Source organism: Pseudomonas sp. SWRI18, assembly GCF_014268345.1.
GTDB lineage: Bacteria > Pseudomonadota > Gammaproteobacteria > Pseudomonadales > Pseudomonadaceae > Aquipseudomonas > Aquipseudomonas cedrina.
The window spans coordinates 1-56,647 of record NZ_JACCQQ010000016.1 but is presented as its reverse complement, the minus strand read 5'-3'; the positions used below and the strand labels follow the sequence as shown (position 1 = coordinate 56,647).

General features: G+C 59.2%; 55 protein-coding genes and 1 tRNA gene (1 of these 56 cut by a window edge). 25 read left to right on the top strand and 31 right to left on the bottom strand.

Annotation, left to right across the window (positions count from 1 at the left end; genetic code table 11):
* From H0Z09_RS17895 to H0Z09_RS17880, 4 genes are all read right to left on the bottom strand, one after another.
* Positions 1–321, bottom strand: partial view of a heavy metal sensor histidine kinase gene (locus H0Z09_RS17895; protein ID WP_186691998.1) — the beginning only. It extends 1,080 nt beyond the left edge of the window; only the first 321 of its 1,401 coding nucleotides appear in the window; its start codon is at positions 319–321; the stop codon falls past the left edge of the window.
* The gene (locus H0Z09_RS17890; protein WP_076953572.1) at positions 318–989 is read right to left on the bottom strand and encodes a heavy metal response regulator transcription factor; all 672 of its coding nucleotides are present in this window, start codon (positions 987–989) and stop codon (positions 318–320) included. The genes H0Z09_RS17895 and H0Z09_RS17890 overlap by 4 nt, the downstream gene beginning before the upstream one ends.
* A gap of 42 nt (positions 990–1,031) precedes the next feature.
* Positions 1,032–1,277, bottom strand: coding sequence for a DUF2790 domain-containing protein (locus tag H0Z09_RS17885; RefSeq protein ID WP_076953574.1), 246 nt, complete (start codon positions 1,275–1,277; stop codon positions 1,032–1,034).
* Between the two features lie 127 nt (positions 1,278–1,404).
* Complete coding sequence (locus H0Z09_RS17880; RefSeq protein ID WP_186691996.1) at positions 1,405–2,175, bottom strand: alpha/beta hydrolase; 771 nt, start codon at positions 2,173–2,175, stop codon at positions 1,405–1,407.
* Positions 2,176–2,383: 208 nt separating this feature from the next.
* Between H0Z09_RS17880 and H0Z09_RS17875 the strand changes: the two genes are divergently transcribed.
* The gene (locus H0Z09_RS17875) at positions 2,384–3,061 is read left to right on the top strand and encodes an HAD-IA family hydrolase (protein ID WP_186691994.1); all 678 of its coding nucleotides are present in this window, start codon (positions 2,384–2,386) and stop codon (positions 3,059–3,061) included.
* 13 nt (positions 3,062–3,074) lie between these two features.
* Here H0Z09_RS17875 and H0Z09_RS17870 read toward each other — a convergent pair whose 3' ends face one another.
* The 3 genes from H0Z09_RS17870 to csrA form a co-directional block, all read right to left on the bottom strand.
* Complete coding sequence (locus H0Z09_RS17870; protein WP_076953578.1) at positions 3,075–3,368, bottom strand: hypothetical protein; 294 nt, start codon at positions 3,366–3,368, stop codon at positions 3,075–3,077.
* A 94-nt stretch (positions 3,369–3,462) separates the two neighbouring features.
* Positions 3,463–3,702 carry a hypothetical protein gene (locus H0Z09_RS27375; protein WP_238340268.1) on the bottom strand — a complete coding sequence of 80 codons (240 nt, stop codon included), beginning with the start codon at positions 3,700–3,702 and terminating at the stop codon, positions 3,463–3,465.
* A gap of 211 nt (positions 3,703–3,913) precedes the next feature.
* Positions 3,914–4,108: a carbon storage regulator CsrA gene (csrA, locus tag H0Z09_RS17865; protein ID WP_003192511.1), complete on the bottom strand. Its 195-nt coding sequence runs from the start codon at positions 4,106–4,108 to the stop codon at positions 3,914–3,916.
* A 262-nt stretch (positions 4,109–4,370) separates the two neighbouring features.
* Here csrA and H0Z09_RS17860 point away from each other — a divergent pair, with 262 nt between their 5' ends.
* Complete coding sequence (locus tag H0Z09_RS17860; protein ID WP_186692153.1) at positions 4,371–4,736, top strand: SPOR domain-containing protein; 366 nt, start codon at positions 4,371–4,373, stop codon at positions 4,734–4,736.
* A 30-nt stretch (positions 4,737–4,766) separates the two neighbouring features.
* Here the strand turns inward: H0Z09_RS17860 and H0Z09_RS17855 are convergent, their stop codons facing one another.
* The 3 genes from H0Z09_RS17855 to H0Z09_RS17845 all read right to left on the bottom strand — a co-directional run bounded on the left by H0Z09_RS17855 (position 4,767) and on the right by H0Z09_RS17845 (position 6,982).
* Positions 4,767–5,456, bottom strand: coding sequence for an endonuclease I family protein (locus tag H0Z09_RS17855; RefSeq protein WP_186691992.1), 690 nt, complete (start codon positions 5,454–5,456; stop codon positions 4,767–4,769).
* A 4-nt stretch (positions 5,457–5,460) separates the two neighbouring features.
* Positions 5,461–5,712 (bottom strand): DUF1654 domain-containing protein, encoded by a 252-nt coding sequence (locus H0Z09_RS17850; protein ID WP_186691990.1) that lies wholly within the window; start codon positions 5,710–5,712, stop codon positions 5,461–5,463.
* Positions 5,713–5,893: 181 nt separating this feature from the next.
* On the bottom strand, positions 5,894–6,982 hold the full coding sequence (locus tag H0Z09_RS17845; RefSeq protein ID WP_076953587.1) for an asparaginase: 1,089 nt from the start codon (positions 6,980–6,982) through the stop codon (positions 5,894–5,896).
* A gap of 551 nt (positions 6,983–7,533) precedes the next feature.
* On the opposite strand from H0Z09_RS17845, the gene H0Z09_RS17840 reads away from it, so the two are divergent.
* Genes H0Z09_RS17840 through H0Z09_RS17810 form a run of 7 tightly spaced genes read left to right on the top strand, consistent with a single transcriptional unit; the run spans position 7,534 to position 14,501 of the window.
* On the top strand, positions 7,534–8,493 hold the full coding sequence (locus tag H0Z09_RS17840; protein ID WP_186691988.1) for a sugar ABC transporter substrate-binding protein: 960 nt from the start codon (positions 7,534–7,536) through the stop codon (positions 8,491–8,493).
* Positions 8,494–8,550: 57 nt separating this feature from the next.
* Positions 8,551–10,104, top strand: coding sequence for a sugar ABC transporter ATP-binding protein (locus H0Z09_RS17835; protein ID WP_186691986.1), 1,554 nt, complete (start codon positions 8,551–8,553; stop codon positions 10,102–10,104).
* Complete coding sequence (locus tag H0Z09_RS17830; RefSeq protein WP_076953593.1) at positions 10,101–11,078, top strand: ABC transporter permease; 978 nt, start codon at positions 10,101–10,103, stop codon at positions 11,076–11,078. The genes H0Z09_RS17835 and H0Z09_RS17830 overlap by 4 nt, the downstream gene beginning before the upstream one ends.
* Positions 11,079–11,081: 3 nt before the next feature.
* Positions 11,082–12,104: a LacI family DNA-binding transcriptional regulator gene (locus H0Z09_RS17825; protein WP_076953595.1), complete on the top strand. Its 1,023-nt coding sequence runs from the start codon at positions 11,082–11,084 to the stop codon at positions 12,102–12,104.
* Positions 12,105–12,127: 23 nt separating this feature from the next.
* Positions 12,128–13,045, top strand: a complete 918-nt coding sequence (gene rbsK, locus H0Z09_RS17820; RefSeq protein ID WP_186691983.1) for a ribokinase — start codon at positions 12,128–12,130, stop codon at positions 13,043–13,045.
* Positions 13,042–13,446, top strand: a complete 405-nt coding sequence (rbsD, locus tag H0Z09_RS17815) for a D-ribose pyranase (RefSeq protein ID WP_186691975.1) — start codon at positions 13,042–13,044, stop codon at positions 13,444–13,446. The genes rbsK and rbsD overlap by 4 nt, the downstream gene beginning before the upstream one ends.
* A gap of 26 nt (positions 13,447–13,472) precedes the next feature.
* Positions 13,473–14,501, top strand: a complete 1,029-nt coding sequence (locus tag H0Z09_RS17810; protein WP_076953601.1) for a nucleoside hydrolase — start codon at positions 13,473–13,475, stop codon at positions 14,499–14,501.
* A 33-nt stretch (positions 14,502–14,534) separates the two neighbouring features.
* Here H0Z09_RS17810 and H0Z09_RS17805 read toward each other — a convergent pair whose 3' ends face one another.
* Complete coding sequence (locus tag H0Z09_RS17805) at positions 14,535–14,747, bottom strand: hypothetical protein (protein WP_076953603.1); 213 nt, start codon at positions 14,745–14,747, stop codon at positions 14,535–14,537.
* 168 nt (positions 14,748–14,915) lie between these two features.
* Between H0Z09_RS17805 and H0Z09_RS17800 the strand changes: the two genes are divergently transcribed.
* On the top strand, positions 14,916–15,224 hold the full coding sequence (locus H0Z09_RS17800; protein ID WP_186691966.1) for a hypothetical protein: 309 nt from the start codon (positions 14,916–14,918) through the stop codon (positions 15,222–15,224).
* 144 nt (positions 15,225–15,368) lie between these two features.
* On the top strand, positions 15,369–15,689 hold the full coding sequence (locus tag H0Z09_RS17795) for an I78 family peptidase inhibitor (protein WP_186691964.1): 321 nt from the start codon (positions 15,369–15,371) through the stop codon (positions 15,687–15,689).
* Positions 15,690–15,761: 72 nt separating this feature from the next.
* Here the strand turns inward: H0Z09_RS17795 and H0Z09_RS17790 are convergent, their stop codons facing one another.
* Positions 15,762–15,974, bottom strand: coding sequence for a cold-shock protein (locus H0Z09_RS17790; RefSeq protein WP_003234260.1), 213 nt, complete (start codon positions 15,972–15,974; stop codon positions 15,762–15,764).
* 289 nt (positions 15,975–16,263) lie between these two features.
* Positions 16,264–16,578: a hypothetical protein gene (locus H0Z09_RS17785; protein ID WP_083735310.1), complete on the bottom strand. Its 315-nt coding sequence runs from the start codon at positions 16,576–16,578 to the stop codon at positions 16,264–16,266.
* A 366-nt stretch (positions 16,579–16,944) separates the two neighbouring features.
* Here H0Z09_RS17785 and thrS point away from each other — a divergent pair, with 366 nt between their 5' ends.
* From thrS to H0Z09_RS17740, 9 genes are all read left to right on the top strand, one after another.
* On the top strand, positions 16,945–18,867 hold the full coding sequence (gene thrS, locus H0Z09_RS17780; RefSeq protein ID WP_076953609.1) for a threonine--tRNA ligase: 1,923 nt from the start codon (positions 16,945–16,947) through the stop codon (positions 18,865–18,867).
* On the top strand, positions 18,867–19,418 hold the full coding sequence (gene infC, locus H0Z09_RS17775; protein ID WP_015884933.1) for a translation initiation factor IF-3: 552 nt from the start codon (positions 18,867–18,869) through the stop codon (positions 19,416–19,418). Before thrS ends, infC begins: the two co-directional genes overlap by 1 nt.
* 59 nt (positions 19,419–19,477) lie before the next feature.
* Positions 19,478–19,672 carry a 50S ribosomal protein L35 gene (gene rpmI / locus H0Z09_RS17770; protein WP_002553160.1) on the top strand — a complete coding sequence of 65 codons (195 nt, stop codon included), beginning with the start codon at positions 19,478–19,480 and terminating at the stop codon, positions 19,670–19,672.
* A gap of 29 nt (positions 19,673–19,701) precedes the next feature.
* Complete coding sequence (rplT, locus tag H0Z09_RS17765) at positions 19,702–20,058, top strand: 50S ribosomal protein L20 (RefSeq protein ID WP_003234252.1); 357 nt, start codon at positions 19,702–19,704, stop codon at positions 20,056–20,058.
* A 109-nt stretch (positions 20,059–20,167) separates the two neighbouring features.
* On the top strand, positions 20,168–21,184 hold the full coding sequence (gene pheS / locus H0Z09_RS17760) for a phenylalanine--tRNA ligase subunit alpha (RefSeq protein WP_186691962.1): 1,017 nt from the start codon (positions 20,168–20,170) through the stop codon (positions 21,182–21,184).
* A 26-nt stretch (positions 21,185–21,210) separates the two neighbouring features.
* Positions 21,211–23,589 carry a phenylalanine--tRNA ligase subunit beta gene (gene pheT / locus H0Z09_RS17755; RefSeq protein WP_186691960.1) on the top strand — a complete coding sequence of 793 codons (2,379 nt, stop codon included), beginning with the start codon at positions 21,211–21,213 and terminating at the stop codon, positions 23,587–23,589.
* Positions 23,590–23,592: 3 nt separating this feature from the next.
* Positions 23,593–23,895 (top strand): integration host factor subunit alpha, encoded by a 303-nt coding sequence (gene ihfA / locus H0Z09_RS17750; RefSeq protein ID WP_002553164.1) that lies wholly within the window; start codon positions 23,593–23,595, stop codon positions 23,893–23,895.
* Positions 23,876–24,232, top strand: a complete 357-nt coding sequence (locus tag H0Z09_RS17745) for a MerR family transcriptional regulator (protein ID WP_076953615.1) — start codon at positions 23,876–23,878, stop codon at positions 24,230–24,232. Before ihfA ends, H0Z09_RS17745 begins: the two co-directional genes overlap by 20 nt.
* Positions 24,233–24,322: 90 nt before the next feature.
* Positions 24,323–24,399: transfer RNA gene (locus H0Z09_RS17740), tRNA-Pro, on the top strand.
* A gap of 226 nt (positions 24,400–24,625) precedes the next feature.
* Here the strand turns inward: H0Z09_RS17740 and H0Z09_RS17735 are convergent.
* The 14 genes from H0Z09_RS17735 to H0Z09_RS17670 form a co-directional block, all read right to left on the bottom strand.
* Positions 24,626–25,105 (bottom strand): DUF2388 domain-containing protein, encoded by a 480-nt coding sequence (locus tag H0Z09_RS17735; protein ID WP_346656799.1) that lies wholly within the window; start codon positions 25,103–25,105, stop codon positions 24,626–24,628.
* Positions 25,083–28,325, bottom strand: coding sequence for an ATP-binding protein (locus H0Z09_RS17730; RefSeq protein WP_186691958.1), 3,243 nt, complete (start codon positions 28,323–28,325; stop codon positions 25,083–25,085). The genes H0Z09_RS17735 and H0Z09_RS17730 overlap by 23 nt, the downstream gene beginning before the upstream one ends.
* A gap of 245 nt (positions 28,326–28,570) precedes the next feature.
* Entirely contained in the window at positions 28,571–29,326 is a 756-nt protein-coding gene (locus H0Z09_RS17725; protein WP_186691956.1) for an ABC transporter ATP-binding protein, read from the bottom strand.
* Positions 29,320–30,381, bottom strand: coding sequence for an iron ABC transporter permease (locus tag H0Z09_RS17720; protein ID WP_186691954.1), 1,062 nt, complete (start codon positions 30,379–30,381; stop codon positions 29,320–29,322). Before H0Z09_RS17720 ends, H0Z09_RS17725 begins: the two co-directional genes overlap by 7 nt.
* On the bottom strand, positions 30,378–31,562 hold the full coding sequence (locus H0Z09_RS17715) for an ABC transporter substrate-binding protein (protein WP_186691952.1): 1,185 nt from the start codon (positions 31,560–31,562) through the stop codon (positions 30,378–30,380). Before H0Z09_RS17715 ends, H0Z09_RS17720 begins: the two co-directional genes overlap by 4 nt.
* Before the next feature lie 62 nt (positions 31,563–31,624).
* Positions 31,625–34,039 (bottom strand): TonB-dependent receptor, encoded by a 2,415-nt coding sequence (locus tag H0Z09_RS17710; protein WP_186691950.1) that lies wholly within the window; start codon positions 34,037–34,039, stop codon positions 31,625–31,627.
* Positions 34,040–34,134: 95 nt separating this feature from the next.
* Positions 34,135–35,112, bottom strand: coding sequence for a FecR domain-containing protein (locus tag H0Z09_RS17705; RefSeq protein ID WP_186691948.1), 978 nt, complete (start codon positions 35,110–35,112; stop codon positions 34,135–34,137).
* On the bottom strand, positions 35,113–35,628 hold the full coding sequence (locus H0Z09_RS17700) for a sigma-70 family RNA polymerase sigma factor (protein ID WP_076950991.1): 516 nt from the start codon (positions 35,626–35,628) through the stop codon (positions 35,113–35,115). It abuts the gene before it with no gap.
* An 85-nt stretch (positions 35,629–35,713) separates the two neighbouring features.
* On the bottom strand, positions 35,714–36,898 hold the full coding sequence (locus H0Z09_RS17695) for an aminotransferase class V-fold PLP-dependent enzyme (RefSeq protein ID WP_186691945.1): 1,185 nt from the start codon (positions 36,896–36,898) through the stop codon (positions 35,714–35,716).
* Positions 36,899–36,913: 15 nt separating this feature from the next.
* Positions 36,914–38,158 (bottom strand): MFS transporter, encoded by a 1,245-nt coding sequence (locus H0Z09_RS17690; protein ID WP_186691943.1) that lies wholly within the window; start codon positions 38,156–38,158, stop codon positions 36,914–36,916.
* Between the two features lie 13 nt (positions 38,159–38,171).
* The gene (locus tag H0Z09_RS17685) at positions 38,172–40,022 is read right to left on the bottom strand and encodes an IucA/IucC family siderophore biosynthesis protein (protein WP_186691941.1); all 1,851 of its coding nucleotides are present in this window, start codon (positions 40,020–40,022) and stop codon (positions 38,172–38,174) included.
* A gap of 36 nt (positions 40,023–40,058) precedes the next feature.
* Positions 40,059–41,219, bottom strand: a complete 1,161-nt coding sequence (locus tag H0Z09_RS17680) for an NAD/NADP octopine/nopaline dehydrogenase family protein (protein WP_186691939.1) — start codon at positions 41,217–41,219, stop codon at positions 40,059–40,061.
* A gap of 28 nt (positions 41,220–41,247) precedes the next feature.
* Positions 41,248–42,291, bottom strand: a complete 1,044-nt coding sequence (locus H0Z09_RS17675) for a cysteine synthase family protein (RefSeq protein ID WP_186691936.1) — start codon at positions 42,289–42,291, stop codon at positions 41,248–41,250.
* A gap of 14 nt (positions 42,292–42,305) precedes the next feature.
* Entirely contained in the window at positions 42,306–43,700 is a 1,395-nt protein-coding gene (locus H0Z09_RS17670; RefSeq protein WP_186691934.1) for a Y4yA family PLP-dependent enzyme, read from the bottom strand.
* Between the two features lie 613 nt (positions 43,701–44,313).
* Here H0Z09_RS17670 and H0Z09_RS17665 point away from each other — a divergent pair.
* From H0Z09_RS17665 to H0Z09_RS17655, 3 genes are all read left to right on the top strand, one after another.
* Entirely contained in the window at positions 44,314–45,204 is an 891-nt protein-coding gene (locus H0Z09_RS17665; RefSeq protein ID WP_076950984.1) for a CoA ester lyase, read from the top strand.
* Between the two features lie 25 nt (positions 45,205–45,229).
* A complete protein-coding gene (locus H0Z09_RS17660; protein WP_186691932.1) occupies positions 45,230–45,631 on the top strand; it encodes a ParB N-terminal domain-containing protein in 402 nt (133 codons plus the stop codon).
* Positions 45,632–45,740: 109 nt separating this feature from the next.
* Positions 45,741–47,981 (top strand): TonB-dependent siderophore receptor, encoded by a 2,241-nt coding sequence (locus tag H0Z09_RS17655; protein WP_186691930.1) that lies wholly within the window; start codon positions 45,741–45,743, stop codon positions 47,979–47,981.
* Positions 47,982–48,031: 50 nt separating this feature from the next.
* Here H0Z09_RS17655 and H0Z09_RS17650 read toward each other — a convergent pair whose 3' ends face one another.
* From H0Z09_RS17650 to H0Z09_RS17640, 3 genes are read right to left on the bottom strand one after another with little or no spacing between them, the layout of a single operon-like run.
* Positions 48,032–49,615: an aldehyde dehydrogenase (NADP(+)) gene (locus H0Z09_RS17650; protein WP_186691928.1), complete on the bottom strand. Its 1,584-nt coding sequence runs from the start codon at positions 49,613–49,615 to the stop codon at positions 48,032–48,034.
* A 17-nt stretch (positions 49,616–49,632) separates the two neighbouring features.
* Positions 49,633–50,850, bottom strand: a complete 1,218-nt coding sequence (locus H0Z09_RS17645; RefSeq protein WP_186691926.1) for a fumarylacetoacetate hydrolase family protein — start codon at positions 50,848–50,850, stop codon at positions 49,633–49,635.
* A 26-nt stretch (positions 50,851–50,876) separates the two neighbouring features.
* Complete coding sequence (locus tag H0Z09_RS17640) at positions 50,877–52,661, bottom strand: IlvD/Edd family dehydratase (protein WP_186691924.1); 1,785 nt, start codon at positions 52,659–52,661, stop codon at positions 50,877–50,879.
* Positions 52,662–52,927: 266 nt separating this feature from the next.
* On the opposite strand from H0Z09_RS17640, the gene H0Z09_RS17635 reads away from it, so the two are divergent.
* On the top strand, positions 52,928–53,962 hold the full coding sequence (locus tag H0Z09_RS17635; RefSeq protein ID WP_186691922.1) for a LacI family DNA-binding transcriptional regulator: 1,035 nt from the start codon (positions 52,928–52,930) through the stop codon (positions 53,960–53,962).
* A gap of 181 nt (positions 53,963–54,143) precedes the next feature.
* On the top strand, positions 54,144–55,502 hold the full coding sequence (locus H0Z09_RS17630; RefSeq protein WP_186691920.1) for an MFS transporter: 1,359 nt from the start codon (positions 54,144–54,146) through the stop codon (positions 55,500–55,502).
* A gap of 52 nt (positions 55,503–55,554) precedes the next feature.
* Here H0Z09_RS17630 and H0Z09_RS17625 read toward each other — a convergent pair whose 3' ends face one another.
* Entirely contained in the window at positions 55,555–56,406 is an 852-nt protein-coding gene (locus H0Z09_RS17625) for a lipopolysaccharide biosynthesis protein (RefSeq protein WP_238340267.1), read from the bottom strand.
* Between the last annotated feature and the right edge of the window lie 241 nt (positions 56,407–56,647).

Genomic DNA, 56,647 nt, shown 5'->3' with positions numbered 1-56,647 from the left:
CGGCAGGTCGATGTTGCCCGGGTTCACCAGCAGCAGGGGGGTCTGCCCCGGCGCCGCGATGCTCAAGACCGACTCGTGGTTGCCCAGCATATTCTGGAACAACTCCGGCTTGGTCTTGATCAGCTCGAGGGTGTTGCTGTCGTTGAGCAAGTTGCGCAGTTGATCGACGCGGGAAATCAAGGCGGCATCGTCACGCATGACCAATTCCCGCTCCAGCTCGCGGTACAGCGCCACGCCCAGGGTGGCCAGCAGGGTGAACGCGAGCAAGGCGAAAATCAGCGCCAGGCGCAGGGTCATCGAATAGTGACGGCGCTTGTTCATGGCTGGGTATCGAAGCGGTAGCCGATGCCACGCACGCTGTGGATCAGTTTGAGCTGGAACGGGTCGTCGATTTTCAGGCGCAGGCGCCGCACGGCCACGTCCACCACGTTGGTGTCGCTGTCGAAGTTCATGTCCCACACCCGTGACGCGATCAATGAACGGGACAGCACCTGGCCCTGATGGGTCGCGAACAAATGCAGCAGGGCGAACTCTTTGTTGGTCAGGGTGATACGGGCGCCCGCGCGGGTTACGCGGCGCTTGAGGACATCGATCTGCAGGTCGGCGATCTGCAGCTGTTCTTCTTCCCGGCTGGGGCCGCGGCGGGTCAGGGTACGCAAGCGTGCCACCAGCTCGGCGAAGGAGAACGGTTTGATCAGGTAGTCATCGGCACCCAATTCAAGGCCCTTGATACGGTCGGCAATATCATCGCGGGCCGTCAGGAAAAGTACCGGTGTGTCGGCTTCCTTGCGCAGGCGGCGCAGCACTTCCCAACCATCCATTTTCGGCATCATCACATCCAGCACGATCACATCGAATGGTGTTTCCAGCGCCTGGTGCAGGCCATCCACGCCGTCACGGGCGAGGCTGACGGAGTAACCCAGTTCCTGAAGGCCGTTGAGCAGGTAATTGCCGGCCTTGGGTTCGTCTTCGACTACGAGAATGTTCATGGCAAGTGCTCTGTCTCAATGCGTGGCGCAAGTGTAGCCCGATCAATTGTCACTGGCGCAACCGGTGTCCAGGACCTGGTAGTCCAACACATGTTCACGGCCCTGGCTGTCCAGGTAGTCGAGTCGCGCCGGGACGACGCCGCATTCGCCGTAGGTGTCAGTGCTCGACAGCACTTTAGCCACGTCCAGGTGGACGAAGAAGCCGGTTTTGTCGTGGACCACCGGTTCGGCGGCAAACACGGAACCGGTAGCGAGCAAAGCGGCAAAGCCGAGGGTAAACAGTTTCATGGTGGTATCTCTCTTTTAGGGTTGGCTGCAAGGTCGTGGCAGTGCGTTCACGGTAACCAGGTGCCTCAAACAGCCAGCCAACAGGATGATGACAAGTGTGTAATGAAGTGTTTTTGCGTTGCCGTGCTCAGGGCTGGCGACCCGAGGCTTCAAGGATCAGGTCGGTGATTTCCTTGGCGTGGGACACCAGCGACAAGTGGCTCGAAGGCAGTTCGATGGTGGTCGCGTTCATACGCTTGGCGAGGAATCGCTCCAGGTCCGGGTTGATGGTCTGGTCATTCGCCGACACCGCGTACCAGGAAGGCTTGGTGTGCCAGGCGGCATTCACGGTGCGGCCGCTGAACAAGGTTTTAGTGATGGGTTGCTGCACGGCGTACAGCGCCAGGGCCTTGGCGCGCGGGACGTCGGAGGCGAAGTACTTGAGAAAGGCGTCCTGGCTCAGGGTGAGGTAACCATCGTGTTCTTCCACGCCGGACCGCACGGGCATGGCCGGGTACTTGGCCGAGAGCGCGACGAAGTCTTCGTTGGCGTCTGGCGCACGGGCGGCTACATACACAAGGGCGCTGACGTTCGGGTTGGCCCCGGCGTCGCTCACGATGGTACCGGCGTAGGAATGGCCGACTAGCACGGTAGGGCCGTTTTGTTGGTCCAGCACACGCTGGGTGACGGCGACATCGTCGGCCACCGAGGTCAGCGGGTTCTGCACAGCCGTGACGTGCAGGCCGGCGGCCTGGAGACGGGTGATCACCTCGGACCAGCTCGAGCCGTCAGCCCAGGAACCGTGCACAAGGACCACGTTGTCGGCTTTGATCGGCGCGACGGTGCCGGCCATGGCGGTGCCGGTGCCCAGCATCAGCAGGCTGGCGGCGATCAGGCAGAGTTTGCTTGCAGCTTTCATGGGATAGACCCTTTTCATCAGTAGGAAGTGGCGTCATCCGGCGTGGGTGACTGACGGCTCCACTGTATGAAGTGAGGGTGCTGACAAAACTTACCGCTTCATTACAAACCTGTAATGCAATTAATGCCGGTGGCGTTTACAAGCAACAGGGTGATCCGTAGATTGCATTGGGCCGATTATGTGTTCCAGCCCAAGAGGAAACCACGCAGTGTCCATCCCAGGTTCAGCCGTATTTAACCGTCGTTATCGTGCCTTTCTGTTTGATATGGATGGAACGCTGCTCAACTCGATTGCCGCCGCCGAGCGGGTGTGGAGTGTCTGGGCTGAACGCCATGGCCTGGAGGTAGAAGCGTTTTTGAAGACCATTCACGGCGCCCGCGCGATCGACACTATTACCCGGCAAGCACTGCCCGGCGTTGATCCCGAGGTCGAGGCGCAGTGGATCACCGAGGCTGAAATCAAGGATGTAAGAGGGGTTGTCGCGATTCCCGGCGCCGTCACGTTTCTGAACAGCCTGCCGGGTGATCAATGGGCACTCGTCACCTCGGCGCCCAGGGAATTGGCGTTGCGTCGATTGCAGGCTGCCGGGATTGCGCCGCCGACGGTGCTGGTCACGGCTGAAGATGTTGCCATCGGCAAGCCGAACCCCGCCTGTTACCTGCTGGGTGCGCAACGCCTGGGCGTCCCGGTGCAGGACTGCCTGGTGTTTGAAGATGCAACGGTAGGCATACGCGCGGGCGAGGCGGCAGGGGCGGATGTAATGGTTGTGACGACGACGCATCACGCGCCTATGGTCACCGAACACCCTTCGGTTGACGGGTACCAGCAGCTAAGCGTACAGCGCGACGCGCAAGGCTTGTTGTACCTGCAGAACACGGCGGGCTGAAGGGCTGAGCCCGTTACCGGTCTCGGCCTTGTCCGGAGCGGACTGGGGTGGGCGGTTGCATTCGATGATTCCTCATGCCTTGGCGTGACAGCACCATCTCCCTGAGAATTTCATTGGCCAGCCGCGCGATGGCTTCGGCGCCACGATAGTGTGCACGCACGATCCCTGTCACTGCGAAATGGTCGGTTTCCGGGCCGCTGAGCACTGCCGAAAGCGTGCCGTCAGCGTGTAATGTGCAGGTCACGCTATAGCTGGGCAGACGGGCGGCCAGCGCAGACTCGATCTGGGATTTGGTCAGGGTATCCATCGTGCTCAGTGCCTTTAACTGATAGTGCAGGCCCAAGCATAGGTCGTGTCGCAGCGGTGTAAATACCGGCGATCTGATATCGAGGAACGCAGTCTCAGCGTGTCATTTGCCGGCACAGGCGACGCTGAACGGCTTTCTGGATAGGTTTGAGGCAAAACAGAAACAGGTATCCACTCAGCAGTAGGGCCAAATCCAGCCAGGAATGGGCATCCGCCGGGCCAGTGCCTTCGATTGTAAACCTCAAAGCATAGGCCAGCCCCACGAAGATCAGCCCTATCAGTAGGGCGATCATCCAAGACATGTAGGCAAATGGTGGTGCGGTCGTAGGCCTCATCGTCGTGCTCCTGAATGCACACGGATGGCTGAGTGTCAGTCAGTAGATTCGGCCTTAAATGAAACGACAAGTTCCTGGCGAGAACACAGTTTCATCTTTGCATGAAGATCAACGCACTGGCGACGTTCGCCACGCAATAACGGTCAGAGCAATTCGAAGGAGTTTTCGCCAGCCGTTACAGTCAACGAAAAGGCTGGCTACTGAAGGCGCTTCAAGGTGTCTGGTTTTTATCCGGGGCAGTCAGGCCTGCCTGGATGCGCTGGTAGATTTCCTCGCGATGCACGGCCACATCCTTGGGCGCGTTGATGCCGATTCGTACTTGCTGGCCGCTGACGCCCAGGATGGTGATCGTAATGTCATCACCGATGTTTATGCTTTCACCAACTTTTCGGGTGAGTATCAGCATGGACTTCTCCTTGATTACTTTTAAGGACACATGTTTCAGACAGGGCAGGTGTCGGATGTGTGTAGCTTACTGCTAAGCGCTTCCCTGTGACTGCCTCTTTTAGGACGCATAGAGGCGACATTAATTCCCATGGCGGCATCATACAGGTCTGCGATACATGATTCGCATTGTTTAAGCTAACGTTTATGACGGCCAGAATAGACAGTGGATGATAAAGTCGCCTCTTTATCTTTAGAGGAGCGAGGCAGTGCGTAAAGTAGTGATGGCAATGGCGGTGTTGGCATTGGCCGGTTGCGGTGAAGGCAGAAGCGTCGATACCCCCGCGCCCAAGCCTGCCGTGACCGAAAGCCAGCCCCAGACCGGCGCAGTTGCCGCCCAGGAATGGGACGTGCGCGTCGGCTCGCCGGACCACAAGCTGCAGGCGATCACCGACCTGACGGCCTGGTTGCTGGAGCATGGTTTTAATTTTTATATTGTGAAGGTGGACGGCAAGGACGAAGTGCTACTGGGGCCGTTTGCGACCAAGGCTGAAGCTGAAGCCAAGCAGACGCTGCTTAATGAAAAAATGGCCCGCGCCAAGAAAACCGACACTGTGTCGCAGGTCATAGAACACAAGGCCACACAGTAACCGCACAGTGGGCGGCGGTTACGCCCACTTTCAGCCGCAGACTTTGAGGTTCACCGGGCCGACAAACTCATTGCCCCGGCCCATCACGCACGCCACGGTCTGATTGCGTTGACGCTCCCAGGCCTGCACCGGGTAGGTCTTGTTCCAGGCTTCGTACAGTTGACGATCCTGTTTCGACAGACGCAAGCCGTATCGCTTGCTCATGTAGAAGTACGTGCGGGCGATCATGCCCCGAATGGACGGGCGCGGCATGACCTTCTTGGCCTTGAAATCCACCTGGGTCAGGCATGAGCCGTATTGTCCGCTTTGCACCGGCAGCCAGCCGAAACTGAAGTTGTTACGGTCGCCATTGACCTCGCCAATGCTCGGCACTAGGTTATGCAGGTCCGCTTCGGCGCGCTTGAACACGTCATCGTGCCGGGTGCAGTTCTTGCGCCCTCCGTTCTGCCAGCACTGGCGTTGATGCCCGATCTGCCAGGCCGGAACGATGTGCTCCCACTCGATGCGTGCCGCACGGTTGGCGTTTTTGCGTGGGATGTAGCCACAGGCTTTCAGGTCCACGCGATTGCCCGTGTATTTGCACCCGCAATAGAACTCGGTGGATTGTGGGGCGTAAAGTTTCCAGGCAACTTTCTTGGCTTCGCTGAAGGTTCGGGGCGCTTGGGCATGGACGGCGACGGCGAAAAACAGGCAAAGTACAGCGATAAAACGGACACCCATTGACTCAATCTTCCTTCGGCACAACCCAGAAAATCTGCACGCCACCGTCGTCCCGATAGGCGAGGGTGACGTTGTCGTTCTCCGCAATTTCTTCCAGCAAACGTGCCCATTCTTCCTCTGGTTCGTCGGGCAGACGGAAGATCAAGGCCGCCTTGGCTTTTTGGGCGCTGGTTGAATTGATGATCTTTTGCACACGAATGGCCAGGCGTTCGTAGGCACCAGGCGGGGTTGGCACTGCGGGAGAGGACTTTGCCACGGAGTATTCCTTAGTTAGCTGTACGCACATACAGTATTTAACTGTAGGTAATTTCGCAACTGCTTAAATTCCAAGCAGTTCGTCTGACAGCCGTTCAGGAGTTTTTGTGTAAGGCGGGGTAGGAAGTGCAGAAGTGAGCTTGCCGGAAAAGGAAGCTCGCTCCTGCGGACAGTTTCAGGAATCAGTATTCCCAGAACATCCGTTGCAGCTCTTTGCTGTCCTGGGTCTTGGTCAGGGCGACCATCGCGAGGATGCGGGCTTTCTGTGGGTTCAGATCGAGTGCGGCAACCCAGTCGTATTTGTCGTCAGGTTGTTCGGCATTGCGCAGCACCATGCCGCCGGCATTGACGTGGGAAGAACGAATGATCTGTACACCTTGCTTGCGCAGTTCCACCAGTGCGGGCACCACTTTGGAGGACACCGAGCCATTGCCGGTGCCGGCATGGATGATGGCTTTTGCGCCCGCTTGAGCCAGGGCCTTGTAGGCTGTATCGCTCACGTTGCCATAGCCATAGGCGATTTCAACATCGGGTAGGCTCTTGATGTTTTTGATGTCGAATTCCGAATCCATGGTGTGGCGCTTGGCTGGCAAGCGGAACCAGTAGGATTTGCCTTCAACCACCATGCCCAGTGGGCCCCAAGGGCTCTTGAACGCTTCGGTCTTGATATTGATCATCTTGCTGACGTCGCGACCCGACTGGATCTCGTCGTTCATGGTGACCAGCACGCCCTTGCCGCGCGCCTCTTTGCTGCCGGCCACCGCAACGGCGTTGTAGAGGTTGAGCATGCCGTCCGCCGACATGGCGGTGCCTGGGCGCATGGAGCCGACCACCACGATTGGCTTGTCGGTCTTTTCCACCAGGTTCAGGAAGTAGGCGGTTTCTTCGAGGGTGTCGGTACCGTGGGTGATCACGATGCCGTCCACGTCCTTGCTGTCGGCCAGTTCGGCGACGCGGCGGCCCAGTTGCAGCAGGTTTTCGTTGTTGATGCTTTCGGACGCAATTTGCATCACTTGCTCGCCGCGTACATTGGCGATCTGGCTAAGCTCAGGAACACCGGCGATCAATTGCTCGATGCCAACCTTGGCCGCCTGGTAAGTGGCACTGTTGGCCGCACTGGCGCCGGCGCCGGCAATCGTGCCGCCGGTGGCGAGTATGACCACGTTGGACAGCTTGGCCTTGGTTTCGACTTCCTTCGCCTGGACGGCAACGGGGAACAGCAGCAGGAGGGCTAACGCGCCCGGAACAAAAGTCTTCAATGCAGATTTCATTATTTTTCTCTCTGGTTTTTGATGAGTGCTGTAGCCGGTTCATCTAGAACACCCGGGCGGTTCTGAATGCCACGGGGTGAGGGGGTAGAGCAGGATCTGTACCAGGCCGTGAGTGTTTGTGGATATAAAATAACCTTCTGATTTATAAGAAATTAATTCGTTTTTAAGAGCGGTTGCAGCAGGTGTATGTCCGGCTTTCCGAACAGATGGACGTATTACGTTCGGTTGTCCGAAAACCTGGTGGTTAATCCATCGACATGCATGAGGCACGGGACGCAATCTGTCGTTTTAGAGAACGACTGAGAGTGGACGATGTTTAAGCCGGCCGTTGTTGCGGGACGAGCGAGGGACTTGGATGAAAGACTGTTTTATACCGTTGACAAATCTCGACAAGGTTCTCATAGTTTGAATAACGCAAACGTTTGCGAGATGTTTCACGGCCTCTCTTGGAGTCTCGTGGCAGCTCGTATCAGCTACCCAGGTGGGAAGGCTGCCGAAGTGCTCTTCGGTGCAAGCGTTGCTCACAATAATCATAAGATCGGAGTGAACCCATGAAGCTGCCATTTGCTGGACGTCTTCTTGCTGTCGCTGTGCTTGCCGCCGCATCCGCTGCCCTGCCTCTCTCTTCTGCATTCGCTGATGACGCTGCCGCCAAACCCAAGGTCGGCCTGGTCATGAAATCCCTTGCCAACGAATTCTTCGTGACCATGCAGGAGGGCGCCAAGGACTACCAGAAATCCCACGCCGCTGATTTCGACATGATCACCAACGGTATCAAGAACGAGACCGACACCAGCGCGCAGATCGATATCGTCAACCAGATGATCCTCGCCAAGGTGAACGCCATCGTGATCGCGCCCGCCGACTCCAAGGCACTGGTCACCGTGCTCAAGAAAGCCTCCGATGCCGGTATCAAGGTCGTCAACATCGACAACCGTCTTGATCCGGACGTGCTCAAAAGTAAAAACCTTGATATACCTTTCGTTGGCCCGGACAACCGCAAGGGCTCCAAGCTGGTGGGCGACTACCTGGCCAAGCAACTGGCGGCCGGCGATGAAGTCGGCATCATTGAAGGCGTGCCGACCACCACCAATGCCCAGCAGCGCACCGCTGGCTTCAAGGACGCGATGGATGCCGCGGGCATGAAAATCGTCTCCACCCAATCCGGCAACTGGGAGATCGACCAGGGCCAGAAGGTGGCCTCCGCTATGCTGAGCGAGTACCCGAAAATCAAGGCGCTGTTGGCGGGTAACGACAACATGGCGTTGGGTGCCGTGTCCGCAATCCGCGCCGCAGGCAAGGCTGGCAAGGTCCAGGTTGTCGGCTACGACAACATCGAAGCCATCAAGCCGATGCTGCAGGACGGCCGCGTCCTCGCGACCGCCGACCAGGCCGCTGCCCAGCAAGCCGTGTTCGGTATCCAGAGCGCGCTCAAGCTGGTCAAGGGTGAGAAAGTCGAGTCCAAGGACGGCGTGATCGAAACCCCGGTCGAACTCGTCCTCAAGAAGTAATCCTGGCAATGCCCAACAGCGTCCGCTCGTCCTGAGCGGGCGCCTGGAGATTTTCCTATGTCATCTTCCGCCCCGAACGCTGTCCTCTCGGTCAGCGGTATCGGCAAGACCTATGCCCAACCGGTTCTGTCCGACATCACTCTGACGCTCAATCGCGGGGAAGTGCTGGCGCTGACCGGTGAGAACGGCGCAGGCAAGAGCACCTTGTCGAAGATCATCGGCGGGCTGGTTACGCCGACCACTGGGCACTTGCAGTTCAATGGCCAGGACTTCCGCCCCGGCAGCCGCACCCAGGCCGAAGAGCTGGGCGTGCGTATGGTCATGCAGGAACTCAACCTGCTGCCAACACTAACCGTGGCTGAAAACCTGTTCCTGGATAACCTGCCCAGCCACTGTGGCTGGATCGACCGCAAGCACCTGCGCAAGGCCGCGATCGAGGCCATGGCGCAGGTCGGGCTGGACGCCATCGACCCCGACACCCTGGTTGGCAGCCTGGGCATTGGCCATCAGCAGATGGTCGAAATCGCCCGTAACCTGATCGGTGATTGCCATGTACTGATCCTCGACGAACCCACGGCCATGCTGACCGCCCGTGAAGTCGAGATGCTGTTCGAACAGATCACTCGCCTGCAGGCTCGGGGCGTGGCGATTATTTACATTTCACACCGGCTGGAAGAGCTGGCCCGTGTCGCCCAGCGCATTGCGGTGTTGCGCGACGGCAAGCTGGTCTGTGTCGAGCCGATGGCCAACTACAACAGCGAGCAACTGGTCACCTTGATGGTCGGTCGCGAGCTGGGCGAGCACATTGACCTGGGGCCCCGCACCATTGGTGGTCCGGCCCTGACGGTGAAAGGCCTGACGCGTTCGGACAAAGTCCGCGACGTGTCCTTCGAAGTGCGCGCCGGTGAGATCTACGGTATCTCCGGCCTGATCGGCGCGGGCCGTACTGAATTGTTGCGCCTGATCTTCGGCGCCGACCTGGCCGACAGCGGCACCGTGGCGCTCGGTTCGCCTGCCCAGGTGGTGAGCATTCGCTCGCCGGTGGACGCGGTGGGCCACGGTATTGCCCTGATCACCGAGGACCGCAAGGGCGAGGGTCTTCTTCTGACCCAGTCCATCAGTGCCAATATCGCCCTGGGCAACATGCCGGAAATATCCGGCGGAGGCGTGGTCAACAGCCGCGACGAAACCGCCTTGGCCAAGCGCCAGATCGATGCCATGCGCATCCGCAGTGCCGGCCCGGCGCAGCTGGTGTCCGAGCTGTCCGGCGGCAACCAGCAGAAAGTCGTCATCGGCCGCTGGCTGGAGCGCGACTGTTCGGTGATGTTGTTCGATGAGCCGACCCGTGGCATCGACGTCGGCGCCAAATTCGACATTTATGCCTTGCTCGGCGAATTGACCCGCCAGGGCAAAGCGCTGGTGGTGGTGTCCAGCGATCTGCGTGAACTCATGCTGATCTGCGACCGCATCGGCGTGTTGTCGGCCGGGCGCTTGATCGAAACCTTCGAGCGCGACAGCTGGACCCAGGATGAATTGCTTGCCGCCGCTTTCGCCGGCTATCAGAAACGTGATGCGCTGCTCAACGACGCAGTGCTTAGGGAAACCCCATGAAAACTTCAACTTCCCCCGGCAAGACCGGCGGCAACTTCTACGGCCTGGGCACTTACCTGGGCCTGGCAGGCGCCTTGCTGGCGATGATTGCGCTGTTCTCGGTGCTCAGCGATCACTTCCTGTCCTACGACACGTTCAGCACCCTGGCCAACCAGATTCCAGACCTGATGGTGCTGGCGGTGGGCATGACGTTTATCTTGATCATCGGCGGCATCGACCTGTCGGTAGGCTCGGTGCTGGCGCTGGCGGCATCGGCGGTCAGCGTGGCAATCCTCAGCTGGGGCTGGAGCGTGTTGCCGGCTGCCGTGCTGGGCATGGGCTGCGCGGCATTGGCCGGTACCATCACCGGCTCGATCACCGTGGCCTGGCGCATCCCGTCGTTTATCGTGTCCCTCGGCGTGCTGGAAATGGCGCGTGGCGTGGCGTACCAGATGACCGGTTCGCGCACCGCTTACATCGGTGATTCGTTCGCCTGGCTGTCCAATCCGATTGCCTTTGGTATTTCGCCGTCGTTCATCATTGCTTTACTGGTGATCGTCGCCGCGCAGCTTGTACTGACGCGTACCGTGTTTGGTCGTTACCTGATCGGCATCGGCACCAACGAAGAGGCTGTACGCCTGGCGGGGATCAATCCCAAGCCCTACAAGATCCTGGTGTTCAGCCTCATGGGCTTGTTGGCCGGTGTGGCGGCGCTGTTCCAGATTTCGCGCCTGGAGGCGGCAGACCCGAACGCCGGTTCCGGCCTGGAACTGCAAGTGATCGCAGCAGTGGTCATTGGCGGCACCAGCTTGATGGGTGGGCGCGGCTCGGTGATCAGTACCTTTTTTGGTGTGTTGATTATTTCGGTCCTGGCCGCCGGCCTGGCGCAGATCGGCGCCACGGAACCCACGAAGCGCATCATCACCGGTGCAGTGATCGTGATCGCCGTGGTCCTCGACACCTACCGCAGCCAGCGCGCCAGTCGGCGGGGCTGAACCATGGCAACGATCAAGGATGTGGCAGCGCTTGCAGGTATTTCCTACACCACCGTGTCCCACGTGGTGAACAAGACGCGCCCGGTCAGCGAGCCGGTACGCATCAAGGTAGAGGCAGCGATCAAGCAGCTCGACTATGTACCCAGTGCCGTCGCGCGTTCGCTCAAAGCCAAGACCACGGCCACCATCGGTTTGCTGGTGCCCAACAGCCTCAACCCGTATTTTGCGGAATTGGCACGGGGCATCGAGGATTACTGCGAGCGTAACGGCTATTGCGTGATCCTCTGCAACTCCGACGATAACGCGCAAAAGCAGCGCAGCTACCTGCGTGTGTTGCTGGAGAAGCGTATCGACGGCTTGATCGTGACGTCGGTGGGCGGCGATGACAGTGGGCTTGCCGCAGGCTTGAACGCGGTGCGTACGCCCATGGTGATTGTCGACCGGGCGCTGGATGGCATTGACGTGGACCTGGTCCGTATCGACCACGAGGAGGGCGCCTACCTAGCAACCCGGCACTTGCTTGAACTGGGCCACCGCGACATCGCCTGTATCGGCGGCCCGGTCCATACCCGGGTTGCGCAAATGCGTCTGGCGGGTTACCACCGCGCGCTACGGGAGGCCGGCGTGGAAGTGGCTGCCGATCGCACCCAGGAAAGCGACTTCACCAGTACTGGCGGTTATGCTGCTGCCGTGAAATTACTGGCGCAGAACCCGCCCAGTGCGATCTTTGCCAGCAACGACATGATTGGTTTCGGCGTGCTGCGTGCAGCCGCAGAACGCAACATCCGCGTGCCGGGCGAGCTGTCGGTGATCGGTTTCGATGACATTCAAATGGGTCGTTACGTCTACCCGGCGTTGACCACCGTCGGGCAGTCGATTGTCCAATTGGGCGAGACGGCGGCCGAGCTTTTACTGCGAAGAATTGCAACACCCCAACTGCCGATCGATCAACGCATCGTGACGCCGAGCATCGTGTTGCGCGAGTCGACGGCGCCTGTCGCGGGTACGTTCGCCCAATACCGCTGAACCGAATTGATGAGTACTGATGTATGCCAGCAAAAGTAGTGGTAGTAGGCAGCTTGAACATGGACCTGGTTACCCGTGCCAGTCGGCTGCCGCGCGCCGGTGAAACCTTGATTGGCCAGACGTTTTCCACCGTGCCCGGCGGCAAGGGCGCGAACCAGGCGGTCGCCTGCGCGCGCCTGGGTGCCGACGTTTCTATGGTGGGTTGCGTCGGCACCGATGCCTATGGCACCCAGTTGCGTGACGCATTGCAGGTGGAAGGCATTGATTGCCAGGCCGTCAGAACCGTCGATGGCTCAAGCGGCGTGGCCTTGATCGTGGTCGATGACAGCAGCCAGAACGCGATTGTGATCGTGGCGGGCAGCAATGGCGAGTTGACGCCGGCCTCGTTGCGGGCGTTTGACGCGGTGCTGCAGGCGGCAGATGTGATCGTCTGCCAATTGGAAGTGCCGATGGACACTGTGGGACACGCACTCAAGCGCGGCCGTGAGCTGGGCAAGACGGTGATCCTCAACCCGGCGCCAGCCAGCGGCCCGCTGCCGGCCGAGTGGTACGCCTCGATCGACTACCTGATCCCCAATGAAAGCGAAGCCACCGCACTCAGCGGCGTGACGGTCGATTCCATTGAAAGTGCCAAGGTGGCGGCGACCCAACTGATCCGGGCGGGCGCCGGTAAAGTCATCATCACCCTGGGCTCGCAGGGCGCGCTGTTTGCCGACGGCCAGGGCTTTGAGCATCTGTCGGCGCCGAAGGTCAAGGCCGTGGATACCACGGCGGCGGGCGATACCTTTGTCGGTGGCTTCGCCGCGGCACTGGCCAATGGCAAAAGCGAAGCCGAGGCCATCCGCTTTGGCCAGGTCGCGGCGGCGTTGTCGGTCACTCGTGCCGGCGCGCAGCCTTCTATTCCAACGCTGCACGACGTACAAGGTTTTGTGCCCTCATGAAAAAGACACCTCTGCTCAATATCGCGTTGTCCCGTGTGATCGCCTCCCTGGGCCACGGTGACATCCTGGTGATCGGTGATGCCGGCCTGCCGGTGCCGCCGGGTGTCGAGCTGATCGACCTGGCGTTGACCCAAGGCATTCCGGACTTCATCAGTACCTTGCGCATCGTGCTCAGCGAAATGCAGGTGGAAAGCCACGTGCTCGCCGAAGAAATCCTGCTCAAGCAACCGCCGGCGCTGGCCGACCTCAACACGCTCACCGAGCAGGCCGCCCTCGGTGAACGGCGCCTGCTCAGCCATGAAGAATTCAAACAGTTGAGCCGCAAGGCCCGCGCCGTAGTGCGCACCGGTGAATGCCAGCCTTACTGCAATATCGCGCTGGTGTCCGGCGTCACCTTTTAGAATTCCCAACGACAAGGAGTGTTTTTATGCAACATGGTCTTCCAACCCTGAAAAATCTGTTCCGGAGTGTCCTGCTTTTGTCCGCACTCATTGCTGCAAGCGCCCAGGCGGCGGAAAAGATCGACCTGATCATCGACACCGACCCAGGCGCCGATGATGTGGTGGCCTTGCTATTCGCCATGGCTTCGCCGGATGAACTGAACATCCGCGCGCTGACCACTGTTGCCGGCAATGTGCGGCTGGACAAGACTTCCCGCAACGCGCGCCTGGCCCGCGAATGGGCAGGGCGCGAGGACATTCCGGTGTACGCCGGTGCGCCGGCGCCGCTGCTGCGCAAGCCCATCTACGCCGAGAATATCCATGGCAAGGAAGGTATTTCCGGCGTCACGGTACATGAGCCTCAAAAGGCCCTGGCTGAGGGCAATGCCGTTGATTACCTGATCAAGACCTTGAGCACTGCCAAGCCTCACAGCATCACCATCGCCATGCTCGGTCCGCAGACCAACCTGGCGCTGGCGTTGACCCAGGCGCCGCAGATTACCCAAGGCATCAAGGAAGTGGTGGTGATGGGCGGTGCGCACTTCAACGGCGGCAATATCACGCCGGTAGCGGAGTTCAACCTGTTTGCCGACCCGGTCGCCGCCGAGATCGTGCTCAAGAGCGGCGTCAAGCTGACCTACCTGCCGCTGGACGTGACCCACAAGGTCCTGACCAGCGAAGCGCGCCTGAAGAAGATCGCCGACATCAACAACAAAGCCAGCAAAATTGTCGGCGACATTCTCAACGAGTACGTCAAGGGTGACATGGAGCACTACGGCATACCGGGTGGCCCGGTGCATGACGCCACCGTGATCGCCTACCTGCTCAAGCCTTCGCTGTTCAGCGGCCGTCAGGCCAATATGGTGGTAGACAGCCGTGAAGGCCCGACCTTCGGCCAGACCATCGTTGACTGGTACGACGGCCTGAAGCAGGAAAAGAACGTGTTCTGGGTTGAGAACGGCGATGCCCAGGGCTTCTTCGATCTGCTGACCGAGCGCCTGGCGCGTCTGAAGTAACGTGTTGACCGGCCGGCATTCATCGGCCGGTTCCTATTCGCGCTCGGGGTCTTGTGCCCCCATATGGTCGGCCGGGTATTTCTCGAATATCTGGCCGATAAACGCCTGCGCTGCTTGTGTGCCCAATTCCTTGACCAGCAGGTCGATACCGATGATCGCCAATTCCTCTGGGCTGCCGGGGCTATAGGAGCTCTGTCCCAGGGGCCACTTGGCTTTGATGTCGGCTTGGAGCGTTACGGTGGTCATGGATATCTCGCGGGGCTGAAAGTGCTGTGCAGTGCGCTGGAACGCGGTTCTAACCCAGGGAGTTAACCATTTTGCGTCGGGTTTGGCACTGATACTTAGGCATGAGGCGCTTCGGCATGGTGCCCGCGCTGTGCGACACTGTTGTCCTTTAATTGCCTGGGACACCACGTGCAGATCGACTTGAACAACCCCGAGAACCTTACCCTGGCAGCGGTGCGTCAACTGATCGCCAGTGCCAGTGACGACGAACATACCCAGTTGCGCGTAACCAAGGCCGGCATTGCCTATATCTCCTCAGGGAAGGTAGTAGGCGGTGTAGATATAGACGGGCTGCTGTTTCGCCTGGAGACCTGGGCAAAGGGATCTGGGTATGTAGGAAATGTGGCTGCCAGTGACGAAGTCTGGGTGACGCAGATTTTCAATGCGCTGAAGCAGAACTGGCCGACGCCGGCTTTTGACTACATCGACATCTACTGATTTCGTTCATATCTGGTCACGATTGATCGGGCGATTGCCCGCAGAGACTCAGGCAGACTGGGCCGTCAGCGGTTTACGTCTTGAAACCAATCTGCCCAATCGCTGTCGCACCATCTCTGTCCATTTTTTATCATAGGAGGCTTCATGCCTTGGAAGCTCGCATCATTCGGTACTTTGTTGGCAGCACTCGCGTTGGCGGGTTGCAGCACCCCGGGTACCTCTGAGCCAGCCAAAGACGCCGCTGTGACCGACGCAGGTCATAGCCGCTGTGAGGCGAAGGCCGCCGAATTCACTCTCGGCCAGAAGGCGTCGCCCCAGTTGCTGGAGCAGGCGCGTACCCGTGCCGGTGCGCAGAACGCACGAATCCTCAAGCCCAACGACATGATCACCTTGGAATACCGCTCTGACCGCTTGAACCTCAACACCGACGACAACCTGGTGATCACGCGCGTCAATTGCGGCTAAGCTTCCCGCGCTTTTGCAACGGCCATAAAAAACCCCGTCACATGGACGGGGTTTTTTTAGCTCAGCGGAGAATTACTCGCCGCGAACCTGTGCAGCTTGCATACCCTTTTGGCCTTTCTCAGCCACGAAGGAAACGGTTTGGCCTTCTTTCAGGCTTTTGAAACCGTCGCTTTCGATAGCTTTGAAGTGTACGAACAGGTCGTCACCGCCACCTTGAGGAGTGATGAAGCCGAAGCCTTTTTCATCGTTGAACCATTTAACGGTGCCGGTTTGGCGATTAGACATGGTGTATCTCCAAGAAACATATATTTTCAGTAGTGCTGTGCTGCTCAGGCCAACTGGGCACACCGGGCTATCATAGTCGAAATGTTCGGCTTGGGAGCCCCCCCAGGGCATTGTTTGCTAATCAATAGCGTTGCGTTTAGCGCTTTGATCGGCTGAAAGCCCCGATCTACGGGGCTTTGGCTCGAAATATCAGCTGATAAAAAAAGCCGTAAAAGCTGTGTAATTTGTATGAATTGGCAGTTTTTTGGCTGTTTTTTCAGCGAAAAAGCTGTGAGGTCAGACGCAAATCCTACTTTTTCTTCACGACTTTGCAGGACGAAATAGCGGCGACCGCCTTGTTCTTGAGGTCTGCGCTGGCGTTCTGGTTGGTCATCAGTTCCTTGATTTCGGCAGTGCTCAATTCGGCGTTGATTTTGTCAGCGCCACATTCGCAGTGGGCTTTGGCGGTCTTGGCGTCTACGTTCTGGCTGGCGGCTGCACTGCAGTCGCTGACGAAGCTGTCGCGGGCACCGGCTGGCCAGTTCGACGGGGCTGCCGCCTGCGCGCCGAGGGAAAGGAGGGTCAGGGAAGCGGCGAGAGCGAGGGTAGAAGTAAAACGCATCATGAGGATGCTCCTTTGGGTCGAGGACGAACGGCGATTCTCAGGGGGTTGGAGGCAGTGCGTACAGCTCAAGTTCACTTTTGCGGCTATAAAGGCCGGAATTTGTGTTTACACCCGAAGGCGGCGGCGCGATGACCGTTCATCTGTGCTAGGATCGTGCGCTTGGCTATTTCCAGGCGTGCCATTGCCGCCTTGCCAGGCTCTTTTTAGCTCACTCCAGTCACTCTGGTTCGATTATCGGTTGGCCGAAAGGCTCCTGCCGCTGTAAGGCAGGCGTTCATCATTGAACGGCCTGGTGTTGGATCTTGTACTGGCTCATCCCAACCCACGTGACCTTTGGTAGGGGTCACCACTAGGAGAGGAGGCGCCATGCCAACTATTACTCTTCCCGACGGCAGTCAACGTTCATTCGATCATTCGGTTTCCGTAGCCGAGGTCGCCGCATCCATTGGTGCCGGCCTGGCCAAGGCCACCGTGGCCGGCAAGGTCGACGGCAAGCTGGTCGATGCCAGCGACCTGATCACCTCCGATGCCAGCCTGCAGATCATCACGCCCAAGGATCAAGAGGGGTTGGAGATCATTCGCCACTCTTGCGCGCACCTGATTGGCCACGCGGTCAAGCAGCTGTACCCCACCGCGAAAATGGTGATCGGCCCGGTCATTGAAGAAGGCTTCTATTACGACATCGCCTACGAGCGTCCTTTCACTCCGGACGACCTGGCCGCCATCGAACAGCGCATGCACGCACTGATCGAAAAAGACTACGACGTGATCAAGAAGGTCACGCCGCGCGCCGAAGTGATCGACGTGTTCACCGCCCGTGGCGAAGACTACAAGCTGCGCCTGGTGGAAGACATGCCGGACGAGCAGGCCATGGGCCTGTACTACCACGAAGAATACGTCGACATGTGCCGAGGCCCGCACGTGCCGAATACTCGCTTCCTCAAGTCGTTCAAGCTGACCAAGTTGTCCGGCGCCTACTGGCGTGGCGACGCGAAGAACGAACAACTGCAACGGATCTACGGCACCGCCTGGGCCGACAAAAAGCAGTTGGCGGCCTACATCCAGCGCATCGAAGAAGCCGAGAAGCGCGACCACCGCAAGATCGGCAAGCGCCTGAACCTGTTCCACCTGCAGGAAGAAGCGCCGGGCATGGTGTTCTGGCACCCGAACGGCTGGACCCTGTATCAGGTGCTCGAGCAGTACATGCGCAAAGTGCAGCGCGAGAACGGCTACCTGGAAATCAAGACGCCTCAGGTTGTCGATCGCAGCCTCTGGGAGAAATCCGGACACTGGGCCAACTACGCCGACAACATGTTCACCACTCAGTCGGAAAACCGCGACTACGCTATCAAGCCGATGAATTGCCCTTGCCACGTGCAAGTGTTCAACCAGGGCCTGAAGAGCTACCGCGAGTTGCCGCTGCGCCTGGCCGAGTTCGGTGCCTGCCATCGCAACGAGCCGTCGGGTGCGCTGCACGGCATCATGCGTGTGCGCGGCTTTACCCAGGACGACGCGCATATCTTCTGCACCGAAGAGCAGATGCAGGCCGAATCCGCCGCGTTCATCAAATTGACCATGGACGTTTATCGCGATTTCGGCTTTACCGAAGTCGAGATGAAGCTGTCCACTCGTCCGGAAAAGCGCGTGGGCTCCGACGAACTGTGGGATCGCGCCGAAGCTGCTTTGGCCGCTGCGCTCGACAGTGCGGGCCTTGCGTACGATCTGCAACCGGGTGAGGGCGCGTTCTACGGTCCGAAAATCGAGTTCTCACTGAAAGATTGCCTTGGCCGCGTCTGGCAGTGTGGTACCCTGCAGCTCGATTTTAACCTGCCGATCCGTCTGGGAGCCGAATACGTCTCCGAAGACAACAGCCGTAAACACCCGGTTATGCTGCACCGGGCGATCCTCGGCTCGTTCGAACGGTTCGTCGGGATCCTGATCGAGCACTACGAGGGTGCATTCCCTGCGTGGTTGGCTCCGACCCAGGCAGTGATCATGAATATCACTGATAAACAGGCAGATTTTGCCGCTGAAGTTGAAAAAACTCTCAACGAAAGCGGGTTTCGTGCCAAGTCCGACTTGAGAAATGAAAAGATCGGCTTTAAAATCCGCGAGCATACCTTGCTCAAGGTTCCCTATCTCTTGGTTATTGGAGATCGGGAAGTCGAGATGCAGACTGTCGCTGTGCGTACTCGTGAAGGTGCTGACCTGGGCTCGATGCCCGTCGCCCAGTTCGCTGAGTTCCTCGCGCAAGCGGTTTCCCGGCGTGGTCGCCCAGATTCGGAGTAATTATTATTAAGCGTGAAATGAGACAAGATAAACGAGCTGCACCGAAAGCCCCGATCAACGAGAATATCTCGGCACGCGAGGTTCGGTTAATTGGCGCTGATGGCGAGCAGATTGGCATCGTCTCGATTGATGAAGCGCTTCGTATTGCAGAAGAGTCCAAGCTGGACCTGGTGGAAATCTCCGCCGATGCAATCCCACCTGTTTGTCGGGTGATGGACTACGGCAAATCTATCTTCGAAAAGAAGAAGCAGGTTGCCGCAGCGAAGAAGAACCAGAAGCAGATTCAAGTAAAAGAAATCAAGTTTCGTCCAGGGACGGAGGAAGGGGATTACCAGGTAAAACTGCGCAACCTGGTACGTTTCCTGAGTGATGGGGACAGGGCCAAGGTATCCTTGCGATTCCGCGGCCGTGAGATGGCCCACCAGGAGCTGGGGATGGAACTCCTCAAGCGGGTTGAAGCTGACCTGCTCGAGTACGGTTCGGTCGAACAGCATCCTAAGATGGAAGGACGCCAGCTTATTATGGTCATCGCCCCGAAAAAGAAGAAGTAATCAACAGGGCACGGCAGGCCTTCTGATTATGTTTATCAACTGAATGCGGAGTACCGAACATGCCAAAGATGAAAACTAAAAGTGGTGCTGCTAAGCGGTTTCTGAAAACTGCTAACGGCATCAAGCACAAGCACGCTTTCAAGAGCCACATCCTGACCAAAATGTCGACCAAGCGTAAGCGTCAACTGCGCGGTAGCAGCTTGCTGCATCCGTCTGACGTGGCAAAAGTCGAGCGCATGCTGCGCCTTCGTTAATTTTGGTTCAAGAATAGAGGAAGTAACTCATGGCTCGTGTAAAGCGTGGCGTCATGGCCCGTAAGCGTCACAAAAAAATTCTGAAACTTGCTAAAGGCTACTACGGCGCGCGTTCACGCGTATTCCGTGTTGCCAAGCAAGCGGTAATCAAGGCAGGCCAATACGCCTACCGCGACCGTCGTCAGAAAAAACGTCAGTTCCGCGCTCTGTGGATCGCTCGTATCAATGCTGGTGCACGTGTTAACGGTCTGTCCTACAGCCGTTTCATCGCTGGCCTGAAAAAAGCGTCCATCGAAATCGACCGTAAGGTTCTGGCTGAACTGGCCGTGAACGAAAAAGCGGTGTTTGCTGCGATTGTCGAGAAAGCTAAAGCCACCTTGGCTTAAGTACCCCCGACAGTCATCCTGGGCTGCTGCTGCAGCCCACGGTGGTAAACGTCATAAATAGGGGAAGAGCCTTCAAGCTCTTCCCCTATTTTGTATCTGGAGTCTGTACATGGAAAACCTGGACGCGCTCGTTGCCCAAGCTCTTGAGGCTGTGCAAAGCGCTGAAGATATCAATGCCCTGGAGCAAATCCGGGTTCACTACCTTGGCAAGAAGGGCGAATTGACTCAGGTGATGAAGACCCTGGGGAATTTGCCGCCTGAAGAGCGTCCGCAAGTCGGTGCGCTGATCAACGTCGCCAAGGAGCGTGTCACAGAGGTGCTCAATGCGCGCAAGGCGTCGCTCGAGGACGCTGATCTTGCGGCCAAGCTCGCCGCCGAGTCCATTGACGTAACCCTGCCTGGCCGTGGCCAGGCCTCGGGCGGCCTGCATCCGATTACCCGGACTCTGGAACGTATCGAGCAGTTCTTCACCCATATCGGCTACGGCATTGCCGAAGGCCCTGAGGTCGAAGACGACTACCACAACTTCGAGGCGCTCAACATCCCAGGCCACCACCCGGCCCGGTCGATGCACGACACCTTCTATTTCAACGCGAACATGTTGTTGCGCACCCATACCTCGCCGGTACAGGTCCGCACCATGGAAGCGAACAAGCCGCCGATCCGCATTGTCTGCCCGGGCCGTGTGTACCGCAGCGACTCCGATATCACCCACTCGCCGATGTTCCATCAGGTTGAAGGCCTGCTGGTGGATCGCGATATCAACTTCGCCGACCTCAAGGGCACCATCGAGGAGTTCCTGCGGGTGTTCTTCGAGAAGGAGCTGGCGGTGCGTTTCCGTCCATCGTTCTTCCCGTTCACCGAGCCGTCCGCTGAAGTCGACATGGAATGCGTGATGTGCAGCGGTAAAGGCTGCCGCGTCTGCAAACAGACCGGCTGGCTGGAAGTGATGGGCTGCGGCATGGTTCACCCCAACGTACTGCGCATGTCCGGCATCGATCCGGAAGAGTTCTCGGGCTTTGCCTTCGGCATGGGCGTTGAGCGTCTGGCCATGCTGCGTTACGGCGTGAACGACTTGCGTCTGTTCTTCGACAACGACTTGCGGTTCCTCGCGCAATTTCGCTAGTCGTAACGAATCTTTAGGAGAGCAGGATGAAATTCAGTGAACAATGGCTGCGTGGCTGGGTAAGCCCGCAGGTAGGTCGCGACGAGCTGGTTGCTCGTCTGTCGATGGCCGGTCTTGAGGTCGATAGCGTCACGCCGGCCGCCGGTGTTTTCAGCGGCGTCGTGGTGGGCGAGGTGCTGAGCACCGAACAGCACCCGGACGCCGATAAATTACGCGTGTGCCAGGTCAGCAATGGCACGCAAACCTTCCAGGTCGTATGCGGAGCACCAAATGTGCGCCCGGGCCTGAAGATCCCGTTCGCCATGATCGGTGCCGAGCTGCCGGGCGACTTCAAGATCAAGAAGGCCAAGCTGCGTGGCGTTGAGTCCAACGGCATGTTGTGCTCCCAGGCTGAACTGCAGGTGGGCGAGGGCAATGATGGCCTGATGGAGCTGCCGGCCGACGCGCCAGTGGGCCAAGACATCCGCGTCTACTTGGAGCTGGAAGACGCGAGCATCGAGGTCGACCTGACCCCGAACCGTGGCGACTGCCTGTCCCTGGCCGGACTGGCCCGTGAAGTAGGCGCGCTGTACAACGTCCCGGTCAGCCGTCCTGTCGTCGCTGCCGTGCCCGCGGCGCATGACGAAGTACGCCCGATTGAAGTCCTGGCGCCACACGCCTGCCCGCGTTACCTGGGTCGTGTGATCCGCAATGTCGACCTGTCCAAGCCAGCGCCGCTGTGGATGGTCGAGCGCCTGCGTCGCGCGGATGTGCGCAGCATCGACGCCGCCGTCGACATCACCAACTACGTGATGCTGGAGCTGGGGCAGCCGTTGCACGCGTTCGACCTTGCCGAGATCAACGGCGGCATCCGCGTGCGCATGGCTGAAGAAGGCGAAAAGCTGGTGCTGCTCGATGGTCAGGAAGTCAGCCTGCGTGCCGACACCCTGGTCATCGCCGACCACTCCCGCGCCCTGGCGATTGCAGGCGTCATGGGGGGCGAGTACAGCGGTGTGTCCGCGACCACCCGCGACGTATTCCTTGAAAGCGCGTTCTTCGACCAGATCGCCATCGCCGGCAAGGCCCGTTCCTACGGCCTGCACACCGATGCCTCGCACCGCTACGAGCGTGGCGTGGACTGGAAGCTCGCCCGTGAAGCCATGGAGCGTGCCACCGGCCTGTTGCTGGAAATCACCGGCGGCGAAGCCGGGCCGATCACCGAGACTGTCAACGAGCAGTACTTGCCGTCCATTGCGCCGATCACTTTGCGTGCCAAAAGCGTTGAGCAAATGCTCGGACTGGTGATCGAGCCGGCTGAAATCGAGCAACTGTTGTCGGCCCTCGGTTTGGGTATTACCGCAGCCGGGGAAGGGCAATGGAGCGTTGCAGTACCCAGCCATCGCTTCGACATCAGCCTGGAAGTCGACCTGATCGAAGAGCTGGCGCGCCTCTACGGCTACAACCGTCTGCCGGTTCGTTACCCGCAAGCGCGCCTGGCGCCACAGCCGAAGGCCGAGGCGCGTGCGCATCTGCCTGAGCTGCGTCGTCTGCTGGTGGCCCGTGGTTACCAGGAAGCCGTGACCTACAGCTTCATCGATCCCAAGCAGTTCGAACTGTTCAACCCTGGCGTCGAGCCGCTGTTGCTGGCCAACCCGATTTCGAACGACATGGCCGCCATGCGCTCGTCGTTGTGGCCTGGCCTGGTGAAAGCGCTTTCCCACAACTTGAACCGCCAGCAAGACCGCGTGCGCATGTTTGAAAGCGGCCTGCGTTTTGTCGGCCAGCTTGGCGACCTGAAGCAAGAGCCGATGCTGGCCGGCGTGGTCTGCGGCAGCCGCCTGCCTGAAGGTTGGGCGCAGGGTCGCGACGCCGTCGACTTCTTCGATGTCAAGGCCGACGTGGAAGCGGTACTGGGTTTTGCCGGTGCGCTGGATGCCTTCACTTTCGTGCCGGGCACTCACCCGGCATTGCATCCAGGCCAGACGGCGCGCATTGAGCGCGAAGGTCGCCTGGTTGGCTTCGTCGGTGCCATCCACCCCGAGCTGTCGAAAACCCTTGGCCTGGACCGTCCAGTCTTCGTGTTCGAGCTAGTCCTGGCCGAAGTGGCTTGCGGCAAGATGCCCAAATTCAGCGAGCTGTCGCGCTTCCCTGAAGTGCGCCGCGACCTGGCCCTGATCGCCGACCGTGAAGTGGCCGCCACTGCCGTTCTGGATGTAATCCGTGAAAATGCAGGGGAATGGCTGACAGACCTCAGGCTATTTGACGTCTATCAGGGTAAAGGCATTGATCCGCATAGAAAAAGCCTTGCAGTTGGCTTGACCTGGCAGCATCCATCGCGCACTCTTAATGACGATGAGGTGAACACTACGACACAAAATATCCTCACCTCGCTCGAACAAAGGTTAAACGCCACGTTAAGGAAGTGACGTATGGGGGCTTTGACGAAAGCTGAGATGGCGGAACGTCTGTACGAAGAGTTGGGTCTGAACAAACGCGAGGCCAAGGAATTGGTCGAGCTGTTTTTCGAAGAGATCAGACACGCTCTGGAAGACAACGAACAGGTCAAATTGTCCGGTTTCGGCAATTTTGACCTGCGGGACAAACGCCAGCGGCCTGGCCGCAATCCAAAAACGGGAGAAGAAATCCCGATCACGGCTCGCCGTGTGGTCACCTTTCGTCCAGGGCAGAAGTTGAAGGCCCGAGTTGAGGCTTATGCTGGAACCAAGTCATAACGACGAGCTACCCGTCATCCCAGGCAAACGCTACTTCACCATTGGTGAAGTCAGCGAGCTCTGTGCGGTAAAACCGCACGTGCTGCGCTATTGGGAGCAAGAGTTTCCTCAACTCAACCCCGTCAAACGCACCGGGAACCGTCGGTATTATCAGCGCCAGGATGTGCTGATGATCCGACAGATCCGCGCATTGCTGTACGACCAGGGGTTCACCATCAGCGGCGCGCGCCAGCGCATGTCCGGTGATGAAGCCAGAGACGACACCACCCAATACAAGCAAATGATCCGCCAGATGATCTCCGAACTCGAAGATGTGCTGGTGGTTTTGAAGAAATAACTCAGGCTTTAAAAATACTTCCACATTTCAAAAGCTTGCGGTATATTCCGGTTCGCTTCGTTAAGAAGCGAACCCAGTAACACGCCTAGTCGGGGCGTAGCGCAGTCCGGTAGCGCACTAGCATGGGGTGCTAGGGGTCGAGTGTTCGAATCACTCCGTCCCGACCATTATTCCTGAGTAAAATCAGACTCTTAAGCCGATCAGCTAGATCGGCTTTTTTGTGCCTGCGCAAAACTCGCGCAAATCTGCCAGATGATTTCGCAGGCTTTAGTGTTAAAAGCGAATCGCAGGCAAAGAAAAGCCCGCGAGGGGGAGAGCGGGCTTAAAGGGATGTTCACTAGGAGCTGGGACAACCTAATCGACCCGCTGTGAAAAGCTTGTGAAAGCTTTGACTCAATACTTCACTGCGATAGCCTGAGCCAGTTGCATGTCAGACATCAGTGGCGAGTTGTAGGTCGAACGATAGTAGCGAGACGCTTGCTCAAACTGAGCTCCGCGAATCTGGCCATCAGAACCTATGAATGCGAGAGCGTCGCCCTTCGCTTTTTTCATCATTGATGGGCCGTCAACTGAAAATGCGGATGTTGCGCCGAGGATCATGGTCGGAAACAGTGTGGTGACGGTCAGCGCGCGCTCCACAGGATTTTCGACATACCACGCCATCGCATCAGCGCTGATCGATATCGTGATGACGGCTGCAAACGTCTTCCATAAAACCATCCTTCGTCGCTTCCATTGCGCTGAGAGGGCGACACCCTCTGCGTACCACAACCTGTTCGGTACGGGAAAAACGGAAGCGGTCGCGCATACAGAGCCTAAAATATATGGTTCTACTGCCACGCAAGGCATTTCACGCATGAGATAGGCCTTCATCTACCCAACCACCCTGAACCGGCAACAACTCCATAACCTCACAAAACAATTTGCGCTGCTTCCAGTCATTACGATCTCCAATGACATACAAACGACGCTTGGCACGTGTGGCAGCGACGTTGAGCAGGTTAGGCTTGGACACTGCCCATTCGCGAGCGCCGCCGTTTTCGCTGTTCCCGCCCAGGAGAAGGATGACGACTGCCGCTTCTTTACCCTGCATCGTATGAATGGTCCCGCGCACGATCTTGGCGTGTAACCGATCCTTGAGCTGATTGCGCACGTCCTGAAAGGGCGTGATAACCGCGATGCTATCGGGCGGCACGCCGTCGTCGTTCAGCATCGCCAACAGCTGTTGGAGCGCCTTTCCTTCGTTGTCGACCCAATTGCCAGAGGAGCGGCCGGTCGCGTGCACCCAGCCGGTCAGTAGGCGGGCGGGTGTTTCTTTGGCGGATGAGGGCGCAATGGTGCCATAGACCATTGCTCCGTCGTAGGCGATACGATTCGCCAGCTCGAACATCGGTTTGTCACAGCGACGGTGCACCACGAGGGGCAAGCCGACCCAGCATTTCTGATCCTTGGGCCCCGCCATGCGACCCCAAGGCGTGGCCTGGTCGGCCAGGCTTTGGGCGGACTGGCGGTTGGGCAGCCAGTGAGCATCGACTTGATAGCGCGTACGCATGTGCTCGAGCACGGCATCGGATACGGTGACGATCGGCTCCAGTTGCAGCGGGTCACCGACCAGCACGGCCCGCTGTGCACGCCATAACGCGCCTACGGCGGCCTGGGGTGGCGCCTGACCGGCTTCGTCCACCATCAACCAGCCAATTTCCCCGCAGCCAAGGCTACCGAATGAGCGGGCGAACGAGGCGAAGGTGCTGCTGAGCACCGGCACTGCCATGAACAGCGAGGCCCATGCCGAACGCACCACGGCCTTGGATACGCCGCCATAGCGGCTGCCGGTGAGCGTGCTGGTGATGAAGTCCAGGTTAGCGCGCAAGCGCGAGGCTTCGATCTGGAAGAAGACGTGGTGCAGCTTGAGCGCCTCAATGAATACTGTCGCCCGCGCCTGGCGCCAGCCCTCGACTGCCCAGGGTTCGAGCAGTTCGATCTCGCTGCCCCGGCCGATCTGGCCTTGTTCGAGCCAATGCTCCAGATGCTTGGCCTGGCCAGCGCGGGCAATGCGGCGAGCCTTGTCGATCTGCAGGGCGGCGTGGACCACGGCTTCGTTGATTTCCAGTTCGTCGGTCGCCAATTGCCGATTGAGTTCAGCCAGTTGGCCGACGAGTCGCTGCACTTGGCGTTGGGCGCTGTCGAAGACGTCCTTGGCCAAGGTGTGTGCGCTATCCAGCAGGCGTTGCCGGGCCGCCCATGTGCGGTGGGCCCCCCAAAGGCTGATTAAGTTGGCCAGTAACCCCGGCTTTGTTGCCAGGTGTGCTTCAAGGAACTGAAGCTCGCGTTTGAGTTGCTCGCGGGCGGGCGCGAGCTGCAGGGTTTCCAGTTTGGCTTGTTCATCATTGAGTTCGCGGCGTTGAGTCAGATGAGCTTGGCGCTCCTGTTCCTTCTGACGCACTCGAGCCTTGGCGCTGATCACCGCCTGAACCCGCTCCAGAATGTCGCTGACCTCGGCGCGTATCCTCTCTTCGGCGTTTTTGGCGCCTTGATAGCGCTCGACAGCGGTGCGCCAGAGATTGTTTTTCTCGGCGGACGAGAGCAATTTCATTTGGCTGGCGTGTTCGCTCAGCCACTCGCGCATGCCCTTGGTAACTGGCTCTTCGTCTGCGCTGTTGATCACGGATGCGTCGGGTAGCGGATCGCCCTCGTATAGATCCTCGTCCAGCTCAGCGTTGTCGACGTCGGGCTGGGAAGGTGCCGGTTCCGCGCTGGTGGTCTTCGTCTTGGGCGGACGCTTGCCATAGAAGAAGCGATCGACGAACTGAGTGCGTTTGGCTTTGCTGCCCAATGCTGCGGAGATCATCGCCCAGGCCGGCTTGCCGCTGGTCAGCTCGCCCAGTTCGCTGAAGTACTCGGCATCGGGCAGCCAGGACGAGTCAACCTTATCGCGCTGGGGTAACTCGAGCGTTACGTTCTCCACGGCACCGTTGTTGGAGGAGGCCACCACCATTTCGAAGCCGAACAGGCGCGGGCTGAGCTGATAGGCAAAGCGCTCGCGCCCACCGTCGTTGGCGGTTTCGCGTCCGTCCTTGATGAAGGCGTCCGAGGCCCTGCCCAGCGTGGCCAGTACGTCGGCGCGTTGTGTCACCACTGCCGCGATCAGATCGCGGAGCAGGGTTGTCTTACCGGTGCCCGGTGGGCCGTTGATGCCCATTATCCCGCTGTCGTTGCTGAGGGTGTGCAGCAGACTGTTGACCGCCAATTGCTGGGAATGCACCAGACCCAAGTGCTTTTCGGCGGGCCAGCAGCCGGTCGCGTAGCGCGACGGGGCGAGGCGATCGATCAGCGCCAGGTCGGCTTCGGGCCCATCGAGGTGCAGGCGTTGGCTGGCATCGTGATGGCTCAGGTAGCGGGCCAGGGGCTTGCTTGTCTCGCCACGCGCCAGGGCCTCGGCCATGCCGGCCAGGTCGCTCAGCAGGAAGCTGTTGAGTGGGTCGTCTTCCTGCTCGGGTTTGTTCGGGTTGATCGGTGCCGAGCGGAAGCGATGCCCGCGCGGTCCGTCTGCGAAAAACTGGTCGAGTCCCAGGGACTGGCGAATATGGTCTGTCAGGCGTGCCAGGTCGGCCGCATTGACTACGCCACCGAGCAAGCTTTTAGCCTGTTCGCGAAGGGAGTCCTGGGTCTCCTCGAAGCCGTGCGTCCAATCTTGCCGGTTGATGGCGCAGCCTACGAACCAGGCCTCGCTGGACAGCACCAAACTGTTGGCCACCATCACGCCTTGATCGTTGAACTTGAGCGCGTACAAGGCGCAAAGCTTGGATTGCGGTTCCTTGTAGCCTTGGTCGGCGCCGTAAAGGGCCTCCAATTGGCGGGAAACGTTCAGGTTGTCATAGAGGTGTGCGTAGAGCGTGTGGCTCCATACGCGTTTGTTCGGCAGGCGCTGCCGGCTCAGAGGGTTGGCCGGCATCCACGGCAGGGTTTGGCCTGAGGCGGGGATGTCTTGGAAAAACGGCTGATAGTCGCTGTCGCGCTTATTCAGTTTTGGGACTGCCTGGGGTTGCAGCAGTTCGACAGCGTGCCAGTAACGCACGATATTTTGCGAATTCATTTGCTACGTCCTTGAAAGCGCTGGGCTTGTATTCCTGGGGGTGAAGAATAACAGGATGTTGCATCGCTTCCTGGCCCCGGCGCGGGCAATCGATGCTGATCATGGGCCGGGTCACTTACCTGAGGGGCTACCAGGCAGCGTAGTTATGGGTAATTCGCGTTCTGCTGGCTCTTGGACCCCGTAGGCCATGCCTTGCCATTGGGGCACCAGGCCTGGAGCCGATACCCCTTAGGGCTGTTTGATCATCAACTCACATCGTCAATCAGTATATGCCGCTGTCCACGGCTGCACTGTTCGATACGCGCCTGAACCTTGTAAACGTTGCGCAGCATCTGTTCAGTAATGACTTCACCACTAAGCCCACTGCCCTGAGTGGTGCCGTCAGCAATCACCAGTACTTGATCGGCAAACCGCAATGCCTGGTTCAGATCATGGATCGCGATAAACACGATGACCTCGCGTTGCCGGGCCAGTGTGCGCATGAAGTTCAACACCTGCACCTGGCGATGCATGTCCAAGGCGCTGGTGGGTTCGTCCATCAGCAGGATTTCGGGCTCGCGCACAAGGGTTTGCGCAATGGATACCAGCTGTTGCTGGCCGCCGCTGAGTTCTCCGAGGTTGCGCAACGACAGGTCGGTAATGCCCAGTGCCTCGAGAATCTCGTCTACCAGTTTCAGCTCGTTATCGTGAACACTCCAGCTCGGCGCCAGTTGCTTGCGCGCCAGCAGCACCGACTCGTACACCGTCAATCGCGCGTTGGCGTTCAGGCCTTGGGGCATGTAGCTGATGCCCGTCGGGCCTTTTTTGGAGTCCTGCAAAATCACTTGGCCGGGGCCATCGATCAGCCCGGCCATGCGTTTGAACAGAGTCGATTTGCCCGCCGCATTGGGGCCGACCACGGCGACCACCTGACCGCCGAAAAACATCGTCGTCGATACACCGCGAATAATCTCGCGTTGGCCATAACGGGCGCCGAGGTTGTCCAGTTGTAGCTTCACCATGTGTTTTTCTTCCCGCCGAGTATCAGAGATATGAAGAACGGTACGCCGATCAGCGAGGTGACCACGCCGATGGGGAATATCGCGCCGGGGATCAACGTTTTACTGACCACGGAACTGGCCGAGAGAATCAGCGAACCGGTGAGCAACGAGGCTGGCAGGAAGAAGCGCTGGTCTTCACCGATCAGCATGCGGGCGATATGTGGGCCGACCAGCCCGATAAAGCCAATGGTGCCGACGAATGCCACCGGAAACGAGGCCAGCAGGCTGACCATAATCAACGTTTGAAAACGCAGGCTACGTACGTTGATGCCGAAGCTGGCAGCCTTGTCGTCGCCCAGGCGCAGAGCGGTCAGGGCCCAGGCGCGTTTGGCGAAGACCGGTAGGGTGATCAGGATCACCAGGCAGATCACCCCGAGTTTCGGCCAGGTGGCTTTGGTCAGGCTGCCCATGGTCCAGAACACCACGGCCGCCACGGCTTGCTCGGTGGCGAAGAACTGTACCAGCGCCAACAGTGCATTGAAGGTGAACACCAGCGCGATGCCGAGCAGCACGATGGTTTCGGCGGTGACGCCACGGCGCATGCTCAGAAAGTGAATCAGCAGCGCCGAGAGCATGGCCATGATGAAGGCGTTGAGCGGCACCATGAATTGCGCCGCCAGCGGAAACAGCGCGACACCGAATGCCAGGCCCAGCGCCGCACCGAAACTGGCGGCGGCGGAAATGCCGAGCGTGAACGGACTCGCCAGCGGGTTATTGAGGATTGTCTGCATCTGCGCGCCGGCCAGCGATAATGCCGCGCCAACGGCAACGGCCATCAATGCCACCGGCAAGCGGATATCCCACATCACCACACGCACTTGTGGTGACGCAGTGTCCGGCGAAAACAACGCGCCGAGCACTTCACTGAGGCTGTAACGCGCAGGCCCCAAAGCCAGGTCGAGCAGCACGCTGCACAACAGCAGAACGACCAGCCCCGCAAGGATCAGGCGTTTACGCAACACCAGTCGCCGATAGTTTTCGCGCGGTAGCACCTCGGCATTGGTCAGCGTGCTCATGGCTTCACCCCGGGTTTGCGCAGGCTGACGAAATAGCCCGACTCATACGGCACGGGTAGAAAACGCTCATGCAATTCGCGAAATGAGGCATCCGGATCGAGATCGGTAAACAGCTCGGGGTGGAACCATTTCGCCAATTGCTGAATGGCCACGAACTGGTAAGGGCTGTTATAGAACTGATGCCAGATGGCGTGGAAGGCCTGGTTGTCCTGAGCCTTGATGCCTGCGTAGGCCGGCCGTTGCGTATACCACGCCAGTTTTTTCCGCGCCTCGGCCATGTCTGCGCCAGGGCCGACGCCGACCCAATGCCCACCGGGAGCAAAGGCTTCCCAGTTGGCGGTGGTGACCACGACGTGCTCCGGATTGGCGACAATGACTTGCTCGGGGTTCAACTGGCCGAACGTGGTTGGAATGATCCGGCGCGCGATGTTGTTGCCACCGGCCATATCGACAAACAGGCCAAAATTTTCATTGCCAAAACTCAGGCAGCAATCGTCGGTATAACCGCCGATGCGCTCGATGAACACGTTCGGCCTGGGCGGGTGTTGTTTTTCGATCACATCGGTGACGCGATGAATCTGTTGATTGCGAAAATCTATAAAGGCTTCGGCGCGTTGTTCCTTGCCGAACAACTGGCCGAACAGGCGCATGGTCGGCTCGGTATTTTTCATCGGGTTGTTACGAAAATCGACGTACACCACCGGGATGCCGAGGGCGTCGAGTTTTTCGATGTACCGCGCATCTTCGGTGGCGTGTTGCGCCTCGATATTGAGTATGATCACGTCCGGGCGCTGTGAGATCGCTTGTTCGATATCAAAGGTGCCGTCTTCAAAGCCGCCGAAGGTAGGGATTTTGGCGATGTCGGGAAATTTGCGCAGGTAGGCGTTGTAGGTGTCCGGATCCGACTGGATCAGGTCCTTGCGCCAGCCGACGATGCGTTCGATCGGGTTTGACGTGTCCAGCGCGGCGACCAGATACAGTTGCCGACCCTCACCGAGGATGACCCGCCTGACGGGCAGATGCACTTTGACTTTGCGCCCCAGCAAATCGGTCACTTCAGTGCGGGCCGAATCCGTCTCGGTGGCGTGAGCGTTGTGCGGCGCCACCGCGAACAGGCTCAGCAGTCCTGCCAGTAACAGCGCAGAAAAAAAAGCGCGTCTGCGTCGATCGAAAATCACCATGGTCAAAGCCTTTGCAAAAGTCAGGTCGGTCAACGGCTCACACCGTTCGCCGGCTGAGCGTTTCAGAAGTCGACAGTCGCCGACAGTAATAAGGTGCGCGGTGCGCCTTGCGAGAACGCGCCATAAGAGGCGACGCCCGACCAGTACTGGCGGTCGAACACGTTCTGCACGGTGGCGCGAAACGTGATCGGTCGGTCATCGATGCGAGTGCTGTAACGTGCGCCGACATCGAAGCGGGTCCAGTCATCCAGTTTTTGCGTGTTGGCCTGGTTCACATATTGGCTGCCGGTGTGGATTGCACCACCGGTCAGCGTCAGGCCTTCCAGCCATGGGGTGTCCCATTCGGCCCACAGGTTGGCCTGAACTTCGGGTACGCCGACGGGTTTATTGCCACGGTTGGCGGCCACGCCGGATTGGGTCAGTTCGGCATTGAGCAGGGTCACGCCACCGAGCAATCGAGTGCCGGGGGTCACTTCACCGAATACATTCAGTTCCAGGCCACGGTTGCGCTGTTCGCCCTGCACCGAAAATATGCCGGAGGCCAGTTCACCGCTGGGCTTGGTGATCTGAAACAGGCTGATGGTGGAGGTGAAGGTGCCGTAGTCGACCTTGGCCCCGAGTTCGTGTTGACGGGAAACGTAAGGGGCGAAGATCTCACCGGCGTTGGACGCGGTCGAGGGCGCAATATCGCCCTTGCTCAAGCCTTCGATGTAGTTGTAGTAGAACGAAACATGCTCCCAGGGTTTGAACACTGCACCGAACAGCGGGGTAGTCCGGCCGTCGTCGTAGGACGTGGTGACCGCACCGGCCGCGTTGTAATTGTCGGATTTGATGTTCTGTTTGCGCAGGCCGAGGGTCAGCTGGATCCGATTATCGAACACCGACAGGGTGTCTGCCAGCGCCACGCCGGTCAGCTCGCTTTCAGACACTTTTGGTGTATCTGGCTTGGGGATGTCAGGTTTCGGGCGGTCTACCGGGTGATAAATGTTCGACAGGATCGGCGCACCGGAAATGATCCCGCGCGATAACTCATCGCGATAACGACTGATCTGTACGGTGGTGCGGTGACTGATTGGCCCGGTGTCGAAGCTCAGGCGCGCACCGGTGTCGAGGGTGTAGCGCTTGACTTCGAATTTGTAATATCCCGGAGTCGAAGAGGTATCGCCGGCCGAGTTGATGAGGGTCAGCGTCTGGTCGGACATCCGTGCCACGTCGGATTTGCCGCCACCTGCGTGAGCGAAGACCGTCAATGCATCGCTGAGGTCGTATTCGCCGCTGAACAGCGCGGATTTGTCACGGGTTTGCGACCAGCCCCACGCCTGGCTGACGTTGGTGCGGCCGTTGGCGGCGGCAGGAATGTCCACGCCCGAGTCGATCAAAAAGGGGCGCGAAGCGGCGTCGAAACTTTCTTTCTGGTTGAGCCAGTCGAGGCTGGTGCGCAGGCGGTCGCCGTGATAGTCAAGCGAGATCGCACCGATATCGACGTGACGCGATTGATCGTCGATCACCGTATCGCCCTGTTGCGTACTGCCGTTGATGCGCACGCCGAAGCGGCGCTCATCGCCGAAACGCCGACTGATATCAAGGTGCCCGCCGAGCTGAGTGTTCATGGCGTAACTGGTGGTGAAACGGGTCAGGTCTTCGTCGAGAGAGCGCTTGGGCACCACATTGATCACGCCGCCAACCGCGTTGTTGGGGGACATGCCATAGAGCAGGGCGCCGGGCCCTTTGACCAGTTCGATGCGCTCGGCGTATTCGGTAAAAACCCGGTAGTTGGGCGCCACACCGTACACACCGTCGAAGGCCAGCTCACCCAGGTTACCCTCGCCGACGGGAAAGCCACGGATGAAGAATGAATCGACGATCCCTCCGGCCTGGCCGGTGGAACGTACGGATGAATCACGTTCCAGCACATCGCCGACAGTGACGGCCTGTTGATCCTTGATCAGCGCCGAGGTGTAGGTACTGACGCTGAACGGCGCGTCCATCACGTCCGTATTGCCGAGAATACCCAAGCGCCCGCCGTTGGCGACCTGACCACCGGCATACACCTCTTGCAGGGTATCGGGGCGCTTGCCGGTGCCGATGACCGCGGTCTCATCCAGCGTCACTCGGCGTTGCACCAGGGTGTAGGTGCCGTCGCTGCGCAACACCATGTCCAGGCCACTGCCGGCCAGCAAGCGATTGACCGCTTCCTGTGTGGTGTAATTGCCGGTCAGCGCGGGACTGCTCAGGCCTTCGGTCAATGAGGGCTGGAACGACAGGGCTATACCGGCGCCCACGGCAAAGCTCGACAGGGTCGCACCCAGCGGCCCGGCGGGAATGTTGTAGGCCCGGATCGCAACCGAGTCCAATTGCACAGGCCCGGCGGCCGAGGCAAGCGGGCAGGCGGCACCGATCAGGGCAAGGGTTAGCAACGCACTGCGAATAGCTGATGTGAAGTGGTGATCCGGGCGCAGGCGGCGTGCAGCGAGCATGAATGGATGGACCTATAAACAGGACGGTAAGGTGCTTCTCCCTAATAGCCAGTCGACCGCTAAAAAAGTATCACCTGTACGGTGATTTTTTTGACTCAGGCGGGGGAAAGCATGACCCAGTAGCCATTCAAGTGGCCGCTGACGAGGATTGGGTAGGTTTGCGCCAGCATGTTCAAGGTGCGCTGGCTGTCGCTGATCGGATAGGCGCCGGAAATACGCAGATTGGCGAGCGCCGGATCGAAGCGTACAAAACCGCGGCGATAGCGCGTGAACTCGGCGACGAAGTCGGCCAGGCGCATGTTGTCGGCCATCAGCATGCCTTGGGCCCAGGTGCCGACATAGCGGTCGGCAGCGGTGACCTGGCCAAAGGTGTCGGAAGAGAAATCCGTGCGCTGACCGGCACTGACGATCAGCGGCGTAGTCTGGCGATTTTCGGCCAGCTCGACTTTCACCGCGCCTTCGAGCACGGCAAGGTGAGTGCGCGGTTGCAGCTCGCGCACGCTGAATCGCGTGCCCAGCGCCTGCATACGGCCCTGCCGGGTGCTGATCAGAAAAGGCCGAGCCAGAGGGGCAATGTCCGCAGCGGTCTGTACCAGTATTTCGCCTTCGCGCAGGTGAATGAGCCGTTGGTTGATGTCAAACAGCACGTCGATCGACGTGTCGGTGTTCAGGGTGATTTTTGTACCGTCGGCCAGGGTCAGCTCGCGTTGCTGGCCCACTGCGGTGCGATAGTCGGCCGACCATTGCTGGGATTCTGCCAGCTTCCAGCTGCCCCATCCGGCCGGCAGGATTGCCAGCATTATCGCCAGCTTACCCAGTACCGCGCGCCGCTCCGGGCTGCCTGGACGGTCGAGTGCCGACATCGCCAGTGACGGCGGCAGTCCGCCTAGTTTGGTCTGCAATAACTGCGCGCGCGCCCATGCACGACCACGCTCGGGCGTGCTGAGTCTCCAGCATTCCCATTCGCCGCGTTCGGTCTCATTGAGCTCGCCCTCAGTCATGCGGATCAACCAGTCGGCTGCTTCTTCCAGGGCCTGATGATCGAGGTGCGGCTCATGGCGGCGAGTGAGCATTCACTCCACCAGCAACAGGCATTGCACGAAGGCTTGCTTCATGTAGCGTTTGACAGTGATCAGCGAAACGCCCAACTGCTCGGCGATGTCGTCGTATTTCAAGCCGCTGATCTGCGACAGCAGAAAGGCCCTTTTGACCAGCGGCGGCAAGGCATCGAGCATCGCGTCGATTTCGTGCAGGGTTTCCAGCACCATGAAGCGCGATTCCGGTGAAGGCACTTGCGGCTCGGGCAAATGGGCGAGCGCGTCCAGATAGGCGCGTTCCAGTGCCTTGCGCTGGTACCAGTTGACCAGAATACCCTTGGCCACACAGGTTAAATAGGCACGCGGTTGCTCAATGACGGTGACCTGAGAGGCAAGGATGCGCGTGAAAGTGTCCTGCGCCAGATCCGCCGCATCCATGGCGTTCCCCAGTTTTTTTCGCAGCGTTGCGTACAGCCAGCCATGATGGCCGCTGTACAGGGCTTCGATCACGCGCAGGTGGTTGTCGCTGTTCGCTGGAAGGGTTTCGCTCATGGCTGCAGATTTTCATGCAATTGAGAAGTATTCCTAATGCTAGTTTACAACCCAGCTACGACGCAAGCGCAGATTGGTGTCCTGTTCAGGCATTCGGCAAACGGCGTAATGCGGCGATCATCGTGTCGATTTCCTCCTCGGTGTTGTAAGCATGCACAGAGGCGCGGCTGACCTCGAGCAAGCCCCGGTTCTGCATGTCCAGCAGGGTTGAGCGGACCGTAGAGGTGCTGACATTGATGCGTTTTTCCTGACCGGCCAGCCACTGTTGAACCTGCTCGGCGCTGCTGTCCCGATGCGTGAAGGTCACGATGCCTGACTGCTGAAGGCCCAGGTCACATGGAGTGATGCCGGGAATCTGCGCCAGTTGCCCGCGCAGGTCCCCGGCCAATTGTTGAATGCGTTGCCACATCGGCTCGATGCCTTGTGCCAGGGCGTACTCGACCGCCGCGCCGAGGCCCAGCTTCGCCGCGACGTTGCATTCCCAGTTCTCGAAACGGCGTGCATCCGCGCGGATCCTGTACGCGTCGGCTGTCAGCAGGGACGCGGCATGCAGGTCGAGAAAGGCCGGCTCCAGGTTCTGGCACAGCGCGCTCTCGACATACAAAAATCCCATTCCACGCGGGCCACGCAAGTATTTACGGCTGGTGGCCGCGAGCATGTGACAACCGATTTTCTTCACGTCGATGGGCATCTGCCCGACACCCTGACAGGCATCGAGCAGAAACAGTGCGCCGGCCGCGCGGGCCAGGGCGCCGATCTGCTCGATGGGCTGCACCGGCCCGCCATTGGTGGCGATCACCGGCAGGGAGATCAGCGCAACGCGATCGTCCTCCAGCATGTCCTTTAATGCCGCCAGCGACACCTGACCCTGTTCATCATTGGGGATGATGCGGATCTCGATGCCACGCTTGTGCTTGAGTTGCAGATAGGGAATGTAGTTGCCGGCGTATTCGGTGGTCGAGGTCAGCACCACGTCGCCGGTTTTCAACGGCAACGAATAGAAGGCCATGTCCCAGGCGCGGGTGGCGTTTTCGATCACCGCAATTTCATCGGGCCGTGCGTTGATCAGGCGACCGATAGCGCTATAGACATTTTCCAGTTCAGCCGCCTGCTGGCCGGCTGCTTCATACCCGCCAAGTGTCGCTTCGAGCTGAATGTGGCGGGTCATGGTGGCGATCACTGGCTTGGGCATGAGCGCCGCGCCGGCATTGTTGAAGTGGATCAGTTGCGCGACAGCGGGCGTGTCGGCGCGCAGTTGTTCAATGTTCAAAGACAGGCTCCTTACTCAATCCCCAGGTGGGGCATGACTCGGTTGCATAGCCGCAGGCCAGTAGCGCAACGCGACCATCGGGATCAGCGCCACCACGTAGGCCAGGCAAACGAACAGATAGGTGTATTGCAAGCCATAGACCTGGCTAAGCAAACCGCCGGCCGAGATGCCGGCAATCGAGGCGAATTGCGCGGTGCCCTGGGCGATTCCCAATACATGGCCTTGTTGCGAGCTATCGGCGGTTTTCGAGATCAGGGCCATCAGCACCGGCGTGGTAGCCCCCAACAGCACGCCCCATATGAAATAGGCAACGACAAATACCACAGCATTACGCGTGACCCCGGCCACAGCCGTGAGAGCGATGCAGCCGATCACCACGTAGGTCATGCGCTGCAGGGTTTCCTGTTGACCGCGGTGTTCGAAGTAACGCGACCAGGCCGTAGCCGAAAGAATGAAACCCAGCGCCAGCAAGCCGTAGCACAGGCCGACCACCGAGTTGCTGACGGCGAATACCGAGCTGACGTACAACGAAAAGGAGGTTTGCGGCAGCATTCGCGCCAACAACAGAATGCCCATCACCCCGAGCAGCGACAATAACGGGGAACCTTGCCAGAGATTGCCTGAACGGCGCGCCGGGGTCGTCTTGTCCACCGTCGGTGTTTTTTTCACCGGCGGTACATCCGGCAGGGTCACGGCCGCGATCACGGTGCACACCGCACACAATGCCGACGCGATGATGTTGATCCAGAAGAACGTCGCGTAATCGAGGATCAAACCGCCAACGACTGCGCCCAGCAAGGAACCGACGTTGGTCGAAATTTGCAGGATCGCAAAAAGCCGGGCTCGCCGCGAAGGCGCTTCGATACTGACGCCGTAGGCCTGCGCCGGCGCGATGTAGCCGGCGAACGCGCCTTGCAGAAAGCGCAGGATCAAAATGACCCAGATGTCGCTGAAGAGGGCCAGCCCAAGCTGGGTCAACGACAAACCGGCGAGGGCGCGGATCATCATCAACTTATGGCCATATCGATCGCCGATACGGCCCCAGAATGCACTGGTCAGAATAATGCCGAGCATCGGCCCGACGTACACGGCGATGCTGGCGAAGCTGAACACCGACTCCGAGGAGGTCAGCCCACGCAGATGGACAGGCCAGAACGGCCCGCTCATCTCCATTGCGCCCATGGACACCAACTGGATCGCAAACAGAAGATAAATCAGGATTCGTACGCTCGAACCCTGGATGACACCTGCATGGGACATGGGACGACCTCGGCTAAACGCTGGCGAGCGGGTTGGACAGGGTGTGCTGCAAACGATAGTTGGAGTACTGCATCAAATGCATGCGCAACAACGACCGGGTCGGCCATGGATCTTCCACGAACGCCTTATGCTCGGTTTCCCACAGCGCGGGTTCGACGCGGTCGCGCACGGCTTCGAACGCAAGGTCGGTTTCCTCGCGCAATATCTGCCACAGCCGCGTGTTGTTCAACCCATACTCCGTGGTCAGCCACAGCGCGATTTCATGCAGGTGGGTAAGGAACGCTGCGTCAAGCACGAACATGCGCACCGGTTCAATGTCGCCTGCGAACACCGTCGGCAGGATACCCGGCTGCACATGCGGCGCCAGGCTGTAGCCGCGTCCTTCCAGCAGTGGCGCATACGTGCGGCCATCGCCAAAATCGCGGATCAGCAGACTACGTGCTTTGCCATCGGAGGAAAACAGCACCATTGTGTTTTGCTGGTGGGCTTCAAGTGCAACGCCATACAACAGATAGATCGCCACCACCGGGTGGGTGACCACCTGGGCATAGTCGCGGAACCAGTTTTCAACCTGTGCGGCATCCGCTCGCACGCCATCACGCTCGATCAGGTCGGTGAATAGCGGCCGACCGCTACCCGGTAATCGAGTGAACAATGACGCCACGGTAATCGGCAGGCAATCGTCGCTGCGTTCGAACGCTTGCTGACTGGCGCGATAGACCACTGACAGATGACGGCCGGGATGATCGTCTTGAGTGACTGCGTTTTTGTAACGCACGCCGATCTCTTCCGGAAAGATTTCCAGGCGCTGGTCGAAGCCGTGTTCGGCCTCCAGTATTTTTCCGATCACCGTGCTGATGCGCGGTCCCATGTGAATCGACTTGGCTTGCAGGCTGCGCAGTTCGCTGGTCATCCACACGGCAATGGGCAGTTTGATCAACGGCGCGCATTCGTCCAGCACCGGCATCATCGTGCGATACGACATGGTCGGCAGGGTTGGAATCTCCGGTCCGTCGGTAATCAGGATGCCGTTTTCGATTTCCGCCGCGAAGTTTTCCAGCACGTAGGCCTGCAAATGCCAGCTATGGATCGGCAATGGCAGCCACTGGCTTTCATCCAGGCCCTTGCTGTTGAGCGAGGCTTTCCATTGCTCCCATTGGGCCGGGAAATTCTCGGCGAACCAGGTGCGGTAGTCGCTCACGTGCGGCATGCTTTCGCTCTTTGCATGTTCTGCACGCAACGCCGCGATACGCAGGGGGACCTGTGCGTTGAACTCGGGTGAGAGTTGCTCGACCTCCTCATCGGTCAAGCCGGGGCGCGCCTTCCATGTCGGGTAATACGGATGGCCTTCCAGCGAACCCCACTGGTCGAGGAGGATCGCAGCATCCTTGGTCTTGAGATGCTGGCGCAGGTAGTCGGTGAGGCTATCGAGCCCCTGATCCCTGGCGGCTTTTTGCAGCCGGGCGTTCCATTGCTGGCGATGTTGGCGGGCATGTGCGTCGTTGGTCAGGCTGTTTTCCATGTCGGCCTTGAGCCCGGTCATACCCTCATCAGTGGGCGCGAAATCGAAGCTGTCACGCAACACATCGAGCATGTCCTGATGGCTGGTGATGACCTGGCGGACACCTTCATCGGTGACCAGTACCACGTCACCGTCATTGACCACGGTGTCGGCCGGGCCTTTGGCTATGTCCGAAAAGACCAGGTGGGCGCGGCTGCCCTTGAGTGGGTAGCTGGCCTGGTTGCCTTCGGCCCCAAAGCTCAGGGCCGAACGGTCGAGAATGTTTTCCGCAAAGAGGCAGCGAATCAAGCGTCGCATGGCATTTTTGCGGGAGTAGGCAATCAGTGTCTTGAAGTCATCCATATCAGCGGTCTACTCGTCGAAATTGAATTGAAGAGATCAAGCCGCGGCGTTTGCCGCGCGTGGCCAGTGGCGTGGAAAGTAATCGAGCGCCGAGTCGCGCAGGCCTTGCATGTAGGCAATGCTCCACTGCAAGACTTCCTCGATGTAGGGCACCTTGAGGTCCAAACGCCTGGCCATTTCCACAAGCAGCACCAGCCCATAGGCGACGTCTTCATTGAAGGCGCGGCTCTCGCGCTCGATGACGTAGCCGGCGCGGTTGTCGGCGGCCGGCACCATCGGCGCGAGAATATTGTTGTAGGCCTGATTGGTGCGCAGAATCGACAACATGCTGCTCTGGTCGCGGATCTGGTCACCGTAGGCCTCGACGATTTCCTGTTTCAACGCTTTGACCGAGGACAGGTCGATGCCCAGGCGCTGGCTGATCACCGCGCACAGAGCCTGACTTTCCTGATCCATGCGTTCCAAAAAGTAGGCGCCCAGTTCCGGACACTCGGACCACCAGCACATGCGTTGCGGGAAAATCTTGCGGTGCCACTGGCCATAAGGACCGATCAGCCCGTAGATCACCGAGCTGTGCATGATCGGGTTACCCGGGGTCAGGGTGATTTCCAGGTAGTGGTCGAGCATCCTCACGCACGGGCCGTACAAGCGGGTCAGGATGCCCTGCAATTGCTGACCGGATGCCTGAGACTCGCGAGAATGGGTCGCCACATACAGCTGGCTCTTGCCGCCGCCCATTTTGATCGAGCGTCCCGGTGTCAGCTCGAATGCGGTATGCGGGACGTCTTTCATCCCCCAGATCACCAGGTTCGGGCGATCGGGCAGGGCGGCTTCGGCCAGCCAGTCGAAACCGCAGAAGCCCGGAATGGCGCCGATGTACACAGGCTTGCTGGCGCTTAGATGCGGCACGATGGCCTGCAGGGTTTGCGGGCGGACGTGGGCGGGCACGGTAATGATGACGATGTCGGCATCTTCAATCGCTGCTTTCGCGTCGGCGGTCACCCGGTCCAGTCGGGCAGTCAAGGTCGAGCCGTCGGGCAACAAAGCCTGCATCGGCGTGTGGCGAGCGTGCTGTTCGATAATCTCCGGATTACCGGTGAGCATCGAAACCTGAACATTGGGCAGCTGTTTGAACAGGATGGCGTTGAGATGGCCGGTCCTGCCACCACCACAAATGGCGACTTTCAACAGATTCATCGAGAGGCTTTCCTGTGTGAGGAGTGGGTCATGCAACGCTCAGTTGAAGCGGCGCGGAGACGGATTCCAGCCATTGGGTCCTGCCCAGCCAGGTTTCCAGCTGTGGTGCGATGCTGGGGTCGATCAGGTCGCGTTCCTGCAGCCATTGATCATTGAACACCGTATGCAGGTATTTTTCGCCGCCGTCGGCAATCGGCACGACCACGTTGCCGGTCAGCACGCCTTTGTGGATCAGTTCCAATGCCTTGAAAATGGCACCGCCGGTCGAGCCGCCGACCAGCAGCGCCAGATGGCGGGCGATATAGCGGGCGGTTTCGAACGCCTGGGAGTCGGTGACTTGCACCCCCAGATCGATGCAGCTGTAGTCGAGCACCAGACCCACGGTGTCGCCGGCCGGCGTACCGGTGCCCGATTGGTAGTAGGGGTAGCCGGGATGGCCGAAGACGATCGAGCCGGCCGGTTCTACCGCGACGGTCACAATGTTGGGATCGTGCAGTTTCAAGCCGCGGGCGATACCGGTCATCGAACCGCCCGTGCCGACGCAGCCGACATAGGCACCGATGACACCTTCAGCCTGGGCGATGGTTTCGCGCACGAAATCACTGTAGCCACCCGCATTGGCCGCGTTATCCGACTGATTCATGAACACGGCGCCGGGAATTTCGCTGGCCAGCTCCGCCGCCATTCGTTGACGCTCGACCACTGCGACTTCATCCTCGCGATAGCTGCCTTTGACAAAGCGAATGTCGGCACCGAGCGCCTTCATCACGGCGATCTTGTCTTGGGCGGCGTGATGATCGACCACGGCAATAAAATGCAGGCCGAATTCGACCGCCGTCATGGCCAGGCCAATTCCGGTATTGCCGGACGACGATTCGACGACCACCCCACCGGGTTTCAGGCGACCGGACTTGAGCGCGGCCAGCACCATGTTGCGCGCCATGCGATCCTTGATACTGCCACCGGGATTGTTTTTTTCAATTTTCAATAACAACCGAGCGTTGGTATCCGGAACATCAATACCCAACATCGGTGTATTACCAATAAGCTCCGAGACTTTATTCAAGATCATTTCAATGGTTCCCTTTAGTAGTCCGGTGAAAATGCGTAGTGACCTTGCGTACAACAACTCGCCGTCAATCGCCGTGGCAGCGGGTGGCGATGAAATTCGTTTTCCAGCAAATCCATCTGATAACCGGCGGTATTCACGTAAATCAATATATCGCCTGGTCGGGGTGCAGTTGAAAAATTGATAAGGCGATAAGTAATCACGTCGTCGTCCAAGCAACTATGGCCGGCGATATACGCTTGGATCGGTGCGTAGGGCGGTTGTTGCGAGCTGATCAGGATCGGATCAAGCAGGTACTCAGAGGCGAACCATGTTTCGCATGCACTGAAACTACTGCCTTCAACAAAAATGACGGTTTTGTTGAAGGCGAGTTGCTTGGTGCGGGTGACGCGAAACAATGAAATTGCCGCTTGATCGACAAGACTCCGACCGGGCTCCAGGGCCAGCGTTATATTCTGCAGCTTTAAATAGGTGGCGATGGACACTCCGGGTGAGTGCTCGGCCTCGAGCAATAATGCCAACCATTGCGGGGCTGTCAGGTCGCTGCCGTAAGGATAATAAGCCTCGGGAACTTTCTGGTTGTAATAATGGCTTGGCTTATTATCGTTCTGTAGGAATCGGGCATATATCTGCGGCTCGACATAACGTATCGGCAAGCCGCCACCGATATCGATCATCTGCGGATTCAAGCCCATTTCCCGAGCAGCCTCCACGAACCCGCTGATTTCACGCAACGCTTGTGCGCGGGATTCGACCCCATAGCCGCCCAGATGAAAATGAAAACCCTCAAAGTGAAAAATATCCGTGTGTTTTGTCAGCCGTTGGAGGCCTTCGAGCAAGTCCTGCGAACTCATGCCGAAGCGGCTCTGGGGACTTGTTTTCGGCCTGTAACGCAGTAAAACCCTGGCTTTGGTCGGAGTAGGCTGTGCTTCGATCACATACTGCAGATGTTCGAATTCTTCCAGCGAGTCGATGCTGATCAGTGAGCCTGAGCTAACCAGTGCCTGATGAAAAACAGCGGTTTTGGCCGGTCCGGTGGCGCAAATTCTGGCTCCAGGTGTACCGGCTCTAAGCGCTGCCTGCAGCTCGTGGACGCTCGACACATCGACGCCAACCCCCGAATTTGCCGCCGCGACGAGCAGGCTTTGAGACTTGTTGGCCTTGGCGCCATAGAAGATCGCATGAGGCACGCTGTACTGTTTCAATACCGCGAGCAAGGCGTGTGTATTTGACTCAAGCGCATGGGGCCAAACCAGATTCAAGGGTGAGCCATGTTGCTTGATAAGCGCTACAAGTTTGTCTGGGAAGTTATTGATAAGCCTGGAAATTATCGGGTCGATAAGCGGCTTTAACATGGCCGGCTGATGAACTTCAGTTAAAGGTTCGGCCGTCGGTGAATTTGTTATAGGCATAGCTGATCCCTGGCGTCGAAAATAACGTAGCCATTGATGTTATATAACTGAGCGCTCTCGCACAGTTGTAGGTGTTTTACTCGTTAGAAACGAGGCTTACAGCAATAGGAGGCGGATGCCAGGCAATATCTGAAGTTGGATCTGTCATGCCGCCTGTCATAAATACTTCACGAAATAACTGCATGAAAACCCCACTCCATAAGGTTTTTAATAATGTTCAGATTGGCCGCCTAGTTGATGGCCAATCCGCCAAAAACGGTCAGTGGTGGGCATTGAAGTGCCATCACTGATAGGTACTTACCCATGTGCTGAATATCCGCTCTTAAACGGAGCTAGTGTCTCTTGGTGGCGTGAACAATATTGCGAACAGGAACGATTATCAAGTAAGGTTTTCAAATATTTTCGAATGAAGACCTTCGGAAGGCGAATCAATGGTCGTGTGTTTACACGCTCAAGAAAGCGTTCGCCCTGAAATAAAAAAGTCCCTTAATTCATTGATCAATAAGAAATTAAGGGTTGTTGCGAGAAGCCCCGAACGAGCAGAGAAACCTGCCTGCGAAGGGGCCGGAAAATGTTCAGAAATCACGAATGGTTCACGCCAAGGAGCTATGCCATGCAATTGGATCGACTCAACAGCAAAACCCCACTCGCGATCAGCTACCTGTTCGTACCGGGTAATCGTCCCGAGCGTTTTACAAAAGCCGTCGAAGCGGGGCCGGACGCGATCATTCTCGACCTTGAGGACGCCGTGCACCCGGATAGCAAACCCGCCGCCCGAGCTGCCATCTGGGCTTGGCAAGAGGCCACCCCAAGCGTTGCCTGCGAGCGTTACATCCGCCTCAACAGCGTCAGCAGCGCGCTGTTCCGTCAGGACCTGACATGGCTCAATGACATGCGCTACCCCGAGCGTTGCGACGGCATTTTCCTGCCCAAGGCCGAATGTCCCCAGGCCCTGGGCCGAACGGTCGAACATTTGCTGGCGTGGCGGTCGGGGCTGAAGGTCGTCGCGATCATCGAGACCGCCAAAGGTCTGCAGCAGGTCGAGTCGATTGCGGCGATCCCGGGCCTGGCGCGGCTGGCGTTCGGTTCGCTGGATTTTTCCCTCGATATCAACTGCACCCAGATACCCGAGGCATTTCTATTCGCCCGCAGCCGCATCGTACTGGCTTCGCGGACTGCCGATCTGCCGTCGCCAATCGACGGTGTCACGCCGGCGATCAGCGATTTGGCGGTCGTTGGCCAGGACTCGCACTACGCGCGTTCGCTGGGCTTCGGCGCCAAGCTGTGCATCCACCCCTCGCAACTGTCCACGGTGCAGCGCGCTTTCCTGCCGGACTCGCGTCAGTTGGCCTGGGCTGATCGGGTGATGAGGGCCGTGGCGACGGGCAGTCATGCCGTGCAGGTGGACGGTGAGATGGTCGATTTGCCGCTGATTGAGCATGCTCAGCGTCTGCTCGAGCTTGCTCGCCTGCACGCGCCCATTGTCCGCGCCGATGCCAGCTGAATCCTTGGCGAAACAGGAGATCACCATGGAATACGCTTATCAGATTGCATTGCGGCCACTGTGCCAGGTGCTGCAGTCGGAGCAGGTCGATCCGGCCAACGTGACGCTGTTGCGCGAGGCAATCGCTCGCGCCGGACATTGGCTGGAGCCGATCATCGTCGAACGTTCGCGTGGCATCGTGATGGACGGAAATCACCGTCTCAACGCCGCTCTGCAACTGGGCTTGAAACGCGTGCCGTGCATCCAGCTCGACTACACCGATCCGCGGGTGCGTGTACGGCATTGGCAGACAGGGCAGGTGTTCGAAGTGGCGCAGATATTCACCACCATCGCCCGGGGAGAAATCTTTCCGTACAAGACGACCCGGCATGCGTTCGACCCTGCATTACCGGTGGTCGCGATACCCCTGGAACAGCTGTACGCCTAGCGCTCCCGGACCCATCCAAAAATAATTTTATCGAGGGTGATACTTTTTCGCCGATCGACTGGCAATAGGAGTGATTACCATTTTCCCTGTTGAAAAGGATCCTCACGTCATGCCTGTTGTCAGTCGCCCATGCGGTGAGCGCGTGCTAACACTCGCCATTCGCACCGCCATGTTGAATATTGTTCTGGTCGCAGGAAGCGCCAGCGCCTGGGCTGCCGGCCCAGGGCAGCAGGATGTTGCCGCCGACCAGTCCTCGAATATTCCAACGGCGAAGCCGGCCGATGACGGCGTCGATACGCTCACACTCGACCCCACCAACATCAACGCCCGCTACAACGGTCCGAGCGCATTGCCGGAGGTACTGGCCGGCGGCCAAGTCGCGCGCGGGGCCCGGCTCGGCATGATGGGCAACAAGGACGTGATGGACACCCCGTTCAGCGTCACCAGCTACACCGCCAAGACCCTGGCCGATCTGCAGACAGTAACGGTGGCCGATGCATTGGAGCGTGATCCTTCGGTGCGCTCGACCGGTCAGACGGGCGGCATCGTTGATTCGTTTTTCATTCGAGGCTTCCCGATCGGCGAAGGCAACCTGGGTGAACTGGCGTTCGACGGCGTGTACGGCGTCGCGCCCAACTACCGGGTCTTCACCGAGTACGCCGAGCGTGTCGAAGTGCTAAAGGGGCCGGGCGCATTGATGTATGGCCTTTCGCCCAACAGCGGCGTGGGCGGGGTGATCAACATCGTCCCCAAGCGTCCGCTCGACGAAGACCTGACGCGGGTCACCACCACGTACGCCTCGGACTCGCAGGTCGGCGCTCACCTCGATCTCAGCCGTCGATTCGGCTCGGAGAACCAGTTCGGTGTGCGCTTCAACGGCAACCTGCAAGGCGGTGATACCGCCGTCGATGATCAACACCGGGACCTGGGTATCGGTGCCATCGCCCTGGACTATCGCGGTGAGCGTTTGCGCCTGAACCTGGATTACATCAGTCAGAAAGAAAGCTGGGAGGGCGCCTCGCGACCTTTCACCATCGCTCCGGGCGTCGATGTTCCATCTGCCCCGAATGGCCGCACCAACCTGCCGCAGAAATGGGGCTGGTCGGATACCAAGGAACAGTCGGCATTGCTCGGCGGTGAATATGACCTGAGCGATACGGTGACCGTGTTCGCCCATGCCGGTGGCGGCAAGTCAGACGTCAAGCGCCTGTCCGACCAGGTTCCCAGGATCCTCAACGACGCTGGCGATACCAGCAACACGCCGGGCTATTACAAATTCAACGTTGATCGCTCGACTGCCGATGTCGGTATCCGTGGCGTGTACGCCACCGGCCCGATCACTCATACCACTACGCTGATGGCGACGCAGTATCAGGATGAGTTGTCCCGCGGGATCACCAGCGGCACTGACATTCGTTCGAACATCTACCACCCGATCGATGTGCCCAAGCAATACATCGGCACGCCGAAGGTCCTGCGTATTTCCGAATCGGATCTGTCCGGCGTTGCATTCACCGACACACTGTCCATGCTCGATGACCGCTTCCAGTTGACCCTTGGCGTGCGCCGGCAGGCGATCGAATCGCGCAACTACAACGCAGCAGGGGCGGTCAGCTCCAAATACAACGACAATGCCACGACGCCTCTGGTTGGCGTGGTGGTCAAGCCCTGGGAAGACGTTTCCCTCTACTACAACTATGTAGAAGGCTTGAGCAAAGGCGACATCGCTCCGGGGACAGCGGCCAACGCCGGCGAAACATTTGCACCTTACGAATCCAAGCAGCATGAACTCGGTGTGAAATATGAACACGGCACGTTCATGACCAGCCTGGCGCTGTTCCAGATCGAGAAACCGAGCGGTGAGGTCGGCGCCGGTAACCTGTTCTCGGTACAAGCCGAGCAACGCAACCGCGGGATCGAATTGAGCATGTTCGGCGAAGTGGCGCCAGGTACGCGCTTGATGGGGGGGGTGACCTTGCTGGACGGCAAACTGACCGAGTCGGCCACGGCCGCCAACCGCGGCAACAAACCGGTCGGCGTCCCGGACGTCCAGGCCAACCTGTGGGCCGAATGGGACACGCCATGGGTGGAAGGATTTACCCTGACCGGCGGCGCCATTTATACCGACAGCCAGTACGTCAACCAGGCCAATACCCAGGCGCTGGATTCCTGGACGCGTTTCGATGCCGGCGCACGTTATGCGACGAAGATCGAAGGTCGGCCGACCACCTTCCGGGCCACGGTGCAGAACGTATTCGACCGCGAGTACTGGTCAGGCGTCGCCTCGTATGGCGCGTTTTCGCCGGGTTACCCGCGTACCCTGCAATTGTCTGCCACGGTCGATTTCTAAAGTAGAAGGGCCGGCCTTAATCATCGATGGCACGTACAGGACTTGAGAGATCAACACAAACCCTCGTACGTGCCAACGCCATTCACCAGCCGCAGGATGCCCAGCGGATTGGCATTTTTCAGCGCATCCGGCAGCAAACTGTCAGGGTAATTCTGGAAGCAGATCGGCCGCAGGAACCGGTTGATCGACAGCGTTCCCACGGACGAGCCACGGGCATCCGAGGTGGCGGGGTAGGGACCGCCATGCACCATCGCATCGCAGACCTCGACGCCGGTCGGGTATCCGTTGAGCAAAAGACGACCCGCCTTCAGTTCCAGCACGGGAATCAACTCGGCGAATGCCTCCAGGTCCGTCGGTTCGGCAATCAGGGTCGCTGTGAGTTGCCCTTGCAAACCTTGCAGTGCTTGCTGCAGTTGTTGCCGGTCCTTTACCGCTACCACGACGATCACCGGGCCAAACACTTCGTGCTGAAGCAATTCGTCATTATTGATCAGCAGTTCGGCGTCCGCTTCGAACAGCTGCGGATGAGCCTGACTACCTGCTTGAGATTGTCCCGCTCGATGGTGGATCTGCGGATGCTGATGCAAGCGGCTCAGGCCATCTGAGTAATTGCACAGCCCGCCAGCGTTGAGCAGGGTGTGTGGCGTCTGAGCGTTGACCTGCTGGGTGAGGGCGTCGAGGAATGTATCGAACTCGGGCGAGCGTATGCCGATCAGCAGCCCAGGCTTCGTGCAAAATTGCCCCGCGCCTTGAACCACCGAGGCACTGAGTTCAGCGGCGATTTTCGCACCGCGAGCCTTGAGGGCCTTCGGCAGCACCAGTATCGGATTGACGCTCGACATCTCGGCAAATACCGGGATGGGTTCAGGCCGCGCCGCCGCCATGTCACACAGGGCTCGGCCACCCTTGAGCGATCCGGTGAAACCTACGGCCTTGATGGCCGGGTGTTGCACCAGCCAGGCGCCGACCGTGCCGCCGTAGATCATGTTGAACACGCCGGCAGGCATTTGGGTCTGTTCGGCGGCGCGAATGATTGCCGAAGCGACCCATTCCGCCGTGGCCATGTGGCCTGGGTGGGCCTTGAAGACCACCGGGCAACCCGCCGCGAGCGCAGCGGCGGTGTCGCCGCCCGCCGTGGAGAAGGCCAGCGGGAAATTGCTGGCGCCGAACACTGCGACCGGGCCGATGCCGATGTGGTACTGGCGCAGATCGGGACGCGGCAGGGGCTGGCGGTCTGGCAGCGCGCGATCGATACGTGCACCGAAGAAATCACCGCGTCGCAGCACCTTGGCAAACAGTCGCATTTGACCGCTGGTACGCGAGCGCTCACCTTGGATGCGCGCGGCGGGCAGTGCCGTTTCGCGGCAGACCGTTGCAATGAACGCGTCACCCAGGGCGTCGAGTTCGTCGGCGATGGCATCGAGGAACTCGGCCCGTCGGGTGGCAGGCAGGGTGCGGTACGCTGGGTAAGCACCTGCCGCCGCCTGGGCGGCAGCGTCCACCTCATCTTGAGTGGCTTCAATAAAAACGTCTGCAAGTGCCTCACCCGTGGTGGCGTCGAAACTGTGCAGCCGCGTGTGACCTTTAGCGCTGCGTGCGCCATTGATAAAATTGTGTCCGGTGTATGCGTTCATGGTAAGGCTCATTCTGGCTAGCGTGGCTTGATCGCGGCAGCAACCAAGCCACGGCCGTTCAAGTTGTCGAGCAGGGCGCGATAACCCATCTGCCACGCGGGCGCGCGGTCACTGGTGGTGACCCGGTTTACCAGCGTGCCGAACTTGGCGCTGCTGATGGCGACCAGGTCACCCTCCTTATGGGTAAAGCCTGCGCCGGGCAGGTCGCGGTCCTGCTTGGGCGCGAACAGGGTGCCAAGAAACAGCACAAACCCGTCCGGGTACTGGTGGTTCTCGTTGAGTGTCTGGGCCACCAAGTCCAATGGGTCGCGGCTGATCTGGTTCATGGAGCTGCTGCCGTCCATGACGAAACCATCCTGGCCGACCACACGCAATGCAACTTCCGCCGAACGCACATCTTCAATGCCGAAGGACTCATCGAACAGCCGGATAAAGGGGCCCAGCGCGGTCGACGCATTGTTGTCCTTGGCTTTGGACAGCAGCAGCGCACTGCGTCCTTCGAAATCGCGAAGGTTGACGTCATTTCCCAGCGTAGCGCCCTGGACCTTGCCGCGACTGGAAACCGCCAGTACCACTTCCGGCTCGGGATTGTTCCAGCCGGATTTCGGGTGAATACCCACGTCGGAGCCGTAACCCACCGCTGACAAGGGCTGAGCCTTGGTGAATATCTCGGCATCCGGGCCGATACCCACTTCCAGGTACTGCGACCACATGCCTTGGCTGATCAGCACTTCCTTGAGCGCGGCGGCCTGTGATGAGCCCGGCACGATTTCTCCGAGATCGGCACCGATGCTCTCGACCAGCGTCGCACGAATACTGTCGGCCTTGGCCGGGTCGCCCTTGGCCTGCTCCTCGACCACTCGCTCAAGCATGCTGGCGGCGAAGGTCACGCCGGCCGCTTTGACGGCTTGCAAGTCGATCGGCGCCAGCAACCAAGGCCGTGTTTCGTCGCGAACGGATACATCACTGTTGATGAGCAGCGCGTCAAAGCTGATCAACGGCGTCTCCAGCGGCAGGCTGCGCAGGTAAGCCACCGGATCATCCAGCTCCAGCAGCGCCGACACGGTCGCCACCCGGGCGCTGATGTCATAGACCTGTGCATCCTTGAGCAGCACGACGGCGGGACCGGCGCTGGCGCCCGGAACCCAGGCGCGGCTTATCCAGGTGCCTTCAGCGAGGTCTTGAGCCGGAACGTTTAAAGCCGACAATGTCGTTACAGCGGATGTCTGGGACATGGGCATTACCCTTTCTAAAAAACGAATCAGTGGGAATGGCGTGGATCGCCGCTGCGTGCGATGACGCGCAGATGCAAGGTCGCGGGTTCCAGGCAACCGCCAGTGGAAAGTTGGCCAACCTGTTGCCGGTAGATTTCCTGCCACGGCGTTTGCGACGCTGGAATGGACGGCTTGAACGCTGCCTGACGGCGTGCCATTTCGCTTTCATCTACCAGCAGGTCGACCCGGCGTGCATTGAGGTCGACGCGCAGCCGGTCATTGGTTTGCAGCAAACCGATCCCGCCGCCCACCGCGGCTTCAGGCGACATGTTGAGAATCGACGGGCTTGCCGAGGTGCCGCTTTGGCGCCCGTCGCCCAGGCAGGGCAGGGAGTCGATGCCGCGTTTGATCAGTGCGGCGGGAGGTGCCATGTTGACCACTTCGGCGCTGCCCGGATAACCCACGGTGCCGCAGCCCCGAATGACCAGAATGCAGCGCTCGTCGATGTCCAGGGCCGGGTCGTTGATTCGGGCCTGATAGTCCTCGGGGCCTTCGAAAACAATGGCGCGGGCTTCGAAACTGTTCTCCGCGCCGGGTTCGGACAAGTAGGTTTTACGGAAGGCTTCGCCCACCACTGACATCTTCATGATCGCGCTGTCGAAAAAGTTGCCGCTCAACACGATAAACCCGGCGCGTTGGATCAACGGGTCTGCATACCCATGGATCACGTCCGTATCGCTGGCGGCGCTGTGGCTGACGATCTCGCCAATGGTCTTGCCCGACACCGTGACGCACGCTTCATGCAGCCGGCCGGCGTTCTTCAGTTCGTGCATCACGGCAGGCACGCCGCCGGCGCGGTGGAACCCTTCACCGAGGTATTTGCCGGCGGGCATGCAGTTGACCAGCAGCGGTACGTCTTCGCCGATGCGTTGCCAGTCTTCCAGGCTGAGGTCGACGCCGGTGTGCCGCGCGATAGCGATCAGGTGCGGCGGGCAATTGGTCGAGGCGCCCAGTGCCGACGCCACGGCGATGGCGTTCTCGAAAGCTTCGCGGGTCATGATGTGCGAAGGCCGGATGTCCTGGCGGACCATGTCGACGATACGCTTGCCTGTGGCGTAGGCCATCTGGCCGCGTTCACGATAGGCCGCCGGAATGCTGGCGCAGCCGGGCAGCGACATGCCCAGCGCCTCGGCCAGTGCATTCATCGACAGTGCGGTGCCCATGGTGTTGCAGTGACCGATCGAAGGCGAGGCCGCGGTGGTCATCTCCATGAAGCCTTCGTAGTCGATTTCACCGCTGGCCAGCAAATTGCGCGCTTGCCAAAGCACAGTGCCGGAGCCGATCAACTGGCCCTTGTGGTGCCCATCGAGCATCGGGCCGCCTGACAATACGATCGCCGGAATATCCACCGTTGCCGCCGCCATCAGGCAGGCCGGGGTGGTCTTGTCGCAGCCCGTGGTCAGCACCACGCCGTCGAGCGGGTACCCATGCAGAATCTCGACCAGGCCGAGGTAGGCCAGGTTGCGATCCAGCGCCGCAGTGGGGCGCCGGGTTTGTTCGGCCATCGGGTGCACCGGGAACTCCATCGGAATGCCCCCGGCATCGCGAATGCCCGCCTTGGTGCGTTGCGAGAGTTCAAGGTGGTGGCGGTTGCACGGCGCCAGATCGCTACCGGTTTGGGCGATACCAATGATGGGGCGACCCGATTGCAACTCCTCGCGCGTCATACCGTAATTCATGAAGCGTTCAACGTAGAGCGCGGTCATGTCGGCGTGACTGGGATCGTCAAACCATTGTTGACTTCGCAGGGGCAGGCGCGTGCTTTCAGGCATGGTTTTATCTCTTGTTAGAAGCATGTCGATTGAAAGTGAACACCCCAGGGCGATGAAGAAATACGCATCAACCGGTGTTCGAATGCTTCGATGTTACCGGTAACATTTTTTTTGTAAAGGCCAATCTCGATACTCGAACAGGCGTTGCACTCGTGCGTAACCAGCAGAGGCCGGCCAGTCGGTGCCCATGTATAATCAGCCCCCATCCGGGTTGGAAGCTTTGATTCCCAGGGTCCGCCGGTCATTTTCAGGAAAACAGGACGTTCATGAGTTACGAGGATTCAGGCAAACCCACCACACCGCCACGCATGGCCGATGTCGCCAAACTGGCCGGTGTTTCGAAGATGACGGTTTCCCGGGTCCTGGCCGGTCGCGATGTGTCGCAGCGCACCCAAAAGCTGGTGCATGAAGCGATTGAAACCCTCGGTTACCTGCCTGATGCGTCGGCCGGAACCCTGGCCACCGGGCGTTCCGAATTTATTGTGGCACTGGTGCCGTCGTTGGCCAGCTCGAACTTTGCCGATACCGTGCGCGGCCTGAATGACGCCGTCAGCGGGCACGGCCTGTGCCTGCTGATGGGGGATACGGATTACCACCTGGAACAAGAGGCACTACTGGTGCGTACGCTGCTGCGGCATCGACCGGTGGGGGTGATGTTGACCGGCAGCGCGCACTTGGACGAAACCCGCAGGCTGCTGCGCCAGGCGCAAGTGCCCGTTGTCGAGACATGGGACATTCCGGACGATCCCATCGAGCAATCGGTCGGGTTCAGCAACGTGGCCGCTGCGGCGGCACTGTATGAGCACCTGCACCAGCAAGGGTATCGACGGATTGGCTACATCGGCGGGGCGTCGGTACTCGACCACCGTGGCCAACAACGCCAGCAAGGCTACCTGCAGGCGGTCGCGGCGGCGGGCGCGGCGCCCAGGGTGATGGAATATGGCGAGTCGCCTATCACCATGAGCCACGGCGGCGAATCCGTGAAGCGGCTGCTGGAAAAGTGGCCGGACACCGACGCGGTAATGTGCGTCAGTGACCTGTCGGCGTTCGGAGCCATCATGGAATGCCATCGACAGGGTCGGCGCGTGCCCGGCGACATCGCAATCGCCGGTTTCGGCGATTTTGAAGTATCGCGCTATTGCACGCCGACCATCACCACGGTCTCGGTTGATCCTTACCGAATCGGCCGTCGCGCCGGTGAATTACTGGTAGCCAGTGCCGCCGCACAGCGTCTCGGGCTGCCCCGGGCGCAAACGTGCGATGTCGTCGAATTCCAAATCATGGCACGCGAAAGCACCTGAATTTTTTGATCGAGCCCGCTTGCTTTGCCTCGAAAGTCATGGCTAAACTAAAAATGTTACCGGTAACATACCCACTTGCAGATTCCTTTCCCTGCGCATTGGCTTAGGTCAGTCCAGGTTGCTCAAGGTGGCAAGCTAAAACAAAAACAATCGGCATGACGACATGCCTTGAGGTCAACACATGGAATCAGTATCTCAGCGTCCTCTCGAAGGAGAGGGCTCGGCGGCGCTTACCCGCGAGGATCGTACCTACCGCAAAGTCATCCTGCGCATCCTGCCAATCCTGCTGTTTTGCTACATGGCGGCGTACCTGGACAGGGTCAATATCGGCTTTGCCAAGCTGGACATGCTCAACGATCTGCAATTCAGCAACACCGTCTACGCCCTCGGCGCGAGCATTTTTTTCTGGGGTTATTTCCTCTTCGAAGTCCCCAGCAATCTGTTCCTCCATCGCTTTGGCGCACGCCTCTGGATCGCCCGCATCATGATCAGCTGGAGCATTGTCTCCATGGCGGTAGCCTTCACCGTGCCGCTGGCCAAGTTCTTTCACATCGAATCGGAAACGATGTTTTACGTGCTGCGCTTCCTGCTGGGGATATGCGAGGCGGGCTTTTTTCCGGGGGTGATTCTCTACCTTAATTACTGGTTTCCGACGCACCGTCAGAGCCGAGTCATGGCTGGTTTCCTGATGGCGATGCCGATCAGCCTGACCCTGGGCGGGATCTTGTCGGGGTGGTTGATGTCGGCGATGCAGGGTGTCCACGGGATGGCGGGCTGGCAGTGGATGCTGATTATCGAAGGGATTCCGTCCTTGATCATGGCCGTCGTCGTGGTGACGCTGTTGGTCGATAAAATCGACAACGCCAAGTGGCTGAGCACGGCAGAAAAGAACATGCTCAAAAACAACCTCGACCGAGAAAACACCAGGAAAGCGTCGAGCCTGCGCGAGGTGATCTTCAATGGTCGGGTGTGGTTGCTGGTGCTGATCTTGCTGACGTTCAATACCGGTTTCTATGGGCTGGCGTTCTGGATGCCGACGATCATCAAGGCCACGGGCATTTCCAATACCCTGCACATTGGCCTGCTCACGGCCATCCCGTACTCCACTGCTATCGTGGCCATGACCCTCAATGCCTGGCACTCCAACAAAACCGGCGAGCGCCGACTGCATGCGGCAATACCGGCATTCATCGGCGGGGTAGGGCTGATTTTCAGCGCGATCTTTGCCCATAACCTGCCGGTGTCGATTTTCTTCCTCAGCGTCTCCGCGTCTGGCTTGTTGAGCCTGATGCCGATTTTCTGGACATTGCCGGGCACGGTTCTTTCGGGTGTGGCGGCCGCGGCAGGCATCGGCATGATCAACGCGATCGGCAACCTTTCCGGGTTCACCGGTTCGATGATTACGGCCATGGCGGAAACGCTGACCGGCGACATGAACAACGGCACCTATGTCTTGGGTGGTTGCCTGCTCGTCAGCTGTGTGCTGATCCTGTTGATCCCCAAATCGATGCTTGCCAAGGACACCCCAAGGGCTGGCTGACGGAGGCTGCGCGCGACCCTGTTCGGTCAACAGGGTCGGCGTCTGCGCAACGCTACGCCAGCATGTTCTCAACCTGCGCGAGCGTGACACGCGGGACCACGTCGTTCGGAATTTTCGAAACCTCGGACAGGTTGTAAACCATGAACTCATCGCCCATGACTTTGCGCGACATCAGTTCAAACGACGGCAATATGCGCGTGAAATAGTGCTGGTCGAGCCCGCAGGGCGACTTTATGGATTCAGGGGTTTCGTAAAACCTTCCTGAGCGCTCATCCAGATCCACACCTACCAGGAAAACCTGGGTGAACCCCACGTGGTAGGCCAACTGTATGGCCAGATACGCCACGGTTCGCGCATCAAAAAAGCCCTCGCTCATGTCTTTGCTGAACCCCAGCGGCCGTTTACGCGTGGGGAGCCAGGAATGATTGACGACCAGCGCGCTGCGTTTTCCCAGCGCGGAGTCCAGCCACGAGGGTCTTTCGGCCTTGGATAACGGATAGAACTTTCCCGTTGGACGAACACGGGACGAACGCGCCTGTTCTTCCCACAGCGCGACTCGCTGGCTGACCGCCATGGCATGCTTGAACAAATCCGGCTGTTGCTGCGAAAAGCTTCGGTCCGTACAGGCATAAAAGTACGGCTTTATATCAGTGTCCTTGAACATCGAAATAGCGCCATTCATCGTGATCATCGGCACGTGCGCAAATTTTTCGATGGGAAACGACTTGGCCGAAGGGCCGGAGGCAATGATGAATACGGCGCCTGATTCGGTGTTCCGGCAGCGATTGAACGGGTGCACGGCCAGCGGGCGTGTGGTCGACAGCCATGGTCCGGAGAAGGGCGTATAGAAAGCCTGTTTGGCATGGCCCGCAGGTCCAGTGCCGAGGAGTGATGTCTGTTTCATCCGGCCCAACCGTCCAGTGAAATGTAAATATGTGTATCAGCGGACCGGAGGTTTGCTGTTGAGTTCCTTCTATATGACTGCATCGAGACGAACCGGAGCGGCCTACTGCGCGCTGGCGACCCATGCGCAGCATGGGTATCTAGATATCATTGTAGTGAGCGGGCTTGTCCCGCGCTGGGCTGCGAAGCGGCCCCAATAAGGACACCGTAGTGTTCCAGATGAAACCAGATCGTCTGGTTTG

Coding starts and splice junctions, on each gene's coding strand:
- H0Z09_RS17870 (WP_076953578.1), bottom strand. CDS start 3,368: ATGGATACCCTGACCAAATCCCAGATCGAGTCTGCGCTGGCCGCCCGT.
- H0Z09_RS17680 (WP_186691939.1), bottom strand. CDS start 41,219: ATGAATCTGTTGAAAGTCGCCATTTGTGGTGGTGGCAGGACCGGCCAT.
- H0Z09_RS17840 (WP_186691988.1), top strand. CDS start 7,534: ATGAAGCTGCCATTTGCTGGACGTCTTCTTGCTGTCGCTGTGCTTGCC.
- thrS (WP_076953609.1), top strand. CDS start 16,945: ATGCCAACTATTACTCTTCCCGACGGCAGTCAACGTTCATTCGATCAT.
- H0Z09_RS17890 (WP_076953572.1), bottom strand. CDS start 989: ATGAACATTCTCGTAGTCGAAGACGAACCCAAGGCCGGCAATTACCTG.
- H0Z09_RS17835 (WP_186691986.1), top strand. CDS start 8,551: ATGTCATCTTCCGCCCCGAACGCTGTCCTCTCGGTCAGCGGTATCGGC.
- H0Z09_RS17880 (WP_186691996.1), bottom strand. CDS start 2,175: ATGAAAGCTGCAAGCAAACTCTGCCTGATCGCCGCCAGCCTGCTGATG.
- H0Z09_RS17645 (WP_186691926.1), bottom strand. CDS start 50,850: ATGTCCCAGACATCCGCTGTAACGACATTGTCGGCTTTAAACGTTCCG.
- H0Z09_RS17625 (WP_238340267.1), bottom strand. CDS start 56,406: ATGAAACAGACATCACTCCTCGGCACTGGACCTGCGGGCCATGCCAAA.
- H0Z09_RS17885 (WP_076953574.1), bottom strand. CDS start 1,277: ATGAAACTGTTTACCCTCGGCTTTGCCGCTTTGCTCGCTACCGGTTCC.
- H0Z09_RS17700 (WP_076950991.1), bottom strand. CDS start 35,628: ATGAGCGAAACCCTTCCAGCGAACAGCGACAACCACCTGCGCGTGATC.
- H0Z09_RS17685 (WP_186691941.1), bottom strand. CDS start 40,022: ATGGATGACTTCAAGACACTGATTGCCTACTCCCGCAAAAATGCCATG.
- H0Z09_RS27375 (WP_238340268.1), bottom strand. CDS start 3,702: ATGAGGCCTACGACCGCACCACCATTTGCCTACATGTCTTGGATGATC.
- H0Z09_RS17650 (WP_186691928.1), bottom strand. CDS start 49,615: ATGAACGCATACACCGGACACAATTTTATCAATGGCGCACGCAGCGCT.
- H0Z09_RS17705 (WP_186691948.1), bottom strand. CDS start 35,112: ATGCTCACTCGCCGCCATGAGCCGCACCTCGATCATCAGGCCCTGGAA.
- H0Z09_RS17635 (WP_186691922.1), top strand. CDS start 52,928: ATGAGTTACGAGGATTCAGGCAAACCCACCACACCGCCACGCATGGCC.
- rbsD (WP_186691975.1), top strand. CDS start 13,042: ATGAAAAAGACACCTCTGCTCAATATCGCGTTGTCCCGTGTGATCGCC.
- H0Z09_RS17785 (WP_083735310.1), bottom strand. CDS start 16,578: ATGATGCGTTTTACTTCTACCCTCGCTCTCGCCGCTTCCCTGACCCTC.
- H0Z09_RS17855 (WP_186691992.1), bottom strand. CDS start 5,456: ATGGGTGTCCGTTTTATCGCTGTACTTTGCCTGTTTTTCGCCGTCGCC.
- H0Z09_RS17710 (WP_186691950.1), bottom strand. CDS start 34,039: ATGCTCGCTGCACGCCGCCTGCGCCCGGATCACCACTTCACATCAGCT.
- H0Z09_RS17825 (WP_076953595.1), top strand. CDS start 11,082: ATGGCAACGATCAAGGATGTGGCAGCGCTTGCAGGTATTTCCTACACC.
- H0Z09_RS17675 (WP_186691936.1), bottom strand. CDS start 42,291: ATGATCTTGAATAAAGTCTCGGAGCTTATTGGTAATACACCGATGTTG.
- H0Z09_RS17715 (WP_186691952.1), bottom strand. CDS start 31,562: ATGGTGATTTTCGATCGACGCAGACGCGCTTTTTTTTCTGCGCTGTTA.
- H0Z09_RS17730 (WP_186691958.1), bottom strand. CDS start 28,325: ATGAATTCGCAAAATATCGTGCGTTACTGGCACGCTGTCGAACTGCTG.
- H0Z09_RS17860 (WP_186692153.1), top strand. CDS start 4,371: ATGGCAATGGCGGTGTTGGCATTGGCCGGTTGCGGTGAAGGCAGAAGC.
- H0Z09_RS17665 (WP_076950984.1), top strand. CDS start 44,314: ATGCAATTGGATCGACTCAACAGCAAAACCCCACTCGCGATCAGCTAC.
- H0Z09_RS17810 (WP_076953601.1), top strand. CDS start 13,473: ATGCAACATGGTCTTCCAACCCTGAAAAATCTGTTCCGGAGTGTCCTG.
- H0Z09_RS17660 (WP_186691932.1), top strand. CDS start 45,230: ATGGAATACGCTTATCAGATTGCATTGCGGCCACTGTGCCAGGTGCTG.
- H0Z09_RS17845 (WP_076953587.1), bottom strand. CDS start 6,982: ATGAAATCTGCATTGAAGACTTTTGTTCCGGGCGCGTTAGCCCTCCTG.
- H0Z09_RS17830 (WP_076953593.1), top strand. CDS start 10,101: ATGAAAACTTCAACTTCCCCCGGCAAGACCGGCGGCAACTTCTACGGC.
- H0Z09_RS17790 (WP_003234260.1), bottom strand. CDS start 15,974: ATGTCTAATCGCCAAACCGGCACCGTTAAATGGTTCAACGATGAAAAA.
- H0Z09_RS17670 (WP_186691934.1), bottom strand. CDS start 43,700: ATGCCTATAACAAATTCACCGACGGCCGAACCTTTAACTGAAGTTCAT.
- H0Z09_RS17640 (WP_186691924.1), bottom strand. CDS start 52,661: ATGCCTGAAAGCACGCGCCTGCCCCTGCGAAGTCAACAATGGTTTGAC.
- csrA (WP_003192511.1), bottom strand. CDS start 4,108: ATGCTGATACTCACCCGAAAAGTTGGTGAAAGCATAAACATCGGTGAT.
- H0Z09_RS17720 (WP_186691954.1), bottom strand. CDS start 30,381: ATGAGCACGCTGACCAATGCCGAGGTGCTACCGCGCGAAAACTATCGG.
- H0Z09_RS17655 (WP_186691930.1), top strand. CDS start 45,741: ATGCCTGTTGTCAGTCGCCCATGCGGTGAGCGCGTGCTAACACTCGCC.
- H0Z09_RS17690 (WP_186691943.1), bottom strand. CDS start 38,158: ATGTCCCATGCAGGTGTCATCCAGGGTTCGAGCGTACGAATCCTGATT.
- H0Z09_RS17735 (WP_346656799.1), bottom strand. CDS start 25,105: ATGAAGGCCTATCTCATGCGTGAAATGCCTTGCGTGGCAGTAGAACCA.
- rplT (WP_003234252.1), top strand. CDS start 19,702: ATGGCTCGTGTAAAGCGTGGCGTCATGGCCCGTAAGCGTCACAAAAAA.
- H0Z09_RS17630 (WP_186691920.1), top strand. CDS start 54,144: ATGGAATCAGTATCTCAGCGTCCTCTCGAAGGAGAGGGCTCGGCGGCG.
- pheS (WP_186691962.1), top strand. CDS start 20,168: ATGGAAAACCTGGACGCGCTCGTTGCCCAAGCTCTTGAGGCTGTGCAA.
- H0Z09_RS17725 (WP_186691956.1), bottom strand. CDS start 29,326: ATGGTGAAGCTACAACTGGACAACCTCGGCGCCCGTTATGGCCAACGC.
- ihfA (WP_002553164.1), top strand. CDS start 23,593: ATGGGGGCTTTGACGAAAGCTGAGATGGCGGAACGTCTGTACGAAGAG.
- H0Z09_RS17805 (WP_076953603.1), bottom strand. CDS start 14,747: ATGACCACCGTAACGCTCCAAGCCGACATCAAAGCCAAGTGGCCCCTG.
- H0Z09_RS17745 (WP_076953615.1), top strand. CDS start 23,876: ATGCTGGAACCAAGTCATAACGACGAGCTACCCGTCATCCCAGGCAAA.
- rbsK (WP_186691983.1), top strand. CDS start 12,128: ATGCCAGCAAAAGTAGTGGTAGTAGGCAGCTTGAACATGGACCTGGTT.
- rpmI (WP_002553160.1), top strand. CDS start 19,478: ATGCCAAAGATGAAAACTAAAAGTGGTGCTGCTAAGCGGTTTCTGAAA.
- pheT (WP_186691960.1), top strand. CDS start 21,211: ATGAAATTCAGTGAACAATGGCTGCGTGGCTGGGTAAGCCCGCAGGTA.
- H0Z09_RS17795 (WP_186691964.1), top strand. CDS start 15,369: ATGCCTTGGAAGCTCGCATCATTCGGTACTTTGTTGGCAGCACTCGCG.